This window comes from Nocardioides sp., from assembly GCF_036405735.1.
GTDB lineage: Bacteria > Actinomycetota > Actinomycetes > Propionibacteriales > Nocardioidaceae > Nocardioides.
Genome location: NZ_DASWXC010000078.1, coordinates 1 through 52056 on the forward strand (window position 1 = coordinate 1; position 52056 = coordinate 52056).

At 72.3% G+C, this 52056-nt stretch carries 53 protein-coding genes and 3 tRNA genes; 35 read left to right on the plus strand and 21 right to left on the minus strand.

Annotated elements, in window-relative coordinates; all coding sequences use genetic code 11:
* Both rfaE2 and VGE38_RS12535 read left to right on the plus strand, forming a co-directional pair.
* On the plus strand, nucleotides 1-1253 hold a 1253-nt coding region (gene rfaE2 / locus VGE38_RS12530), incomplete at its 5' end, for a D-glycero-beta-D-manno-heptose 1-phosphate adenylyltransferase (RefSeq protein ID WP_331142881.1).
* Nucleotides 1250-2197, plus strand: coding sequence for a glycosyltransferase family 9 protein (locus VGE38_RS12535; protein WP_331142882.1), 948 nt, complete (start codon nucleotides 1250-1252; stop codon nucleotides 2195-2197). The genes rfaE2 and VGE38_RS12535, both read left to right, overlap by 4 nt.
* A gap of 87 nt (nucleotides 2198-2284) precedes the next feature.
* On the opposite strand, the gene VGE38_RS12540 is transcribed toward VGE38_RS12535, so the two are convergent.
* Nucleotides 2285-3241, minus strand: coding sequence for a UDP-glucuronic acid decarboxylase family protein (locus VGE38_RS12540; RefSeq protein ID WP_331142883.1), 957 nt, complete (start codon nucleotides 3239-3241; stop codon nucleotides 2285-2287).
* A gap of 47 nt (nucleotides 3242-3288) precedes the next feature.
* Here VGE38_RS12540 and VGE38_RS12545 point away from each other — a divergent pair, with 47 nt between their 5' ends.
* Nucleotides 3289-4269 (plus strand): aldose epimerase family protein, encoded by a 981-nt coding sequence (locus VGE38_RS12545; protein ID WP_331142884.1) that lies wholly within the window; start codon nucleotides 3289-3291, stop codon nucleotides 4267-4269.
* Between the two features lie 11 nt (nucleotides 4270-4280).
* A tRNA-Glu gene (locus VGE38_RS12550) sits at nucleotides 4281-4356 on the plus strand.
* Between the two features lie 72 nt (nucleotides 4357-4428).
* On the opposite strand, the gene VGE38_RS12555 is transcribed toward VGE38_RS12550, so the two are convergent.
* Genes VGE38_RS12555 through VGE38_RS12565 form a run of 3 tightly spaced genes read right to left on the minus strand, consistent with a single transcriptional unit; the run spans nucleotide 4429 to nucleotide 6158 of the window.
* Entirely contained in the window at nucleotides 4429-5160 is a 732-nt protein-coding gene (locus VGE38_RS12555; protein ID WP_331142885.1) for a GntR family transcriptional regulator, read from the minus strand.
* A gap of 26 nt (nucleotides 5161-5186) precedes the next feature.
* Nucleotides 5187-5687, minus strand: a complete 501-nt coding sequence (locus VGE38_RS12560) for a flavin reductase family protein (protein ID WP_331142886.1) — start codon at nucleotides 5685-5687, stop codon at nucleotides 5187-5189.
* Nucleotides 5688-5711: 24 nt separating this feature from the next.
* Nucleotides 5712-6158 carry an ester cyclase gene (locus tag VGE38_RS12565; RefSeq protein WP_331142887.1) on the minus strand — a complete coding sequence of 149 codons (447 nt, stop codon included), beginning with the start codon at nucleotides 6156-6158 and terminating at the stop codon, nucleotides 5712-5714.
* 141 nt (nucleotides 6159-6299) lie between these two features.
* Here VGE38_RS12565 and VGE38_RS12570 point away from each other — a divergent pair, with 141 nt between their 5' ends.
* The 8 genes from VGE38_RS12570 (at nucleotide 6300) to VGE38_RS12605 (ending at nucleotide 13216) form a co-directional block, all read left to right on the plus strand.
* Nucleotides 6300-6929, plus strand: a complete 630-nt coding sequence (locus tag VGE38_RS12570; protein ID WP_331142888.1) for an amino acid synthesis family protein — start codon at nucleotides 6300-6302, stop codon at nucleotides 6927-6929.
* Nucleotides 6926-7477, plus strand: a complete 552-nt coding sequence (locus VGE38_RS12575; protein ID WP_331142889.1) for an amino acid synthesis family protein — start codon at nucleotides 6926-6928, stop codon at nucleotides 7475-7477. The genes VGE38_RS12570 and VGE38_RS12575 overlap by 4 nt, the downstream gene beginning before the upstream one ends.
* A gap of 13 nt (nucleotides 7478-7490) precedes the next feature.
* Nucleotides 7491-8222 carry an alpha/beta fold hydrolase gene (locus VGE38_RS12580; RefSeq protein ID WP_331142890.1) on the plus strand — a complete coding sequence of 244 codons (732 nt, stop codon included), beginning with the start codon at nucleotides 7491-7493 and terminating at the stop codon, nucleotides 8220-8222.
* Nucleotides 8215-9717 (plus strand): aldehyde dehydrogenase, encoded by a 1503-nt coding sequence (locus tag VGE38_RS12585; protein WP_331142891.1) that lies wholly within the window; start codon nucleotides 8215-8217, stop codon nucleotides 9715-9717. Before VGE38_RS12580 ends, VGE38_RS12585 begins: the two co-directional genes overlap by 8 nt.
* A 1-nt stretch (nucleotide 9718) precedes the next feature.
* A complete protein-coding gene (locus VGE38_RS12590) occupies nucleotides 9719-9928 on the plus strand; it encodes a tautomerase family protein (protein ID WP_331142892.1) in 210 nt (69 codons plus the stop codon).
* Complete coding sequence (locus tag VGE38_RS12595; protein WP_331142893.1) at nucleotides 9925-10971, plus strand: LLM class flavin-dependent oxidoreductase; 1047 nt, start codon at nucleotides 9925-9927, stop codon at nucleotides 10969-10971. Before VGE38_RS12590 ends, VGE38_RS12595 begins: the two co-directional genes overlap by 4 nt.
* 29 nt (nucleotides 10972-11000) lie before the next feature.
* Nucleotides 11001-11573: a cysteine hydrolase family protein gene (locus VGE38_RS12600; protein WP_331142894.1), complete on the plus strand. Its 573-nt coding sequence runs from the start codon at nucleotides 11001-11003 to the stop codon at nucleotides 11571-11573.
* Nucleotides 11574-11800: 227 nt separating this feature from the next.
* Nucleotides 11801-13216, plus strand: coding sequence for a purine-cytosine permease family protein (locus VGE38_RS12605; protein ID WP_331142895.1), 1416 nt, complete (start codon nucleotides 11801-11803; stop codon nucleotides 13214-13216).
* Between the two features lie 19 nt (nucleotides 13217-13235).
* Here VGE38_RS12605 and VGE38_RS12610 read toward each other — a convergent pair whose 3' ends face one another.
* Both VGE38_RS12610 and VGE38_RS12615 read right to left on the minus strand, forming a co-directional pair.
* The gene (locus VGE38_RS12610; RefSeq protein WP_331142896.1) at nucleotides 13236-14549 is read right to left on the minus strand and encodes an ankyrin repeat domain-containing protein; all 1314 of its coding nucleotides are present in this window, start codon (nucleotides 14547-14549) and stop codon (nucleotides 13236-13238) included.
* Nucleotides 14546-15514: an SMP-30/gluconolactonase/LRE family protein gene (locus tag VGE38_RS12615; RefSeq protein WP_331142897.1), complete on the minus strand. Its 969-nt coding sequence runs from the start codon at nucleotides 15512-15514 to the stop codon at nucleotides 14546-14548. Before VGE38_RS12615 ends, VGE38_RS12610 begins: the two co-directional genes overlap by 4 nt.
* 140 nt (nucleotides 15515-15654) lie before the next feature.
* On the opposite strand from VGE38_RS12615, the gene VGE38_RS12620 reads away from it, so the two are divergent.
* Both VGE38_RS12620 and VGE38_RS12625 read left to right on the plus strand, forming a co-directional pair.
* Entirely contained in the window at nucleotides 15655-16845 is a 1191-nt protein-coding gene (locus VGE38_RS12620) for a histidine kinase (protein ID WP_331142898.1), read from the plus strand.
* Complete coding sequence (locus tag VGE38_RS12625; RefSeq protein ID WP_331142899.1) at nucleotides 16842-17468, plus strand: response regulator; 627 nt, start codon at nucleotides 16842-16844, stop codon at nucleotides 17466-17468. Before VGE38_RS12620 ends, VGE38_RS12625 begins: the two co-directional genes overlap by 4 nt.
* 1 nt (nucleotide 17469) lies before the next feature.
* Here the strand turns inward: VGE38_RS12625 and VGE38_RS12630 are convergent, their stop codons facing one another.
* Complete coding sequence (locus VGE38_RS12630) at nucleotides 17470-18396, minus strand: LysR family transcriptional regulator (protein ID WP_331142900.1); 927 nt, start codon at nucleotides 18394-18396, stop codon at nucleotides 17470-17472.
* 64 nt (nucleotides 18397-18460) lie between these two features.
* On the opposite strand from VGE38_RS12630, the gene gabT reads away from it, so the two are divergent.
* Genes gabT through VGE38_RS12645 form a run of 3 tightly spaced genes read left to right on the plus strand, consistent with a single transcriptional unit; the run spans nucleotide 18461 to nucleotide 22529 of the window.
* The gene (gene gabT / locus VGE38_RS12635; RefSeq protein ID WP_331142901.1) at nucleotides 18461-19792 is read left to right on the plus strand and encodes a 4-aminobutyrate--2-oxoglutarate transaminase; all 1332 of its coding nucleotides are present in this window, start codon (nucleotides 18461-18463) and stop codon (nucleotides 19790-19792) included.
* The gene (locus tag VGE38_RS12640; protein ID WP_331142902.1) at nucleotides 19789-21060 is read left to right on the plus strand and encodes a Glu/Leu/Phe/Val family dehydrogenase; all 1272 of its coding nucleotides are present in this window, start codon (nucleotides 19789-19791) and stop codon (nucleotides 21058-21060) included. Before gabT ends, VGE38_RS12640 begins: the two co-directional genes overlap by 4 nt.
* Before the next feature lie 5 nt (nucleotides 21061-21065).
* Nucleotides 21066-22529 carry an NAD-dependent succinate-semialdehyde dehydrogenase gene (locus VGE38_RS12645; protein ID WP_414690949.1) on the plus strand — a complete coding sequence of 488 codons (1464 nt, stop codon included), beginning with the start codon at nucleotides 21066-21068 and terminating at the stop codon, nucleotides 22527-22529.
* A 64-nt stretch (nucleotides 22530-22593) separates the two neighbouring features.
* On the opposite strand, the gene VGE38_RS12650 is transcribed toward VGE38_RS12645, so the two are convergent.
* Entirely contained in the window at nucleotides 22594-23175 is a 582-nt protein-coding gene (locus tag VGE38_RS12650) for a TetR/AcrR family transcriptional regulator (RefSeq protein WP_331142903.1), read from the minus strand.
* A gap of 128 nt (nucleotides 23176-23303) precedes the next feature.
* Between VGE38_RS12650 and VGE38_RS12655 the strand changes: the two genes are divergently transcribed.
* The 3 genes from VGE38_RS12655 (at nucleotide 23304) to VGE38_RS12665 (ending at nucleotide 27584) form a co-directional block, all read left to right on the plus strand.
* Entirely contained in the window at nucleotides 23304-24704 is a 1401-nt protein-coding gene (locus tag VGE38_RS12655) for an APC family permease (RefSeq protein WP_331142904.1), read from the plus strand.
* A 70-nt stretch (nucleotides 24705-24774) separates the two neighbouring features.
* Nucleotides 24775-26148 (plus strand): flavin monoamine oxidase family protein, encoded by a 1374-nt coding sequence (locus VGE38_RS12660; RefSeq protein WP_331142905.1) that lies wholly within the window; start codon nucleotides 24775-24777, stop codon nucleotides 26146-26148.
* Nucleotides 26148-27584, plus strand: coding sequence for a gamma-aminobutyraldehyde dehydrogenase (locus VGE38_RS12665; RefSeq protein WP_331142906.1), 1437 nt, complete (start codon nucleotides 26148-26150; stop codon nucleotides 27582-27584). Before VGE38_RS12660 ends, VGE38_RS12665 begins: the two co-directional genes overlap by 1 nt.
* A 14-nt stretch (nucleotides 27585-27598) precedes the next feature.
* Here the strand turns inward: VGE38_RS12665 and VGE38_RS12670 are convergent, their stop codons facing one another.
* Nucleotides 27599-28222 (minus strand): TetR/AcrR family transcriptional regulator, encoded by a 624-nt coding sequence (locus tag VGE38_RS12670; protein WP_331142907.1) that lies wholly within the window; start codon nucleotides 28220-28222, stop codon nucleotides 27599-27601.
* 143 nt (nucleotides 28223-28365) lie between these two features.
* Here VGE38_RS12670 and VGE38_RS12675 point away from each other — a divergent pair, with 143 nt between their 5' ends.
* From VGE38_RS12675 to VGE38_RS12690, 4 genes are all read left to right on the plus strand, one after another.
* Nucleotides 28366-29289 carry a nitrilase-related carbon-nitrogen hydrolase gene (locus VGE38_RS12675; RefSeq protein ID WP_331142908.1) on the plus strand — a complete coding sequence of 308 codons (924 nt, stop codon included), beginning with the start codon at nucleotides 28366-28368 and terminating at the stop codon, nucleotides 29287-29289.
* Nucleotides 29289-30305, plus strand: a complete 1017-nt coding sequence (locus VGE38_RS12680) for an agmatine deiminase family protein (RefSeq protein ID WP_331142909.1) — start codon at nucleotides 29289-29291, stop codon at nucleotides 30303-30305. Before VGE38_RS12675 ends, VGE38_RS12680 begins: the two co-directional genes overlap by 1 nt.
* A 71-nt stretch (nucleotides 30306-30376) precedes the next feature.
* Entirely contained in the window at nucleotides 30377-30937 is a 561-nt protein-coding gene (locus VGE38_RS12685) for a TetR/AcrR family transcriptional regulator (RefSeq protein WP_331142910.1), read from the plus strand.
* Nucleotides 30934-32409 carry an MFS transporter gene (locus VGE38_RS12690; protein ID WP_331142911.1) on the plus strand — a complete coding sequence of 492 codons (1476 nt, stop codon included), beginning with the start codon at nucleotides 30934-30936 and terminating at the stop codon, nucleotides 32407-32409. The genes VGE38_RS12685 and VGE38_RS12690 overlap by 4 nt, the downstream gene beginning before the upstream one ends.
* A 68-nt stretch (nucleotides 32410-32477) precedes the next feature.
* On the opposite strand, the gene VGE38_RS12695 is transcribed toward VGE38_RS12690, so the two are convergent.
* The 6 genes from VGE38_RS12695 to VGE38_RS12720 all read right to left on the minus strand — a co-directional run bounded on the left by VGE38_RS12695 (nucleotide 32478) and on the right by VGE38_RS12720 (nucleotide 38707).
* Entirely contained in the window at nucleotides 32478-34133 is a 1656-nt protein-coding gene (locus VGE38_RS12695; RefSeq protein ID WP_331142912.1) for an ABC transporter substrate-binding protein, read from the minus strand.
* Nucleotides 34134-34186: 53 nt separating this feature from the next.
* Nucleotides 34187-34993 (minus strand): ABC transporter ATP-binding protein, encoded by an 807-nt coding sequence (locus tag VGE38_RS12700; RefSeq protein ID WP_331142913.1) that lies wholly within the window; start codon nucleotides 34991-34993, stop codon nucleotides 34187-34189.
* Complete coding sequence (locus VGE38_RS12705) at nucleotides 34993-36027, minus strand: ABC transporter ATP-binding protein (protein ID WP_331142914.1); 1035 nt, start codon at nucleotides 36025-36027, stop codon at nucleotides 34993-34995. The genes VGE38_RS12700 and VGE38_RS12705 overlap by 1 nt, the downstream gene beginning before the upstream one ends.
* A complete protein-coding gene (locus VGE38_RS12710; protein ID WP_331142915.1) occupies nucleotides 36024-36890 on the minus strand; it encodes an ABC transporter permease in 867 nt (288 codons plus the stop codon). Before VGE38_RS12710 ends, VGE38_RS12705 begins: the two co-directional genes overlap by 4 nt.
* Nucleotides 36890-37900 (minus strand): ABC transporter permease, encoded by a 1011-nt coding sequence (locus VGE38_RS12715; RefSeq protein ID WP_331142916.1) that lies wholly within the window; start codon nucleotides 37898-37900, stop codon nucleotides 36890-36892. The genes VGE38_RS12710 and VGE38_RS12715 overlap by 1 nt, the downstream gene beginning before the upstream one ends.
* A 138-nt stretch (nucleotides 37901-38038) precedes the next feature.
* Nucleotides 38039-38707, minus strand: a complete 669-nt coding sequence (locus VGE38_RS12720) for a TetR/AcrR family transcriptional regulator (RefSeq protein ID WP_331142917.1) — start codon at nucleotides 38705-38707, stop codon at nucleotides 38039-38041.
* A gap of 135 nt (nucleotides 38708-38842) precedes the next feature.
* On the opposite strand from VGE38_RS12720, the gene VGE38_RS12725 reads away from it, so the two are divergent.
* From VGE38_RS12725 to VGE38_RS12760, 8 genes are all read left to right on the plus strand, one after another.
* Nucleotides 38843-40492, plus strand: a complete 1650-nt coding sequence (locus tag VGE38_RS12725; RefSeq protein WP_331142918.1) for an amidohydrolase — start codon at nucleotides 38843-38845, stop codon at nucleotides 40490-40492.
* The gene (locus VGE38_RS12730) at nucleotides 40489-41550 is read left to right on the plus strand and encodes a C45 family autoproteolytic acyltransferase/hydrolase (protein WP_331142919.1); all 1062 of its coding nucleotides are present in this window, start codon (nucleotides 40489-40491) and stop codon (nucleotides 41548-41550) included. Before VGE38_RS12725 ends, VGE38_RS12730 begins: the two co-directional genes overlap by 4 nt.
* 106 nt (nucleotides 41551-41656) lie before the next feature.
* Nucleotides 41657-42142 carry a peptidase inhibitor family I36 protein gene (locus tag VGE38_RS12735; RefSeq protein ID WP_331142920.1) on the plus strand — a complete coding sequence of 162 codons (486 nt, stop codon included), beginning with the start codon at nucleotides 41657-41659 and terminating at the stop codon, nucleotides 42140-42142.
* 157 nt (nucleotides 42143-42299) lie between these two features.
* Nucleotides 42300-42827 (plus strand): RNA polymerase sigma factor, encoded by a 528-nt coding sequence (locus VGE38_RS12740; RefSeq protein WP_331142921.1) that lies wholly within the window; start codon nucleotides 42300-42302, stop codon nucleotides 42825-42827.
* A complete protein-coding gene (locus VGE38_RS12745; RefSeq protein ID WP_331142922.1) occupies nucleotides 42802-43902 on the plus strand; it encodes a CU044_5270 family protein in 1101 nt (366 codons plus the stop codon). The genes VGE38_RS12740 and VGE38_RS12745 overlap by 26 nt, the downstream gene beginning before the upstream one ends.
* A 97-nt stretch (nucleotides 43903-43999) precedes the next feature.
* The gene (locus VGE38_RS12750; RefSeq protein WP_331142923.1) at nucleotides 44000-44905 is read left to right on the plus strand and encodes a hypothetical protein; all 906 of its coding nucleotides are present in this window, start codon (nucleotides 44000-44002) and stop codon (nucleotides 44903-44905) included.
* Nucleotides 44906-44943: 38 nt separating this feature from the next.
* Nucleotides 44944-45017, plus strand: a tRNA-Asp gene (locus tag VGE38_RS12755).
* 118 nt (nucleotides 45018-45135) lie between these two features.
* Nucleotides 45136-45492 (plus strand): metallopeptidase family protein, encoded by a 357-nt coding sequence (locus VGE38_RS12760; RefSeq protein ID WP_331142924.1) that lies wholly within the window; start codon nucleotides 45136-45138, stop codon nucleotides 45490-45492.
* A 69-nt stretch (nucleotides 45493-45561) separates the two neighbouring features.
* On the opposite strand, the gene crcB (VGE38_RS12765) is transcribed toward VGE38_RS12760, so the two are convergent.
* Genes crcB (VGE38_RS12765) through VGE38_RS12775 form a run of 3 tightly spaced genes read right to left on the minus strand, consistent with a single transcriptional unit; the run spans nucleotide 45562 to nucleotide 47248 of the window.
* On the minus strand, nucleotides 45562-45921 hold the full coding sequence (crcB, locus tag VGE38_RS12765; RefSeq protein WP_331142925.1) for a fluoride efflux transporter CrcB: 360 nt from the start codon (nucleotides 45919-45921) through the stop codon (nucleotides 45562-45564).
* Nucleotides 45918-46343 carry a fluoride efflux transporter CrcB gene (gene crcB / locus VGE38_RS12770; RefSeq protein ID WP_331142926.1) on the minus strand — a complete coding sequence of 142 codons (426 nt, stop codon included), beginning with the start codon at nucleotides 46341-46343 and terminating at the stop codon, nucleotides 45918-45920. The genes crcB (VGE38_RS12765) and crcB (VGE38_RS12770) overlap by 4 nt, the downstream gene beginning before the upstream one ends.
* 11 nt (nucleotides 46344-46354) lie before the next feature.
* Nucleotides 46355-47248, minus strand: a complete 894-nt coding sequence (locus VGE38_RS12775; protein WP_331142927.1) for an ATP-binding protein — start codon at nucleotides 47246-47248, stop codon at nucleotides 46355-46357.
* A 298-nt stretch (nucleotides 47249-47546) separates the two neighbouring features.
* On the opposite strand from VGE38_RS12775, the gene VGE38_RS12780 reads away from it, so the two are divergent.
* The gene (locus tag VGE38_RS12780) at nucleotides 47547-49016 is read left to right on the plus strand and encodes an NAD(P)/FAD-dependent oxidoreductase (protein WP_331142928.1); all 1470 of its coding nucleotides are present in this window, start codon (nucleotides 47547-47549) and stop codon (nucleotides 49014-49016) included.
* A 6-nt stretch (nucleotides 49017-49022) separates the two neighbouring features.
* Here VGE38_RS12780 and VGE38_RS12785 read toward each other — a convergent pair whose 3' ends face one another.
* The 3 genes from VGE38_RS12785 to VGE38_RS12795 form a co-directional block, all read right to left on the minus strand.
* Entirely contained in the window at nucleotides 49023-49520 is a 498-nt protein-coding gene (locus VGE38_RS12785) for a hypothetical protein (protein ID WP_331142929.1), read from the minus strand.
* A 76-nt stretch (nucleotides 49521-49596) separates the two neighbouring features.
* A complete protein-coding gene (locus VGE38_RS12790) occupies nucleotides 49597-50418 on the minus strand; it encodes a hypothetical protein (protein WP_331142930.1) in 822 nt (273 codons plus the stop codon).
* A 52-nt stretch (nucleotides 50419-50470) separates the two neighbouring features.
* Nucleotides 50471-50543 (minus strand) — tRNA-Lys (locus VGE38_RS12795).
* 102 nt (nucleotides 50544-50645) lie between these two features.
* Between VGE38_RS12795 and VGE38_RS12800 the strand changes: the two genes are divergently transcribed.
* The gene (locus VGE38_RS12800) at nucleotides 50646-51740 is read left to right on the plus strand and encodes a tyrosine-type recombinase/integrase (protein ID WP_331142931.1); all 1095 of its coding nucleotides are present in this window, start codon (nucleotides 50646-50648) and stop codon (nucleotides 51738-51740) included.
* Nucleotides 51741-51770: 30 nt separating this feature from the next.
* The gene (locus VGE38_RS12805; protein ID WP_331142932.1) at nucleotides 51771-51923 is read left to right on the plus strand and encodes a DUF3263 domain-containing protein; all 153 of its coding nucleotides are present in this window, start codon (nucleotides 51771-51773) and stop codon (nucleotides 51921-51923) included.
* Nucleotides 51924-52056 lie beyond the last annotated feature (133 nt).

Below are 52056 nucleotides of genomic sequence, written 5' to 3' on the forward strand. Positions count from 1 at the left end.
ACGAGCTCGTCGAGCAGCCCCGGCCGGGCGGGGCCGCGCTCGCGGCGGCGCTCGCGGCCTCCGACGGGGTCGAGGTCGTGCTGGTGACCGGTGTCTGCGACGACGAGGAGGCGGCGGTGGTCGCCGACCTGGTCGCGCGAGCGGGCGTGCGGCTCGTCGGCGTGCCCCGGGAGGGCCGCACCGAGGTCAAGCAGCGGGTCCGCTCCGCCGGTCAGTCGCTGCTGCGACTCGACCGGGGCGGGCCGGGTCCCTTCGGCGAGGTGCCGGAGGCCGCACTGGAGGCGATCGCCGGCGCGGCCGGCGTCCTGGTGTCCGACTACGGCCGCGGGGCGGCCGCCGTACCCGTGATCCGCTCGGCCCTCGAGCAGCTCCCCGCGAAGGTGCCGGTCGTGTGGGACCCGCACCCGCGCGGGCCCGAACCGGTTCGGTCGGCGCGCCTGGTGACGCCCAACGAGGCCGAGGCCCTCGGGACCGCCGGCCACGGCCTGGCCGCCGTCGCCGAGCGCGCCGCGGCCCTCGTGGGCCGGTGGGACGCCCATGCCGTGTGCGTGACGCTGGGCGCGCGGGGGGCGGTGCTGTCCCGGGGCGAGAGCTCGCCGTCGCTGGTGCCGGCGCCGCGGGTCAGCGCCACCGACGTGTGCGGCGCCGGGGACCGGTTCGCCTCGGCCGCGGCGACGGCGCTGTTGCGGGGTGCGGTCACGCTGGAGGCGGTGCAGCACGCGGTCGAGGAGGCGGCGCGGTTCGTCGCGGCGGGTGGCGCGGCGGCGTACGACGCCCGGGCCGACGCTCCCTTCGCGGCCGGTGAGACGGCGGAGCAGCTGGTCGACCGGGTCCGCCGCGCCGGTGGCACCGTCGTGGCGACCGGCGGTTGCTTCGACCTGCTGCACGCCGGTCACGTGGCGACGCTGACCGCGGCCCGCGAGCTGGGCGACTGCCTGGTGGTGTGCCTGAACTCCGACGCCTCCGTGCGGCGGCTCAAGGGGCCCGAGCGGCCGCTGCAGCCCGAGGCCGACCGGGTGCGCGTGCTCGAGGCGCTCGCGCCGGTCGACGCGGTGCTGGTCTTCGAGGAGGACACACCGGAGCTGGCGCTGCAGCGGCTGCGCCCCGACGTGTGGGTCAAGGGCGGCGACTACGCCGGCGCCGAGCTGCCGGAGGCCGCGCTGCTGCAGGAGTGGGGCGGCGTCTCCGTGGTCGTGCCGTACCTGCCGGGTCGCTCCACCACGCGGCTGGTCGAGAACGCGAAGGCGCGATGAGAACCCGGACCCGCGTGCTCGTGCTCCGGGCGATCGGCCTGGGGGACCTGCTGACCGGCGTACCCGCCCTGCGGGCGCTGCGTCGTGCGCGCCCCGACGCCGAGCTGGTGCTGGCGGCGCCGGCGTGGCAGCGGCCGCTGGTGGAGCTCAGCGGCGCCGTCGACCGGCTGCTGCCCACCGAGGAGCTGGCGCCCGTGGCTTGGGACGGCCCCGCACCGGATCTCGCGATCGACCTGCACGGCAACGGCGAGCCGAGCCGGGCGATCCTGCGGGCGGTGTCGCCGGGGCGGCTGGTGGCGTTCGAGTCGTCCGACGGCCCCCGTTGGGAGGCCGAGGAGCAGGAGCGGGCGCGCTGGTGCCGGCTCGTGGCCTGGGCCTGTCCTGGGGTCGCGACCGACCCGGACGACGTGCTGCTCGCGCGGCCGGCCGCGCCGCCGGTCGTGGCCGGTGCCGCCATCGTCCACTGCGGTGCGGCATCCGCGAGCCGACGCTGGCCGGCGGAGCGGTTCGCTGCGGTCGCGGAGCTGCTGACCCGGCGTGGCCTGCCGGTCGTGCTGACCGGCTCGGCGGCCGAGGCGCCCCTGGCCGAGGAGGTACGCCGGCTGGCGGAGCTTCCCCCGGAGGCGGTGCTGGCCGGCCGGACCGACGTCGCCGAGCTGGCCGCACTCGTCGCCTCGGCCCGGCTGCTGGTCAGCGGTGACACCGGCATCGCCCACCTGGCCTCGGCGTACCGGACGCCGTCGGTGCTGCTCTTCGGGCCGACCCCGCCGGACCGCTGGGGCCCTCCGCCGGGGCCTCACACCGTGCTGTGGCACGGCACCCGCGTCGGCGACCCCCACGCCTCGCGCCCCGACCCCGCCCTGCTGGCGATCACCGTCCCGGAGGTGCTGGCCGCCGTCGAGCAGCGGCTGCGTCTCCCGGTGCCCGCAGCCGCGGGCACCTGACCTGGCCAACGGCGACACGCCGGTCGATGGTTGGGAATGTCAGGTGCCTGCAGCCGGCCGGTGACTCCGCAGCCGGGCAGGCGAGGGTCACGCCGCTCGGCGCAGCTCGTCCATCCACTCGATGGTCCGCTGGAGTCCGTCGGCCGCCGAGGTGGTGGGCGACCAGCCCAGCACCTCCCGGGCGCGGGTGAGGTCGGGGCGGCGGATCCTCGGGTCGTCCTCGGGCAGCTCGATGTGGTCGATCTCGGAGCGGGAGTCGGCCAGGCCGATGATGGTCCGGGCCAAGTCCAGCACGGTCGTCTCCTCGTCGTTGCCGAGGTTGATGGGGCCGGGATGATCCGACAGCGCCAGCCGGACCAGGCCGTCGACGGTGTCCTCCACCCAGCACAGCGAGCGGGTCTGCGAGCCGTCGCCCGCCACCGTCAGCGGGAGGTCGTGCAGGGCCTGGTGCACGAACGTCGGGACCACCCGGCCGTCCTCGAAGGCCATCCGGGGGCCGTAGGTGTTGAAGATGCGGGCGATCGTCGTGTCGACGCCGCGGGCGCGGCGGTAGGCCATCGTGAGCGACTCGGCGAACCGCTTGCCCTCGTCGTAGACGCTGCGCGGGCCGATCGGGTTGACGTTGCCCCAGTAGTCCTCGCGCTGGGGGTGGACCAGCGGGTCGCCGTACACCTCGGAGGTGGAGGACAGCAGGAAGCGCGCGCCGTGCCGCTCGGCGAGGTCGAGCGCGTGGCGGGTGCCGTTGCTGGCGACGTCGAGGGTCTGCAGCGGCATCCGCAGGTAGGCCACCGGTGAGGCGGGGCAGGCCAGGTGCAGCACGAGGTCGAGATCGCCGGGATCGGGGATCCCCTGCGACACGTCGGCCTCGGTCAGCGTGAAGGACTGGTGGTCGAGCACGTGGGCGACGTTGCGCCGCGTCCCGGTCACCAGCGAGTCGACGGCCCACACGGCGGCTCCCTCCGCGAGGAGACGCTCGCACAGCCACGATCCGACGAAGCCGGCGCCGCCGGTCACGACCACCCGAGCGCCCGAGAGAGAGTCCATGCGGGCGTGGTACCCGAGCGGGGCGTCCGGCACTACCGTGGCTGGCCGTGAGCACCTACACGATCGGCCGCGCGCCCGGACTCGTCGTCGAGATCGCCGACCGGGGCGCCGCGGTGCGCCGCGTCGAGGTGACCGACCCGGCCGGGCGGCGGCGCAATGCCGTGCTGTCGTGGCCCGATCCCGACGCGACCGGCGCCGGCTACCTGGGCGCGATCGTGGGGCGCTACGCCAACCGGATCGCCGCCGGCCGCTTCATCCTGGACGGCACGACCTACGAGCTGGCGACCAACGACCGTGGCCAGACCCTGCACGGCGGCCCGCAGGGCTTCGACACGCGGGTCTGGCAGGTCGTCGAGACCTGGGCCGACAGCGTCGAGCTCGGGCTGACCAGCCCGGACGGCGACCAGGGCTTCCCGGGCGAGCTCACCGCCCGGGTGCGGTACTCGGTCGCGGGAGACACGCTGACCACGGTGCTGACGGCGGTGACCGACGCGCCGACGGTCGTCAACCTGACCACCCACTGCTACTGGAACCTCGCCGGCACCGCTCCGGTCGCCGAACCGGTGCTCGACCACCTGCTGTGGGTGCCGGCCGACCGGTTCCTCCCCATCGACGACGTCGGCATCCCGCTCGGCGAGCCCGCGCCTGTCGACGGGCTCCCGTTCGACCTGCGGTCCGGCCGGCGGATCGCGGACGTGGTGCACGCCGAGCACCCCCAGGTCGCCGTCGTCTCCGGGCTCGACCACGACCTCCTCGTGCCGGGGGAGGGGCTGCGCGAGGTCGCGCGGCTGGAGGGCGGCGGCCTGGCGCTGACGATGGAGTCCGACCAGCCCGGCGTGCAGGTCTTCACCGGCCAGGGGCTGCCGCAGCCCTTCCCGGCGTACGCCGGCGTCGCGCTGGAGCCGCAGCGCCACCCCGACTCCCCGAACCGCCCGGAGTGGCCGAGCCCGGTGCTGCGGCCCGGAGAGCTCTACCGGTCCACCACCCGGGTGACGATTGGAGCGCCTGACGGGGTGTCCCTAGACTGACCGGGCTTGAGGCCCCCTTCGTCTAGCGGCCCAGGACCCCGCCCTTTCACGGCGGTAGCGCCGGTTCGAATCCGGTAGGGGGTGCCAGCGCGAGAGAGGCCCCGACCGGCGGTGATGTCGGTCGGGGCCTCTCGCACGTCGTGCTCCGGCTCGGGACGGTCAGCCGGCGGCGCGTGGCTTCCCGCTCCGTGAGGTCGGACGACCTCCTCCGTCGTTCGAGGGTTCGCTGTGAAGCGCCCCGAGCGGAAGCTCTTCTAGCAACGCCCGTCGGCTGGCCCGGACGTGCTCGCGCATCAGGCGCTCGGCGCTGTCGCCGTCCTTCTGCAGGATGAGGTCGAGCACCATGTGGTGCTCCCGGTCCGACTCGAGCGGTCGGCCGGGGCGGGCCAGGGAGGTCTGGACGAGCCGGGCGTAGGCGAGCTGGTTCATCAGGGTGCGGTAGTGAGCCTCGAGCTTGCTGTTGTCGGCGCCCTGGATGAGGAGGTCGTGGAAGTCGTGCACGAGCTCCGCGTAGCGAAGACGGTCGTCGCGCTTGACCGCACGGTCGGCCTGCTCGAGGTTGTCGCGGAGCGCGTCGATCTCCGGGACGTGGCCGCGCTGGGCGAGCAGCCGGGCGGCGGCGCCCTCGAGCAGCTCCTTGATCTCGAACAGCTCGGTGATCTCCCGGCGCGACGGCGCGGTCACGAACGTCCCGACCCGCGGTCGGATCTCGACGAGCCCCTCGGTCTGGAGCTGCTTCAGCGCCTCGCGCACCGGCGTCCGGCTGACGCCGAACTCGTCCGCGAGCGCGAGCTCGGACAGTGCGGCACCGGCCTCGACCTCGCCGTTGATGATCCGCGTGCGCATGGCGGCGATCACCCGGCCCTGGATGCTGGTCGCTTCCTGAGTCACTCAACTCCCCCTCGTGGTCGCGCCGATCATCCCAGAGGGCGCAGGTGGTTGCTGTCGAAGAACTCGCCGGCGCTGTAGATCATCGGGGCGGTGTCGGTCACGTCCGCGTGGAGCACCCGGCAGATGAAGACGCTGTGCGTGCTCGCGCGCAGACGCTCGCGGATCTCCACCTCCATCTGGGCGCTCGACCCAGGCAGCAGCGGGGCACCGCCGTGCGGGCCGGGCGTCCAGTCGAGGGCAGCGAACTTGTCGCTCGACTTCGACGCGAACCTCGCCACGACGTCGAGCTGCTCGACCGACAGGATGTTGATCGCGAGGTGGCTGGCGCGGAAGAGCGCGTCATGGGTGGAGGAGGTGTGCTGGACGCACACCATCACGGTCGGCGGCTCCAGCGAGATGCTCGAGAACGCGTTGACGGCGAGGCCCCTCGGCACGTCGCCGTCCATCGTCGTCACGACGGTCACGCCGGTGATGAACTGCCGGTTGACCTGCTTCATCGTGTCGACGTCCGGCATGGGTCGGGTCATGGTCGCTGTTCCTGTCATGGCGGTTCAGTCCTGTCCAACGCTGATGACGCCGAGAGCGGTGAGCAGGGCGCGCGGGTCCCAGGTCACATGCTCCTCGACGATCCGGTCGTCCTCGAAGTGGGCGAACGTCGCGCCACTGACCTCGACGCGCCGCCGCGTGGCGGGTACGCCGAGCAGCGTGCCCTCGTGCGTGCCGGCGCTGTGCCAGCGGATGGCGGCGCTGTCGCCGGCGAGCACGATCTCGTCGATGGTGGTGACGAGGTCGGGGAAGGCCGATCGCGTGGCGGTGACCGAGGCCTTGAGGCCGGCCAGGTCCTGCGCCGGTCCGGCGCTGCCGTGGCGTTGGTAGCTCTCCGCCATCAGCTCGTCCAGGGCGGCGACGTCGCCGCGGTCCCATGCTGCGGCCCACGCGCGCTCGATGCGCTCCCGACGGGCACCGCCCACCGTTGTCACTTCACTCTCGTCTGGCATGCAACAGAACGTTAGGCATGTCAGGTGCGAAGGTCAAGAGCACTCCACTCATCCGGAATCCCCCGCGTATTCGGGCCACTTCTGGCGGCAGCAAGGGAAGAGAGTTGCCACATGCCACTCGCCCTACTACTGTCCTGTGGCATGCAAGAACCCATCGCAGCCTCGATCGCGGCGGACATCGGGCTCCGCAAGCTGGTGCTCTACCGCGAGGCCGTCGTCTCCGAGGGCGGCAGCCGGCCGCCGGTGCCCGCTCGCCAGGCGAGCGTGGCCGTCGTCATCCGCAATCCGTGGTTCGGCACCGCACCGAGCACAGACCTCGCCGCGGAGAGCCGGCGTGTCGCCCCGGTGCTCGCCCGGCTGATGACCGACCGGCTCCAGGACGCCCTCGGCGGCGTCGACGCCATCGAGGCGTTCGGGAAGGGCGCGATCGTCGGCACCGGCGGTGAGATCGAGCACGGTGGCGCCCTCATCCACACGCCGTACTTCGGCAACCTGGTGCGCGAGTTCCTCGACGGCGAGTCGATCATCTGCTTCGCCGACGCGCGGGCCGTGGCCGGGGAGCCGCTCGTGGTCCCGCTGTGGCACAAGACCGCTGCGGCCACTCGCAGCCACTACCAGACGGTGAGCGCCCGGGTCCCCGACGGCCCGCGGCCCGACGAGATCGTCGTCGTCGCCGCCGCCTCGACCGGCCCGCGTCCGCACCCGCGGATCGGCGACCGTCTCACCGACCCCATCGTCACCAGCAGCAACGTGGAGGTAGTCCTGTCATGAACGTCCGCAAGATCGTCACCGTCGTCGAGGAGATCCTCGAGGAGGGCGGCCGCCCCGTCAGCCCGTCGGCCCGCGTGGCCGTGGTCGCCGCCGTGATCGACAACCCGTGGGTCGGCCAGGGCTTCGTCGAGGACCTGGCCCCCGGCATCGAGGCGCATGCCTCCGACATCGGCGCCCTGCTGGCACCGGCCGTCGTCGACGCGCTGGGCGACAAGGTCGAGGCGTACGGCAAGGCCGCCATCGTCGGCCTGGACGGCGAGATCGAGCACGGCTCGGCGCTCATCCACACGCTGAAGTTCGGCGATCACTTCCGCAACGCCGCCCACGCGACGACGCTGCTGCCCGCCGTCGAGAAGCGAGGGCCGGCTGGTGTCACCTTCGATATCCCGCTCAAGCACATCACCGACGCGACGATCCGCTCCCACCACCAGACCGTCGAGGTCCGCGTGGCCGACGCGCCGCATCCCGGCGAGATCGTGATCGCTCTCGCGGCCGCGGCCCAGGGCCGCCCGCAGCAGCGCCTCGCCTCCCTCTCCACCGAGCAGTGACCGAGGTCGGGCGATGAGCAAGCCGCCGCTGGTCCTCCTGCACGGCGTGGGACTCGACCACACCGTGTGGGAGCCGCTCGAGGCGATCCTGGCGGACCGCTTCGAGGTGCTCGCCCCGGACCTGCCGGGCCACGGCGCCGCGCCGGGGGTGGCCGAGGGCGTGACGCTCGCCGATCTGGCCCGCGAGGTGGCCGCCGTGGTCCCCAACCGGGCGCACCTGATCGGCTTCTCGCTCGGCGCGCTCGTCGCCCAGCACCTTGCCATCCACCGTCCGGAGCTGGTGGCCACGCTCACGTCGGTGAGCTCGGTGTGCCGGCGTACGGACGTCGAACGTGCAGCCGTCCTGGACCGGCTCGCCGTCGCCGAGCGCGACCTGGGCGCCAGCACGAGCGCCTCGATCGACCGGTGGTTCGCCGGCACCGACGTCGCTCCGGAGTGGGTCGAGCGCACCCGCGCCACGCTGGCCGCCAACGACCAGGACTCCTTCCTCCGCTGCTACCGCGTGTTCGCCACCGGCGACGCGGAGGTCGGCCCGGACCTCGGCCGGATCAGCGTGCCGTCCCTGGCGATCACCGGCCAGGAGGACCCGGGCTCGACCCCGGAGATGACGCACCGACTCGCCGCAGCCATCCCCGGCTGCCGGGCCGAGGTCGTCCCCCACACCCGTCACATGCTGCCGCTGGAGCGCCCCGGCGCCCTCGCCGCGGCGATCACCGCACTGATCGGAGATCAGATCCATGCCTGACCAGAGCTCGGCGGCGCTGCCGCGTCACGACCACTACATCGGCGGCGAGCGCGTCGCACCGTCCTCCGGCGACTACTTCGTGAGCGTCAACCCGGCGACGGCCCTGCCGCTCTACACGGCGGCCCGCGGCAACGCCGACGACGTACGCCGCGCCGTCGCCGACGCCCGCACCACCTTCGAGGACCCTCGCTGGCGCGACCTCAGTCAGACCAAGCGCGGGCACCTGCTGCGCCGCCTGGGCGACCTGATCGCCGAGAACGCCGAGGAGCTCGCCCGCATGGAGAGCACCGACAACGGCAAGCTGCTGCGCGAGATGCGCGGCCAGCTCGCCACGCTGCCGGAGTACTACCGCTACTACGCGGGGCTCGCCGACAAGATCGAGGGCGCGGTCATCCCGACCTCGGATCGCCGCGTCCTCAACTACACGATGCGTGAGCCGCTCGGTGTCGTCGGCGCGATCACTCCCTGGAACTCACCGCTGACCCTGACGACGAGCAAGGTCGCCCCGGCCCTCTGCGTCGGCAACACGGTCGTCATCAAGCCGTCGGAGTACACCTCGGCCGCGATCCTCCGGCTCGCCGAGCTCGTGGTCGAGGCGGGCTTCCCGCCGGGCGCGGTCAACGTCGTGACCGGGTACGGCGCCGAGGCCGGCCAGGCCCTGGTGGACCACCCGGACCTCGCGAAGATCTCCTTCACGGGCAGCACGGCGACCGGCTCCCGGATCGCGGCGGCGACCGCGAGCCGGTTCGTCGGCTCGACCCTCGAGCTCGGCGGCAAGTCGCCGAACATCGTCTTCGAGGACGCCAACGTCGCCAACGCGGCCATGGGCGTGGTCGCCGGCATCTTCGCCGCAGCCGGACAGACCTGCATCGCGGGCAGCCGTGTCTTCGCGCACCGCTCGGTCTACGACGAGCTGCTCGAGCGGGTCGCCGCACGCGCGCAGAGCATCAGGATCGGCGACCCGCTCCACGACGAGACCGAGCTCGGCCCGCTGGCCTTCGAGACGCAGCGCGACAAGGTCGCCCAGTACGTCGACCTCGGTCGTGAGGAGGGAGCGCGCGTGCTCACGGGCGGTCGCGCCACCGACGGCGGCCTCGGCGGCTACTTCTACGAGCCGACCATCCTGGTGGACGTCGACAACGACATGCGCGTCGTACGCGAGGAGATCTTCGGCCCCGTCCTCGCGATCATGCCGTTCGACTCCGAGGAGGAGGTCCTCCGGCTCGCCAACGACACCGAGTACGGCCTGGCGGCCGGTGTGTGGACCACGAACCTGGCGCGGGCGCACCGCATGGCCGCGCGTCTGGAGGCCGGCACCGTGTGGGTGAACACGTACCGCGCGATGTCGCCGATGTCGCCGCGCCAGGGGTTCAAGGCCAGCGGTGTCGGCATCGAGCACGGCACCGAGACGATCAAGGAGTACACCCGTCTCAAGAGCGTCTGGGTGAACACCAGCGAGGACGCCGTGGCCGACCCGTTCGTCATGCGGAGCTGACATGCCCCATGTCGAGATCACCATCGGCGCCGGCCGCAGCGAGCAGCAGCTGCGCTCGATGATCCATCGCGTCCACACGGCGCTGGTGGAGACCGTCGGAGCCCGCCCCGACCACGTGCGCATCGTGGTCACCGAGGTCGCGCGGACCCGTTGGGCGACGGGCGACGTCACGTTGCACGAGATGGACCACCAGGAAGAGGAGCAGTCGTGAGATTTTCATTGTTCGTCCACATGGAGCGCTGGGACGACAGCGTCGACCACCGTCAGCTGTGGGAGAACCTCGTCGAGCTGACGCAGCTGGCCGAGCGGGGTGGGTTCGGAACCGTCTGGATCGGCGAGCACCACTCGATGGAGTACACCATCTCCCCGAGTCCGATGCCGCAGCTCGCCTACCTGGCGGCCCGGACCTCCACGATCCGCCTCGGCGCCGGCACCATCATCGCGCCGTTCTGGAACCCGATCCGGGTAGCGGGGGAGGCGGCGCTCCTCGACGTGATCAGCGACGGTCGCGCCGAGGTCGGCCTGGCCCGCGGGGCGTACCAGTTCGAGTTCGACCGCCTGCTCGGCGGCATGCCGGCCACCGACGGGGGCAAGCACCTGCGCGAGCTGGTGCCCGCCGTCCGTGCGCTGTGGCAGGGCGACTACGCCCACGACGGCGAGATCTGGCAGTTCCCGACCTCGACGAGCGTCCCCAAGCCGGTCCAGCAGCCGACGCCACCCATGTGGATCGCCGCCCGCGACCCGGCCTCGCACGACTTCGCTGTGGCGGAGGGCTGCAACGTGATGGTGACGCCGCTCATGAAGGGCGACGAGGAGGTCGTGGACCTCATGAAGAAGTTCGAGACCGCGATCGCCAACCATCCCGAGGTCACCCGTCGTCCCGAGATCATGGTGCTGCGCCACACGCACGTGCACGCCGAAGACGACCTCGACGGCTGGCGGCCAGCCGCCGAGGCGATCGGCAGGTTCTACCGCACGTTCGACGCCTGGTTCGGCAACAGGACCACGCCCACGGACGGCTTCCTCGACCCGAGCCCGGAGTCGAAGTTCGCCGAGCGACCGGAGTTCGAACCGGAGTCGCTGCACCGGACGGCGATGATCGGCACGCCGGCCGAGGTCATCGAGCGGCTCCGGAGCTACGAGGAGCTCGGCGTCGACGAGTACAGCTTCTGGATCGACAACAGCATGTGCCACGAGGACAAGCGCCGCTCTCTCGAGCTCTTCATCAACGACGTGATGCCGGCATTCCGGTGAGGCCGTCGGAGATCGAGGAGACGACGCAGATGTCGTCGGCCAGCGACGTGACTGAGCGGCCCGAGCCGTGGCTCGTGGTGATCGATGTTCAACACGCGTTCACCGACCCGGCCAGCGGTTGGTACGCCGAAGGCTCCGACGCGGCGATCGCCGTGATCGGCCAGCTCGTCGAGCAGTTCCGTGGCCGGACGGCGTTCACCCGGTTCGTGCGCGACGCGGACGAGGCCGGCTCATGGCGCGACTACTACGACCGGTGGACCGAGTTCCGCATCGCGCCGGATGACCCCGGATGGGGCATCTCGATGACCGTCCCAGCCGCGGCGCCCGTCATCGACGAGCCGACCTTCTCCAAGTGGACCCAGCGGCTCCGTGACGTGATCGGCAGTGCCGACATCGTCGTGTGCGGGGTGGCCACCGAGTGTTGCGTGCTGTCGACCGCCTTCGCAGCGGCCGACGCCGGCCGTTCCGTGACCGTCGTTTCCGACGCCTGTGCGGGGGCGTCCGTCGATGCGCACGAGGCGGCCCTTCGGCTCCTGCACGCGAACGCACCCCTCATCGCCGTCACCACGGCCGCCGAACTCATCGACTCCTCAACACGGTGATCATTGGCATGCAAGATCTATGATGCATGCAAGCCATACGATGGCGATCGCACGGATGGGAGCCATGATCTGCCCGTCTAGACGCCCTTGACAGGCATTGCAGGCACTCATTAGCGTGACACTGGCATACAAGAGGCGAGCATGTTCCTGCGCGATGGCTCCGCCCGCTGGCATCACATCGAGAAGCCCTTCTGGGGCCGTTCAGCCGTATGAAAGAGGAAGCGACCATGTCAGATATCGATGCGACGACAACCGCCTCGGGCCCCACCTATGGGAGCAGCCTCAGCCGAGCGGAACCTTTCGGCACCGAGGAGATCCCGGACAGCGAGCGGCACGGGCATCCGTCTCAGCAGTTCACCTTGTGGTTCGCGGCCAACATGGTGCTCGCTGTCCTGGTCTCCGGCTTCTTCTCGGCCTCGTTCGGGCTCTCGGTGTTCCAGGGCCTCACGGCGGTCGCGGTCGGCACGTTGACCGCTGCCCTGGTCATGGGCCTGCTGGCGGGGATCGGCACCAAGCTCGGCGTACCGCAGCAGGTGCAGGGCCGTGGGCCCATGGGCTACTTCGCCAACTACGTACCCATCCTGCTGTTGACCGTCGTCTCGGCGGTCGGCTGGACGGCTGTGAACAGCGTCTTCGCCGTGATCGCGCTCCAGATGCTGATCGACATCCCGTTCTGGCTCGGCGCTGTCGCCATCTTCGCGGTGCAGGCCCTGCTGGCGATCTGGGGTCACAACCTGATCCACCTGATCAACAAGGTCGCCAGCGTGGTTCTCGCGCTCCTGTTCGCGGTAGTGACCGTCCTCTCCCTTCGTGAGGCCGACCTCAGCACGGCGGTGAACCCTGAGGCGCCGTTCTACATGGGCGAGCTCGCCGGCTGGGTGACCTTCGCCGGGTTCTTCTTCGCCTACGTCATGACGTGGACCCCGTTCGCCTCGGACTTCTCGCGGTACCTGCCGCGGACCACGTCCCACCTCAAGGTCATGGGCTTCACCGCGGGCGGAACGTTCGTCGCCATGATGTGGCTGGGCGGTATCGGCGTTCTTGTCTCGAGCTTCGCCGGTGACCTCGGCGCGATCGAGGCGGTAGCGGAGCTGACCGGGTCGTGGGAGCCGATCGCCATGGCCACCGTGGTGCTCTCATCGCTGCCGGTCAGCGCGATGAACCTCTACGGCGGCTCCCTGTCCCTGCTGACGATCAGGGTCCCCGTGCGGCGGACGACCGGCGTGGTCGTCATCGCCGTGGCCAGCCTCGTCGTGACGCTGTGGATGCAGACCGACCCCTACGGCAGCTTCTACGACTTCCTGCTGCTGCTGGCCTACCTAGTCGTCCCCTTCAGCGTCGTCCTGCTGTTGGACTACTACCTCCGGATGAGGACCGCGGGGCGGGAAGCGGCCACCGAGCTGTTCGACCAGGGTCGAGTGGTGGAGTGGGGCTTCGTGGCCTGGCTCGCCGGGTGCCTGGTCTCGTCGCTGTTCTGGAACACCTCCCTCTGGACGGGGCCGTTGGCTACCGACGCCGCACGTTGGGGGGACATCGCGTACTACGTCGGCGCTGGGGCGGCGGCGGTGGCGTACCTGCTGCTTCGTCAGGCACCCCCGCTTCCGCGTCGGCGCTCCACTCGCACGGCGTTCATCGGCGAGTGAGCCTCTTGCGTCGGCGGACTCAGCGGCGCAGGATGCGGACGATCGCACGGTGCCCGCGCCGCTCGGCGTGCTGCAGCGCGGTGACGCCGTCCGCGTCCGGGACGGCCGGGTCGGCACCGGCGTCGAGGAGGATGCGGACGATCTCCTGGTGCGCCGGGCCGCCGTCGCCGAGGATCACCGCCTCGAGCAGGGCGGTCCAGCCGAGGTCGTTGACGTGGTCGACGTCGATGCCGGTACGGACCACCCGGCGGACGTAGTCGACGTGGCCGCGCTCGCTCGCCGGGATGACGGACACCCCGCCGAAGCGGTTGACGATGGTCAGGTCCGGCCGGGCGGGCAGCAGCACCTCCAGCATCGCGACGCTGCCGGTCACGCCGGTGACCAGCCAGGGCGTGTCGTGACGGTCGTCGAGGGCGTCCGGGTCGGCGCCCATCGCCACCAGCACCCGGGCCGCCTCGACGTGGTCGCCCGTCACCGCCAGCAGCAGCGCCGTGCGGCGGCGGGCGTCGCGGGCCTCGATGTCGGCGCCGGCGCGCAGGGCGACGGCCACGGCGTCCGCGTCGCCCTCCCGGGCCGCCCGCAGCAGCGCCCGGTCGGCGTCTGCCGGCTGCTGGGCGGTGGTCACGGTCCTCAGTGTCCTCTCCAGTCGGTCGAACCCGCGGCGCCCGGCCATCTCCAGCGGCGTGAGCCCCTCGCGCCTGGACCGGTCCGTGAGCCGGGCGCCGCCGGCGGCGAGCACCCGCACGGTCGTCGCGTAGGCCGACGTGTCGCGTCCCAGCCACACCGCCTCGTGGACCGCCTGGTAGCCGATCCGGTTCACGTGGTCGCGATCGATCCCGGCCCGCAGCAGCTCGCCGACGACCAGGGCATGGCCCCGCTCGGCCGCGCGTATGAGTGCCGTTCCGTTCCAGCTGTCCTTGTCGTCGATCGACGCGCCATGGCGCAGCGCGAGCCGCAGGAGGTCGAGGTGGCCCTCGCTCGCGGCGACGAGGTACGCCGACTGCCGGGTCTCGTCCTTGGCGTCGACGTTCGCCCCGCGCCGTACGAGCCGTGCGAACGCGGCCCGGTCGTCGTCCCAGGCCGCCCGCCGCAGCCGCTCGTCGAGCTCGGCCTGGGTCGGCGTCGCGCCGGCCGCGGAGGGCGACCCCGGCGCGGCGGGCCCCCGCGTCCCTGCGGACGACGGGGCTGGCGTCACGCCGGAGGCCGGCTCGCTGGTCGGAGGGGCGGGGACGTCCTGGCTCGTGGGGCCGGTCTGGCAGGCACCCGCCAGACCGGCCACCAGGGCCACCACGGTGAGCGTGGCCGGGAAGCGCGCCGTGCGGTGGCGCCTCATCGCGCGACGGGGTCGGTGACGATCTCGTACGGAGCCGAGGCGACCGTCTCGTCGAACTTGCTGTCGACGTAGAGGAACTGGCCGCGCAACACCTTCACCGTCGTGAGCACGCGCGTGGGGTCGCTGGCCACCTGGCGCAGCTCCCGAGCGACGCGGCCGTCGGCGGTCAGGCGCAGCGTGGCCACCTTGCGCGAGAAGTTGCGCACGACGGTCAGCTCGCTGCCGCGGCGCACCAGGCCGTCCGCGTTCACCAGGTCGGCGTCACCGGTGGTCACCTCGGTCACGGCACCGCCGTCCGTCGGGAAGCGCCACAGCCGACCGGCGTTGCCCTGGGCCACGACGAACGCGCTGTGATCGGCGGTCAGCACGATGCCGCCGAGGTTGAAGCCGGCACCCCGCTCGATCGTTCCCGAGGCGTCGCTCCACAGCCCCGCCTGCCACCCGGCGGAGCCCGCGGCGACCCGGAAGACCTGCGGATCGTTGGAGTTGGTGAAGTAGGCCGCTCCGTCGGGCCCGATCGCCACGTCGTTGAGGAAGACGTCGGATCCCGGGACGCGCAGCGCGGCGAGCAGCGTGCCGTCGGGCGAGTAGACCCACAGGTCGGGCCGACCGGTGCCGAGGCCGTTGGGCCCGCCCGCGACATAGACCCGTCCCAGCTTGTCGACGGTGATCCCGCGAGCGGTGAAGCGGCCGTCCTCGCCGTCGCCGGCCAGCCACTCCTCGGTCTGGGCCGTGCCCGAGACGCCGCGGTGGATCTCCCCGCCGGTCACCTCGCTGACGTAGAAGACGCCGCGCCGCTGGTCGGCGCCGATGCCCTCGAACTTGGAGCCGCCGGCGTCCCCGGTGAGCAGGTACGTCGCCGGCCGCGCGTCGCGGTGGCTCGCCGTAGCGGGTGCGACCGTGACGGTCGCCATGGCAGCGGCGGCGATGGCGGTGGCGTGGGTCAGGAAGGCGGCGGGCTTCATGTCGGGTCTCCTCGGTCGGACGGATGCTGTCCTCTCGAATCTGCCCGCTGGACCGCGCCTGGACGACGGGCATCCGGCTACCACCTGATAGCCAAAGGGTTGATGCCGACGCCCGCGCGAGTTCGTACGCTGGCCGCGAGATGAGCGAACACCACCCCGCGGCCCACGGGATCCTGGCGCCCGTCGGCCGGCTCGACACCTGGCTGCGGGTCATCCTGACGGTCCTGCTCGCGACCTGCGCCGCCCGGTACGTCGACCGGCACGGGCTCGGTCGGCCCGGCGCGGCGGTGCTCCTCGGGGCGCTGCTCGTCGCGGTGGGCTACGCCAGCCGCAACCTGTTCGCGACCCGGTCGTGGTGGCCGGTGGCCTGGGTGTCCGGCCTGGTCCTGCTCTGGGGTGCGCTCACCGCCGTCGCGCCCTCGTTCGCGTGGTGCGCCGTGCCGGTGGCGTTCGCGGTGCTCCAGGTCCTGCCGTTCCGCTGGGCCGTCGCGGTGGTGGTCGCCATGACGCTCCTCGTCGCGGGGTCATGGCTGAGGATCGCCGAGACCGTCGACCCGACCGTCGTCGCCGGTCCGGTCGGGATCGCCCTGGTGACCGTGATCGCCTACCGCGCGCTCGAGCAGGAGTCGCGCGCTCGCAAGGCGGTGCTCGACGACCTGACCGAGGCCCAGGCGGACCTCGCCGAGGAGCAGCACCGCACCGGCGTCCTGGCCGAGCGCACCCGGCTCTCCCGCGAGATCCACGACTCCGTCGGCCAGGGCCTGTCGAGCATCAACCTCCTGCTGCAGGCCGCGGAGCAGGCCTGGACCGGCGATCCGGGGGCCGCTCGGGAGCACGTGCGGACGGCCGCGGCCACCGCGCGCGAGAGCCTGGACGACGTACGCCGGGTGGTGCGCGACCTGGCTCCTGCGGAGCTGAGCGACGCCTCCGGAGCGGGGCTGCCCGGGGCCGTGCGCCGCGCGGCCGCGCAGGTCGCTCCCGGCCTGCTCGTGGACGTCCGCGTCCACGGTGAGCCACGTCCGCTGCCCGACCAGGTGGCTGCGGCGCTCGTGCGCACCGTCCGCGGGGCGCTGGCCAACGTGCGCGAGCACGCCGACGCCGCGCGCGTGGTCGTCACCCTCACCTACCAGCTGGACGAGGTGCTGCTCGACGTCCGCGACGACGGCCGCGGGTTCCAGCCGGCCGACGTACGGCCCCAGGGCCTGCGCGGACGCGGGCTGCGCGGCATCCGGGAGCGCGCGACGGCGCTCGGCGGGACCGCCGGCGTCGAGAGCGCGCCAGGGGAGGGCACCACCGTCTCCGTCCGCTTCCCCCTTCAGGAGCTGCCGTGATCCGCATCGTGCTCGTCGACGACCATCCCGTCGTGAGGTTCGGCCTCCGGTCGCTCATCGACGGGCAGGAGGACCTCTCGGTCGTCGGGGAGGCCGACGGCCTCGAGTCCGCGCTGGCGGTGGTCCGGTCCGAGCAGCCGGACGTGGTGCTGATGGACCTCAGCCTCGGCGAGGGATCGGTCGGTGGTGCCGAGGTGACGGCCCGGCTGCGCCAGCTCCCCCGGCCGCCGGAGGTGCTGGTGCTGACCACCTACGACACCGAGTCCGACATCATGCGCGCGCTCGAGGCCGGCGCCCGGGGCTATCTCCTCAAGGACGCCCCGCCCAGCGAGCTGTTCACCGGCATCCGTGCGACCTCCCGCGGCGAGACGGTGCTGGCGCTCTCCGTGGCGGCGACCCTCGTGCGGCGCTCCGCGCAACCCGGTCCGATCCTGACCGACCGCGAGGTCGAGATCGTCGAACTCCTCTCACGGGGGTTGAGCAACAAGGACCTGGCCCGGGAGCTCTTCGTGTCGCAGGCGACGGTGAAGTCCCACCTCTCGCACATCTACGCCAAGCTCGGGGTCGACAGCCGGGCGGCGGCCGTCGCGACCGCGATCGAGCGGCGCATCATCCGGACCTGACTCACCAGCCCGACCGGGCTCCGGCTCGCCGAGGGGCGGGCGCGACGTCGGGCCCGTAGCGGTCGACGCAGAACGCGGCGAGGCGGTCGGCCAGCTCGGCGAGCGTGGCCGCGGCGTGATGCCGCGCGTCCCAGGCGGCGTAGAGGTTGATCCGCACGACGCCGTCCGGACCCTCGATGCGCAGGGGGACCAGGCCGAAGCGGGGGTCGTCGGAGACGACGGCGACGCCGCGGCCCGCGGCCGCGATCGCCTGGGCGACCTGGGCGTTGGTGACCGCGACGTGGTCGCTGTAGCTCAGCTCGGCGGTGTCCATGGCGGCGTCGAGCAGGGCGCGTGGGCGGAAGTCGGGGGTGAGGAGCACGAGCCGGCGGCGGGCCAGGTCGGCGAGCGGGACCGCGCTGCGGCCCGCCCAGGGGTCGTCGGCGCGCACGTAGGCCCAGACCGGCAGGCTGGCCAGCGGTCGGGCCGCCAGCGGGCGCGTCGGGGGCCGGGTCACGACGGCCAGGTCGGCACCGGCGCGGATCGCGGCCAGCGAGCCGCCCGGGTCGAGCCCACGCACCATCGGCATCGGGTCGTCGTCGTCCAGGGTCGCCAGGAACGGCGCCACCACGTCGGTGAGCGTCGTCGTCGGCGCGGCGAGGTGGAGTGTGGTGAGCCGGCCCGACGCGAGCGACTCCGCTGCCCGCGCGGCCTGCTCGGCCTGGTCCAGGAGCGCGCGGGCCTCGACGAGGAACTCCTCGCCGGCAGAGGTGAGCCGGAGCCGTCGGCCCTCGCGCTCGAAGAGCCGCAGGCCGAGCTGCTGCTCGAGCTGGCGCAACTGACGCGAGAGCACCGGCTGGGTCACGTGCAGCTGCGCGGCGGCGCGGGTCGCGGAGCCCGCGTCGGCGGTCGCGACGAGATAGCGCAGGAGTCGAAGATCCATGCTCATGAGACATGACACTAGTGCCGAACAAGTCTTGGACAACAAGTGTCGACGGGCGCACGCTGGTCGCATGAGCAGCAACGTCCCCCAGTCACGCCATCTCGCCACCCCCCTCCCCGGTCCCGCGTCCGTCGAGCTGATGAAGCGCAAGCACAGCGCCGTGAGTGCCGGCGTCGCGACGACCATGCCGGTCTTCGCCGCCCGCGCCGCCGGGGGGATCGTCGAGGACGTCGACGGCAACCGGCTCATCGACCTCGGCTCGGGCATCGCCGTGACCACGGTCGGCAACAGCGCCCCGCGCGTCGTCGAGGCGGTCCGGGAGCAGGTCGAGGCCTTCACGCACACCTGCTTCATGGTCACGCCGTACGAGGGCTACGTCGCGGTCGCCGAGAAGCTCGCCGAGCTGTCCCCGGGTGACCACGAGAAGCGCACCGCGCTGTTCAACTCCGGCTCCGAGGCGGTGGAGAACGCCGTCAAGATCGCCCGCGTCCACACCGGTCGTGACGCTGTCGTCGTGTTCGACCACGCCTACCACGGTCGCACCAACCTGACGATGGCGATGACGGCGAAGAACATGCCGTACAAGAAGGGCTTCGGACCGTTCGCCGGCGAGGTCTACCGCGCGCCGATGTCCTACCCCTTCCGTGACGCGGAGGGGATCGACGGCAAGCTCGCCGCCGAGCGGGCGATCGACCTGATCCAGGCGCAGGTGGGTGCCGACCAGGTCGCCGCCGTCGTCATCGAGCCGGTCCAGGGTGAGGGTGGCTTCATCGTGCCGGCGCCCGGGTTCCTGGCCGCGCTCGCCGAGTGGTGCCGCGCCAACGGTGCCCTCTTCGTGGCCGACGAGGTCCAGTCCGGCTTCGGCCGCACCGGGACCTGGTTCGCCGTCGAGCACGAGGGCGTGGTCCCCGACCTGCTGGTCAGCGCCAAGGGCATCGCCGGCGGTCTTCCGCTCTCCGCGGTCACCGGCCGCGCGGAGATCATGGACAGCGTCCACGGCGGCGGGCTCGGCGGCACGTACGGCGGCAACCCGCTCGCCTGCGCCGCGGCCCTCGCGGTGATCGAGACGATCGAGGCCGACGGGCTGCTCGAGCGGGCCCGCCAGATCGAGGAGCTCGTCGTCGGCACGCTGCGCAGCCTCCAGCAGCGCGACCCCCGCATCGGGGACGTCCGTGGCCGGGGCGCGATGATCGCCGCCGAGTTCGTCGACCCGGCCACGGGCCGGCCGGACGGCGCGCTGGCCAAGGCCGTCGCCGCCCACGCGCACGCCCAGGGCGTCATCGCGCTCACCTGCGGGACCTGGGGCAACGTGATCCGCTTCCTGCCGCCGCTGAGCATCTCCGACGAGCTGCTCATCGAGGGCCTCGCGATCGTCGCCGACGGACTGGCGGCCAGCCGATGACCGCGACCGTCACCCCTGCCACCGCCGAGCAGAGCGTCCTCGACGACGCCCGCGAGCAGCTGGCCCAGGCCGTCGAGGTCCTCGGGCTCGGCGCCGAGGTCCACGCGATGCTCGTCGAGCCCCGCCGGGAGGTCAGCGTCAGCATCCCGCTGCGTCGCGACGACGGCTCGGTGGAGGTGCTGCGCGGCTACCGCGTCCAGCACAACTACTCCCGTGGCCCCGGCAAGGGCGGTGTCCGCTTCGACGCCCGGGTCGACCTCGACGAGGTCCGCGCGCTGGCGATGTGGATGACCTGGAAGTGCGCGCTGCTCGATGTGCCCTACGGCGGCGCCAAGGGCGGCGTCCGGGTCGACCCGCGCAACTACAGCAAGGGCGAGCTGGAGCGGATCACCCGCCGCTACACCTCCGAGATCGCTCCGCTGATCGGTCCCGAGCACGACATCCCGGCGCCCGACGTGGGCACCGACGAGCAGACCATGGCCTGGATGATGGACACCTACTCGGTGGGCCGTGGCCACACCGTGCTCGGCGTCGTCACCGGCAAGCCGATCGCGGTCGGCGGGTCGCTGGGGCGTGCCGCCTCGACGTCGCGCGGCGTCGTGGCCATCGCGCTCGAGGCGCTGCGCCATCTCGAGATCCCCGTCGTCGGCGCCCGCGCCGCCGTGCAGGGCTTCGGCAAGGTCGGCCGCGGCGCGGCCCGCTTCCTCGCCGACGCCGGCGTCCGCGTGGTGGCCGTCAGCGACGTGTACGGCGGCCTGTACGACGCTGCCGGCCTCGACATCGCGGCCCTCGAGGAGCACGTCGACGCCACCGGCAGCATCGTCGGCTTCCCGGGCGCCGAGGCGATCGAGGGCGAGCAGGTGCTGACCGCCGAGGTCGACCTGCTCGTGCCGGCCGCGGTCGAGGGCGTCATCCACGCCGGCAACGCCGAGGACGTCCGGGCGACCGTGATCGTCGAGGGCGCCAACGGACCGGTGACCGCCGAGGCGGACCGGCTGCTGGCCGCCCGAGACGTCCTCGTCGTGCCCGACATCCTCGCCAACGCCGGCGGCGTGGTCGTGTCCTACTTCGAGTGGGTGCAGGCCAACCAGGCGTACTGGTGGAGCGAGGACGAGGTCAACGAGCGCCTCGTCGAGCGGATGACCCGGGCCTGGCGCGACGTCCTGCACTACGCCGCCGAACGGCGGCTCTCCCTGCGCCTGGCGGCGACCTGCATGGCCGTCGAGCGCGTCTACCGAGCCCACGAAGTGAGAGGCCTCTACCCGTGACCGACCTGAGCACCCGTCCCGAGCTCGACCTGATCGAGCGTCTCGCCCCGTCCGCCGGCGTACTGGTCGGCGGCCTGTGGCGACCCGGCTCCGGCGGCGTCTTCGTCGTCGAGGACCCCGCCACCGGCGAGTCGATCGCCCAGGTGTCCGACGGCACCGCCGCCGACGCGACCGCCGCGGTCGACGCGGCCGCCGAGCGCCTCCCGGCGTGGTCGGCCGTGCCGCCGCGCACCCGCAGCGACCTGCTGGCCAAGGTGCGCGAGCTGATGTTGCGCGACGCCGACGAGCTGGCGGCCCTGATCGCCCGTGAGAACGGCAAGTCGCTCACCGACGCGCGTGGTGAGGTGACCTACGCCGCGGAGTTCTTCCGCTGGTACGCCGAGGAGGCGGTGCGGCCCCACGGCGACTTCGGCTCCTCGCCGGCCGGCGGGACCCGCACCGTCGTCACGCACCGGCCGGTCGGTGTAGCGGCGCTCGTCACGCCGTGGAACTTCCCCGCGGCGATGGCGACGCGCAAGATCGCCCCGGCTCTGGCGGCCGGGTGCACCGTGGTCCTCAAGCCGGCCGCCGAGACCCCGCTGACCGCGCTCGCGATCGCCCGGCTGATCGCCGAGGCGGGCATCCCGGACGGCGTCGTCAACGTGGTGCCCACCGTCGACGCCGCCGGCGTGGTGACCGCGTGGCTGGAGGACCCGCGGGTCCGCAAGATCTCCTTCACCGGCTCCACCGGCGTCGGCCGGGTGCTGCTGCGGCAGGCGGCCGACCGGGTCGTCAACGCCTCGATGGAGCTGGGCGGCAACGCGCCGTTCGTCGTGACCGCCTCCGCCGACGTCGCGGCCGCGGTCGAGGGCGCGATGATCGCGAAGTTCCGCAACGGCGGGCAGGCCTGCACGGCGGCCAACCGGTTCTACGTGCACGCCGACGTCGCCGCGGAGTTCACGGCCCGCCTCGGCGCCCGGGTCGAGGCGCTCCGGGTCGGTCCGGCCGACGCCGGGGGCGAGATCGGTCCGCTCATCTCGGCCAAGGCGCTGGCCGGGGTCACCCGGCTGGTGGACGAGGCCGTGCAGCGCGGCGCGGTGGTGGCCCACCAGGCCAAGGTGACGACCACCGGCGGGCACTTCTATCCGCCGACCGTGCTCACCGGCGTGGCGGCCGACGACCCGCTCGTCGCCGAGGAGATCTTCGGTCCCGTGGCGCCGGTCGTGGTGTTCAACGACCTCGACGAGCTCTTCGCCACCGTCAACCTCAGCGAGTACGGCCTGGCGGCCTACGTCTACGCCGAGCTGGCCGAGGCGCTGCGCGTCGCGGAGCGGCTGGAGGCCGGCATGGTCGGCGTCAACCGCGGCCTGGTCTCGGACCCGTCCGCGCCGTTCGGCGGCGTGAAGCAGAGCGGCCTGGGCCGGGAGGGCGCCCGTGCCGGGCTCGAGGAGTACCTGGAGCCCCAGTACTTCAGCGTCGACTGGTCCTGACCCGTCCGGTGACCGTCTGGTGACCGTCTGGTGACGGCAGCTGCTCGGCGGCGCGTGGCCTCGGCTACGCGCCGCCGAGCAGCGCCCGCGTGTGCTCGAGGGCGCCGGCGCGCAGGGCTGTGCCGCCGCCGGTGACGATCCCGACGCTGAACCCGTCCCACATCGCCCGCAACCGCTCGGAGACGAGCTCGCCGTCGCGCACGCTCGGCTCGACCGCCGCGAGTACGGCGACCAGGTCGGCGTGCCAGGCGGCGTCGAGGCCACGCTGCGCCTCCGCCAGCTCCGGATGGTAGGGAGCGCGCGCCCACAGCTCCAGCCACAGCTGCCAGCGCGGATCGCGCTCGTCGTGCGCGAGGTAGATCTCCGCGAAGGTCACGACCGCCTCCCGGTCGACCGGCCCGGCGGCCGCCTTCTCGAGGATCGGCGCCCGGTCGACGGCGTACTCCGACTCGCTCCACCGCAGCGTCTCCAGCAGCAGGCTGTCGCGGGTCCCGAAGTAGTAGAGCAGGTGCCCCCCGCTGGTGCCGAGTCGCGCGGCCACCGCGGCGATCGTCAGCTTTCCGAGTCCCTCGTCGGCGATCATCTCGAGCGCAGCCGTCAGCACCTGCTCACGGTCCAGGCGCCGGTTGGTTCGTGATCGCGGCATCCGACGGCCTCCTTCGAAAAAATCTGGCGGAATGACTTGACTCTAGCGGTGACGTCAGTCACTTTGAATGCTGTTCAATTGTTTGTACGGCGTTCAAAGAGGCGTCGCCATCCGAAAGTGAGTCCCGTATGACGGAGTCGTTGACGCTCGACAACGCCGAGGAGTCCGAGCCGAAGCGCGCCTCCCTGGCGCGCGTGCTGAGCCCCGCCGGCGGCGTGCTGCTGGTGCTCTCCTGCATCACGCCGGCCTCGAGCCTGTTCATCATCGTCCCCGAGGTGCTCGCCTCGCAGGGCAGCGGCGCCGTGCTGACGATCATCGCCGGCCTCGTGATCTCGGTCGCCGTCGGCGCCTGCTACGCCGAGCTCGGCACGCGCATGGCCAGCTCCGGCGGCGAGTACGCGATGGTGACCCACACCATCGGCAAGGCCGCGGGCTGGGTCACCTTCTCCCTCTCCGCCGTCCTGCTGTGGATCATCCCGCCGGTGATCGCGCTGGGCACGGCCGACTACCTCGCCGACCTGTTCACGGTCGACCGTGGCGTGGCCGCGGCGGTCGTCATGCTGCTGGCCACCGGTGTCGCACTGCTCGACATCCGGGCCAACGCCCTGGTCACCGGCCTGTTCCTGGGCCTGGAGATCCTCGCGGCCGTCCTCGTCGCCGCCCTCGGCCTGGTCAACATCGAGCGTGGCCCCGGCGAGCTGGTCTCCTCGCACATCATCGGCAGCAACGGCCTGGAGCCGTTCACGCTCGCGATCCTGGTCTCCGGGCTGGCGGTCGGCATCTTCGTCGTGAGCGGCTTCAGCACCGCGGCGTACCTCGCCGAGGAGCTGGTCGAGCCGCGCCGCAACGTCCCGCGCGTCGTGTTCTGGTCGCTCGGCCTGGGCGGCATGGTCATCCTGATCCCGACCATCACCACCGTGCTCGCCGTCGACGACCTCGGCGAGCTCGCCACCGGCGACTTCTCCGGCTGGGTCCGCGCCTGGGGCGGCGACAACGTCGCCGTGGCCGTCAACCTCGGGATCGCCATCGCCATCCTCAACGCGGTCATCGTGATGGTGCTGCAGAACGCCCGTGTCCTGTACTCCTCGGGTCGTGACCGCTCCTGGCCCGTCCCGGTCAACCGCGCCCTGACGAAGCTCAACGAGGGCTACAACGCTCCCTGGCTGGCGACCCTGGCGATCGGCGTGCCCGGTGCGGTGTTCGCCTACGCCATCGACATCGAGGCGCTGCTCGGCATCACCTCGGTCATCCTCGCGAGCCTCTACGTCCTGATCGCGTTCGCCGCGCTGTGGGTCCGCCGTCAGGCGACCACGGCCGAGGAGGGCTCGATCTGGAAGATGCCGCTGTGGCCCGTGCCGCCGCTGCTCGTGATCTTCGCGGTCGGCTACGCCCTCACCGGCTCGGCCCGCACCGACGTGCTCGTCACCGCGAGCATCGTGGCGGTCGCTCTCCTCTACTACGTCGGCTACCTCGCCCGGCGCCCACAGGAGCGCTTCGTCGTCGTCAATCCCTCCGACGACGCCGCCTGACCCCCCTCAGGAGCGGGCGCAGGCACCCCTGCGCCCGCTCCGCCCCCAGAATGTGATCGGAGAACTTCCCTTGAACACCCATGACGTGATCGTGATCGGCGCCGGCGTCACCGGCCTGACGGCCGCCTGGAGGCTGACCCAGGCCGGCCAGGACGTGGTCGTGCTGGAGGCACGCGAGCGCGTCGGCGGCCGCCTGCTGACGGAGTGCCACGCCTACCAGGACGGCACCGACGGCGCCGCCGACTTCGAGGTCGGCGGCCAGTGGGTCTCGCCGGACCAGGAGGCGCTGCTCGCGATGATCGACGAGCTCGGGCTGGAGACCTTCCCGCGCTACCGCGCCGGCGACTCCCTCTATGTCGACCGCGCCGGCGAGGCGCGCCGCTTCGAGGTCGACCTCCCGGTCGCGGAGAGCACGGCAGCCGCGATCGACCAGCTGACCAAGACCCTCGACGGCCTGGCCGCCGAGATGGACCCGGACCGGCCGTGGGAGCACCCCGACGCCGTCCACCTCGACAGCGTGTCCTTCCGTGCCTGGCTCGAGCAGCAGTGCGACGACGTGGAGGCCTGCGACAACATCGCGCTCTACGTCGGCCCGGCGATGCTGACCAAGCCGGCGCACTCCTTCTCGGCGCTGCAGGCGCTGCTGATGGCGGCCAGCGCCGGCTCCTTCAGCAACCTCGTCGACGCCGACTTCATCCTCGACCGGCGGGTGGCCGGCGGACTGCAGTCGGTGCCGCTCGCCCTGGCGGACCGCCTGGGCGACCGCATCCGGACCGGTCAGGACGTCACGAGCGTCGAGTGGGACGAGGAGGGCGCCGTGGTCCGCGTCGGCGGCGAGTCCTACCGCGGCCGTCGCGTGATCGTGGCGGTCCCGCCGACCGTCGTACGGCGGATCCGGTTCTCCCCGGAGCTGCCGGCCGAGCACCGCATGGCGCGCGAGCACCAGTCCTTCGGCCTCGTGATCAAGGTGCAGGCGCAGTACGACCGGCCGTTCTGGCGCGAGGCGGGTCTCAGCGGCACCGGCTTCGGCCCGTACCAGCTCGTCCACGAGGTCTACGACAACACCCCCGCCGACGACCCGCGCGGGTTCCTGGTCGGCTTCGTCTCCGACGTCCTGGCCGACGAGGTCGGGCGGCTCTCGGCGACCGAGCGCAGGGAGCGGGTCCTGGCGTCGCTGGCGGCCTACTTCGGCGAGGCGGCCCTCACGCCGGCGACCTACGTCGAGAGCGACTGGCAGCACCAGGAGCTCACCGGCGGCGCCTACGGCACCAGCTTCGACCTCGGCGGCCTGACCCGCTACGGCGCGGCGCTCCACGAGCCGCTCGGCCCGATCGAGTTCGGCAGCAGCGACATCGCCGGCCACGGCTTCCAGCACGTCGACGGAGCGATCCGCATCGGTGCCCGGATCGCCGGCCGGATCCTCGACACCACGAAGGAGAACTGATGAACCTCCCCGCGAACGTCATCGGCAACGTCATCGACGGCCGGCTCGTGCCGGCCGCCGACGGCGCCACCACCGAGCTGGTCGACCCGGCGACCGGCAAGGTCTTCGCCACCGCGGCGCTCTCCCGCGAGGCCGACGTGGACGCGGCGTACGACGCCGCCACCCGGGCCTTCCCGCAGTGGCGCCGGCTCACCCCGGCCGCCCGGCAGCACCACCTGCTGGCGCTCGTCGACGCGCTCAGCGCCCGGGTGGACGACCTGGTCGAGGCCGAGGTCGCCAACACCGGGAAGCCGGTCGAGCTCACCCGGACCGAGGAGATCCTCACCGGCATCGACCACCTGCGGTTCTTCGCCGGGCTGGCCCGGTCGCTCGAGGGCACCTCGGCGGGGGAGTACCTCGAGGGCCACACCTCCTACGTCCGCCGCGAGCCGGTGGGTGTCGTGGGCCAGGTGGCGCCGTGGAACTACCCCTTCATGATGACGATCTGGAAGATCGCCCCTGCCCTCGCCGCCGGCAACACCGTCGTGCTCAAGCCCTCCGACACGACTCCGGCCACGGCCGCGCTGGTCGGCGAGATCGCCGCCTCAGTGCTGCCGGCGGGCGTGCTCAACGTCGTGTGCGGCGACCGCGACACCGGCCGGCTCGTCGTCGGCCACCCGGCGGCGGCGATGGTGTCCATCACCGGCTCCACCGGCGCGGGCCGCCAGGTGGCGGCCAGCGCCGCCGAGGGCCTCAAGCGGGCCCACCTCGAGCTGGGCGGGAAGGCGCCGGCGATCGTGTTCCCCGACGCCGACCTGGACGCCGCCGTCGACGGCATCGTCACGGGGGCGTTCTTCAACGCCGGCCAGGACTGCACCGCCGTGACGCGGATCCTGGTGGCCGAGGAGGTCGCCGACAGCTTCACCGAGCGGTTCGTCGCCGCGGTCAAGGAGATCCACACCGGCCCGCCGGCCGACGAGACCGCGTTCTACGGCCCCCTCAACAACGCCGACCAGTTCGCCCGCGTCAGCGGTGTCGTCGCCGGTCTGCCCGACCATGCCGAGGTGCTGGTGGGCGGTCACCGGGTCGGGGAGGACGGCTTCTTCTACGCGCCGACCGTCGTGGCCGGCGTACGCCAGGACGACCCGGTCGTGCAGGAGGAGACCTTCGGCCCCGTCGTCACGATCCAGCGCTTCCGCGACGAGGAGGAGGCCCTGGAGCTGGCCAACGGCGTCCCGTTCGGCCTCGCCTCGAGCGTCTGGACCCGTGACCACGCCACGGCGCACCGGTGCTCGGTCGAGCTCGACTTCGGGTGCGTGTGGGTCAACACCCACATTCCGCTCGTCGCCGAGATGCCCCACGGCGGGTTCAAGCAGAGCGGCTACGGCAAGGACCTCTCCCACTACGGGCTCGAGGACTACACGCGCGTGAAGCACGTGATGCACGCGTTCGGCTGAGGAGCCGGCCGCGGCTACCTCGCCGCGGCGCCCGGCCCGAGCCCGCCCAGGCCCCCCAGCAGGAGGTCGATACCGAGCTCGAAGGCCCGGTCCGCGCGATCCCGTCCCGAGGCTGCGGAACGGATCGCGCGGACCAGCTCCGGCGCCTCGGCCTGGTCGGCGTCCCACACTGCGTCGGGCGCCACCAGGTCGAGGGCCGAGCCGATCACGAAGCTGTCCAGGACCGTGATGACGTCGAGCAGGCGCCCCTCCTCGAGACCCGCCGCGGACAGCACGCGCGCGAGGTCGTCGTAGATCCGCATGACGTCGCGAGCCGACACGGTCTGCGCGGTGAGCATCGGGATCAGGCGGGGATGGCGCGCGAACGCGTCGCGATAGGCGCGCAGCGCCCGGCGGATGCTCGTCTCCCAGTCGGCCCCCGGTGACGACGCGATGGTCGGCACCTCCCGGAACACCGCCGACCGCATCGCCTCGACGATCTGCGCCTTGCCCGCGAGGTGGTTGTAGAGCGAGGAGGGTCGTACGCCGAGCGAGGCCGCGACGCCGGCGACGGTGAACTCGCCCGCGCTGTCGACCAGCGCCAGGGCCGCCTCGGCGATCCGTTCGACCGAGAGCAGCGGCGTGGACGGCCGTCCCATCGCCACCTCCGCATGCCGGTCGGGGCGCTCCGCGCGCCCGTCCCGGTCATGCTACTAGAAAACGAACGACATTCGGTTTACGGTGGGGTGCCGGCTCTGGTGGCCGGTCCCGACTGCCCCTGACACACCCGAAGGAAAGACCCGTGCGCATCATCACCGCCGACGCCCTGCCCTCTCCGGCGCGCGTCGAAGGCCCCCAACGGGGCTCGCTCCGCGTGGCCCTCGTCCAGCACTCCTGGCGCGCGGACGCCGACGAGCTCCGCACCGTCCTCGACAACGCGATCGGCGCGGCGGCGAGCGCGGGGGCGAAGGTCGTCTTCCTCCCCGAGCTGACCCTGTCGAAGTACCCGGCGTTCGAGGAGCCGACGGGCACGCCCTCGGACACGGCGGAGGACCTGGTGTCGGGCCCCACCGCTCGCTTCGCGGCCGAGGCGGCTCGTCGGCATGGCGTCTTCGTGCACGCCTCGCTGTACGAGAAGGAGGACCCGGCCGGCGACGGCCTCGGCTTCAACACCGCGATCCTCGTCGACCCGGCCGGGCAGCTCGTGGCCCGCACCCGCAAGACGCACATCCCGGTCACCGAGGGCTATGTGGAGGACAAGTACTTCCGCCCGGGCCCGGCTTCCGACGCCTACCCGGCCCACGAGGTCGACGCGCTCGGACTGACCCTGGGCATGCCGACCTGCTGGGACGAGTGGTTCCCCGAGGTCGCCCGGCTCTACGCCCTCGGCGGCGCCGACGTGCTGGCCTACCCGACGGCGATCGGCTCAGAGCCGGACCACCCGGAGTTCGACACCCGGCCGCTGTGGCAGCAGGTGATCATCGGGCACGCGATCGCCAACGGCCTCTTCGTCGTGGTCCCGAACCGCACCGGCGACGAGGGCCGGATCGCCTTCTACGGCTCCTCCTTCATCGCCGACCCCTACGGCCGCGTGCTGGCGCAGGCGCCGCGGGACGAGGAGGCCGTGCTCGTCGCCGACCTGGACCTGGACCAGCGACGGGACTGGCTGTCCCTCTTCCCGTTCCTGCGCACCCGCCGTCCGGACACCTACGCGGGGCTGGCGTGATGACGGCGAGCGCGGCCGGCTCGTGGCGCATGCCGGCGGAGACCGCCGAGCACGACGGCACCTGGATGGCCTGGCCGTCCTCCGGCTACACGCTGGGCGACACGACGGCCGAGGCGGACGAGGCGCGGGCGACCTGGGCGGCGGTCGCTCACGCGGTGCTGCAGTTCGAGCCGGTCCGCATGGTCGTCGACCCCTCGGCGGTGGCGACGGCACGGCAGTGGCTGAGCCGCGACGTCGAGATCTTCGAGGCGCCGCTGGACGACGCCTGGATGCGCGACATCGGGCCGACCTTCGTCGTCGGCGAGCAGGGCCTCGGTGCCGTCGACTGGGTGTTCAACGGCTGGGGCGCCCAGGAGTGGGCGTCCTGGGAGAACGACGCGCGGGTCGGACGTCTCGTCGCGGAATGGGCAGGAGCGACGCTGGTCGACTCCGGGCTGGTGAACGAGGGCGGCGGCATCCATGTCGACGGCGCGGGAACCGTGGTCGTCACGCGCACCGTGCAGCTCGACCCCGGCCGCAACCCGGCGTGGAGCGCCGCGCAGGTGGAGGCGGAGCTGCGCCGCACCCTCGGCGTACGGGACGTGGTGTGGCTCGAGCGCGGGCTCGCCCGCGACTACGAGGAGTTCGGGACCCGCGGCCATGTCGACATGCTGGCCGTCCTGCCGGAGCCGGGCACCGTCCTCGTGCATGCCCAGCAGGACGAGCAGCACCCCGACCACGTGGTGAGCGCCGAGCTGCGTCGCGCCTTCGGCGACGGCTGGCGCATCGTGGACCTGCCGGCGCCCCAGCGCCTCCAGGACGATGAGGGCTGGGTCGACCACAACTACGTCAACCACTACGTCTGCAACGGGGCCGTCGTGGCCTGCGCCTTCGACGACCCGCACGACGCGGTCGCCCGCGCCCTGCTCGCCGAGGCCTACCCCGGCCGTGAGGTGGTCGCGGTGGACGCGCGTCCGCTGTTCGAGCGCGGTGGCGGCATCCACTGCATCACCCAGCAGCAGCCGCGGGTGCGGTAGGCCGGCCGACGACGTGCGCCATCGGTGTTCCATGTGAGACAGTGATGTCTCATATTGAGGGGGGAACACCGATGGCCAGTCGCGACAGCATCCTGTCGGCCGCGCAGCGGCAGCTGAACCAGGACCCCACCGCGTCGATGGCGGTGGTGGCCGAGGCGGCCGGCGTCGGCCGCGCCACGTTGCATCGCCACTTCGCCACCCGGGAGGCCCTGCTGACCGAGATCGGCACGCGCTCGCTCGACCGTTGGCAGTCACACCTGGACGAGCGTGACGTGGCCGCCGTGGCCGCCTCGGCGGATCCCGGGCGGATCGCCGAGTGTCTCGCCGCCCTGATCCGCGACTTCGTGGCGGACGCGGACGACTTCGGCTTCGCCCTGACCGACACCTACATGTGCGCCGAACCGGCCCTGACGGCGCGGGCCGAGGCCCTGTTCGCCCGTGAGGTCGAGCTGTACGCCGCCGCCCAGGCCGCCGGCGTGCTGCGCGGTGACGTGTCGGCGCGCTGGATCGGCCACGCGATCTACGGCCTGCTCGTGGCCGCCCGCGACGCCATCCGCGCGGGAGACGTCGCGCGGCGGGATCTCGATGGCGTCGTGCTCTCGACCTTCCTGACGGGAGGCGCGGCGCGATGACCACGCTCGCCCACCCGCCGGTCACCGGGACGCGGCGCTGGGCCGGCCTGGCGGTCCTCGCCGCCAGCCTGCTCGTCGTCGTGGTGGACATGACGGTGCTCAACGTCGCCCTGCCCGAGATCACCCTCGCGGTCGACGCGGGGCCCGTCGCCCAGCTGTGGATCGTCGACGCGTACTCGCTGGTCCTCGCCGGGCTGCTCGTCCCCGTCGCCGCCATCGCCGACAGGTGGGGGCGGCGCCGTACCCTGCTGTGCGGCTTCACGCTCTTCGGTGCCGCCTCGGCCGCCGTCGTCCTCGCCGAGACGCCCGGCGCGGTGATCGCCATCCGCCTGGCGCTCGGCGTCGGCGGCGCCATGATCATGCCGGCGACGCTGTCGCTCCTGCGCGCGCTGTTCCCCGACCCCACCGAACGTGCCTTCGCGCTGGGGATCTGGAGTGCCACCGCCGCGGCCGGCGCCGCGCTGGGCCCCCTGGTCGGCGGGCTGCTGCTGGAGGTCTTCGGCTGGCACGCGGCGTTCCTGGTCAACGTCCCGATCATGGCGGTGGCCGTCGTCGCCGGGTGGTGCCTGCTGCCGGAGAGCCGTTCGGAGCGCCCCGGCCGCGTCGACGCGACCGGCGTGCTGCTCTCTCTCACCACGATGTCGGCGCTCGTCTTCGCGGCCAAGCACGTCGGTGAGGCAGGCGTGGACCTGGTGGCCGCCGGACTGGTCGCGCTGGGCACCGGTGCGGGTGTCGCCTTCGTGCGGCGGTGCCTGCGCCAGCCCGACCCGATGCTCGCCGTCCGTCTGTTCGGCGACCGCGTCTTCCGGGCCGGCGTGATCACCGCACTGGTGAGCAGTGTGGCCCTGACCGCCCTGCTGCTCGTCGGCGCCCAGTGGTTGCAGCTGGTGCGCGGCTTCTCGCCACTGACGGCAGGAGTGGCGCTGCTGCCGCTGGCGCTCGGCGGCCTGGTCGGACCGCCGCTGGCGCCGGCGCTGGCCCGCCGGGTCGGCGTACGTCCGGTGCTCGTCGGCGGGCTGCTCGCCCTCGCGCTCGGCATGCTGATCCTCGTCGCGCTCCCGCGACCCATGTCGTACGCCGGCGTCGGGGTCGCCCTGCTCGTGGTCGGCGTCGGCACCGCGGCCCTCGGCCTCGCCTCCGCGCTCATCATGGGCGCGGCTCCCGAGCACGAGGCCGGATCGGCGGCCGCCGTGGAGGAGATGTCGTACGAGATCGGGGCGGTGCTGGGCGTGAGTGTGCTCGGCAGCGCGGCGGGCGCGGTCTACCGCGCCGGCCTGCCGGCGGACGCGCCCGCGATCGTCGGCGACTCGGTCGGCCACGCCCTCGGCACGTCGTTCGCCGCGGCGGCGTCCGAGGCCTTCACCGTCGGCTTCGCGGCCGTCGGACTGCTCGGGGGACTCGCCGCGCTGGCTGCGGCCGTCGTCGTGCATCGGCAGCTGCCTGCCGACCTCGACCTGTCGCTCGAGCACTGACGCGGGACTGATCGAGGAACGCCAAGGGGCGTGCCCGGTGTCGGACACGCCCCTTGTCGGAGGTGGTACTACTGGCCGGTCCCACCGATGTGGGCCGCCCACGGGTAGAAGGTGTAGTTGAACGCGGCCGGTGCGCCGGTGATCCGGTTGTTCTGCCACACGGCGTTGTCCTGGTACATGCCGGGGGTCATCGGCAGCAGGTCCTCGCGCAGCTTCCGCTCCATGTCGGCGGCGAGCTTGGCGCGCTCACCCTCGTCCTCGGTGGCGACGGCCTGGGCGAACAGGTCGTCGACGCCGTCGTAGCCGTACGGGTTGAACGAGCCGCCGGTCACCGCGGTGATCTGCATCCAGTCCAGCGGGTTCGGGATGTTGGGCCAGAACGTCGTGTAGAGGATGTCGGTGGTGCCCCGCGTCTTCGGGTCGTAGAGGTAGTTCGTGTACTGGTTGGCCGGAACCACCTTGAGCTCGAACTTCAGCCCCAGCTCGTCGGCGGCCGCCTTGACCGCGACGCCGAGCTGCTGGGTCTCGTTCTGCTCGGGCACCACCATCGTGATCTGCTGGCCGAGCGCCGCCGGCGTGGCGTCCTCGAGCGCCTTCTTGGCGGCCGCGAGGTCGGGCTCGCCGGTCGTCTCGAACTCCTCGGCCAGCGCGGACAGCTCCTCGGCGGCGAAGCCGTAGGACGCCTCGGCCGTCTGCAGCGGCGCCGGGCCGCCGACACCGCCGAAGGCCTGCTCGGCGATGCCGCGCCAGTCGGTGGCGGCGTGCAGTGCCTTGCGGATCGCCGGGTCGCTCATCGCGCCCTTCGGGTTGGGGTAGAACAGCGAGACCACGAGCGGGGCCGGACCGAACGTCAGCTCGCCCGCGTCGCTGTTCATCAGCTGACCGGTCGCAGCGGCCGGAGGCGCGTAGGTGCCGTCGATCTCGCCCGAGAGCAGGGCGGAGGTGATCGCGGTGTCGTCGGTGAGGAACGTGAACTTCAGCTGCTTGGTCTTCGGCATCCGCTCGGCGTCCCAGTAGCCGTCGTACCGGGTCAGCGTGATGGCGTCACCCTGCTTCCAGGACTCGAACTGGAAGGGGCCGGTGCACATCAGGCCGCCCTTGGGGGTGCCGATGTCCTCGGCGTGCGCGTCGAGGAACTTCTTCTGCACGACGACGCCGGCGTAGCTGGCCAGCTGGTCGTTGAAGAGGTAGTTCGGGGTCTTCAGCTTGACCGTCACCTGGTGGGTGCCCGTCGCGGTCACCGACTTCACCGGGGTGTAGAGGTAGTGCTGGAAGGAGGTCGGGTCCTTCAGGCTGTGGTTCATCGACGCGGCGACGTCCTCGGCCGTCATCGGCGAGCCGTCCCAGAAGGTCACGTCGTCGCGCAGGTCGTAGACCCAGGTGAGCGGGTCGGGGTTCTCGAAGGACTTCGCCAGGTTCGGCTCGATCTCGAACTCCGGGGTCTGCTTGAGCAGCGTCTCGCACATGTTCGAGTTGATCATGTTGGGCGCGTAGTCGGCCGAGTTGAACGGGTTGAGCGTCCAGGGCTCACCCTGGAACACGTTCCAGCTGACCGAGTCGACCTCGGTGGTGGGCTCGGGGGTCGTCGTCGTGAGCTCGTAGGAGAGCCGGCGGTCCGAGGGCTCGCGCTCCGGCGGGCCACCGCCGCAGGCGGCGAGCAGGCCGCCGGCGAGGATCGCCGCCCCGGTGACGGCCCCGAGCCGACGAGGAAGAGTGAGGTTCATCGATTTCTCCATGGGGTTGGTGGCTCCGGTGGGAGCCCGGGTGGACGGCTCGCTCAGCTCCGCGGTCCGGACGTGGACATCGGGTCCCAGCCCGGTGTCGGGACGCTGTCGCGAAGGAGCCGGGTGTAGGGATGAACCGGCTGGTCGAGCACCTGGGCGGTGGGCCCCTGCTCGACGACGGTGCCGTGACGCATGACGATCGTGTCGTCGGTGATCTGCCGGACGACCGCGAGGTCGTGGCTGATGAACAGATAGCTGATCCCGCGTTGTGCGCGGATGTCAGCCAGCAGGTTGAGGATCTGGGCCTGGATGGAGACGTCGAGTGCGGAGACCGCCTCGTCCAGGATCAGGACCTCCGGCTCAGCGGCCAGCGCGCGTGCGATCGCGACGCGCTGCCGCTGTCCGCCCGAGAGGCGTGAGGGCAGCGCACCGAGCTGCCGGTCGTCGAGCCCGACCAGCGCGGCCAGCTCGTCGACGCGCCGACGGACCTCGCGGGTGTCGGACCCGGCGTGGATCCGCACGACCTCGGCGAGGCAGTCGACGATCCGCTGGCGCCGGTCCAGCGAGGTGTAGGGGTCTTGGAAGACGATCTGGATCTCGCGTCCACGGCGCCGCAGGTCCTTGGTGCGCCGCGCCGGAGCCGTGCGGTCCTCGCCCCGGAACCGGATGGTGCCGGAGGTCGGGCGCTCCAGGCCGATGATCATGCGGGCGGTGGTCGACTTGCCCGAGCCCGACTCGCCGACGATCCCCAGCGAGCCGCCCGCGGGGAGGTCGAAGGACACCTCCGAGACGGCGAGCGCCTGCTGCTTGCCCGAGCCGAACCGCTTCGACAGCTCGTGGACCGAGAGCACGGGTGTCATCACTCCACCTCCGCAGTGGCAGGGAGCAGGTGCTCCGGGGCGTCGGGCGCAAGGGGGTCCAGGAGGGTGCCGCGCAGCTCCTCGGCGAAGAGGCAGCGGCTGGCGCCGGCCCCGACCGGAACGATCGGCGGGGTCTCGGTGCGACAGACGTCCTGCGCGAAGCGGCACCGTGGCGCGAAGCTGCAGCCCGGCGGCGCCTCGTACGCCGTGGTCGGGCTGCCCGGGATCGCCAGCAGTCGCTCGGCGCGCTGGTGGATCTCGGGCCGCGCCTGCATCAGCGCCGCGGTGTAGGGGTGCAGCGGGTCGTCGTGCAGCGACCGGGTCGGCTGTGTCTCGACGACCTCGCCGGCATACAGCACGATCGTCTCGTCGCAGACCGATGCGGCCAGGTCGAGGTCGTGGGTGATGAGCATCATCGCCATGCCGTACTCGCGCTGCATCCGGATCAGGATCCGCATCACCTCCGCCTGGGTGGTGACGTCGAGCGCAGTGGTCGGCTCGTCGGCGAGCACCAGGCGCGGGCGCGCCGCCACGGCGGCCGCGATCATCACCCGCTGCAGCAGCCCGCCCGACAGCTCGTGCGGGTACTGCCGCATCCGCCGCTCCGGGTCGGGGATCCCGACCTCCTCCAGCAGGCCGGCGGCCGTGCGCTCCGCTCGGCGCCGCGGGACGCGGTCGTTGATGACCATCGACTCGGTGAGGAAGTCGCCGATGCGGCGCAGCGGGTTCGTGTAGGCACGTGGGTCCTGGAAGATCATCGCCACGTCGGAGGCGCGGTAGCGGCGCAGCGCGCTGCCCCGCAGGTCGAGCACCTCCTGGTCGGCGAAGCGGATCCGGCCGGAGACGCGGGCTCCGTCGGGGAGCAGCCGGGACACGGCGCGGACCGTCATCGACTTGCCCGAGCCGGACTCGCCGACCAGACCGACGGTCTGGCCCTCCTGGACGCTGAAGGACACGTCCCGCAGAACGGTGCGCGGCGTCCCCGAGACCTGGAGGTCCACGGTGAGGTTCTCCACGGACAGCAGCGGGCTCATCGGGTGGCCTCCGATCGGGTCAGCAGACGGTCGCCGAGCGTGTTGACGGCGGCCACCGTCGCGACGATCAGGGCGCTCGCGAACAGCGCCTCGTTGGGGGCGCCCTGGAGGACGCCGGACAGGCCGCCTCCGACGATGGCGCCCCAGTCGGCCGTGGGCGGCTGGACGCCGAAGCCGATGAAGGAGAGGGCGGCGAGGTCGATCAGCGCCCAGCCGAAGCACAGCGTCGCGTTGGCGACGACGAGACCGGCGACGTTGGGCAGGATGTGGCGCGCCGAGATCGCGAAGCCGGGCAGCCCCTGCACCCGCAGCGCGGCGACGTAGGGCAGGTTGCGCTCCTGCAGGGCGGCACTGCGGACGACACGGGCGACGTAGGGCAGGTAGGCGACCGACAGCGCCAGCACCGCCGCGGTGAGGCCGGCACCGAAGAGCGCGGCGGCCAGGATCGCGAGCAGGATGCCGGGGAACGCGAACACCGCGTCGATGAAGCGGACCGCGAGCGAGTCGACCCAGCCGCCGAACCACACGGCGGTCAGGCCCAGCACGGTCCCCAGCAGGGTGGCGATGAGCACGACGAAGAGCGGGCCGAGGAGCGCGGTGCGCGATCCGTACACGAGACGAGCGAGCAGGTCGCGGCCCGAGGCGTCGGTGCCGAGCGGGAACCAGCGGCCCGGCGGCTCGTAGGCGTAGCTGAGGTCGACCGCGTTGGGATCGGCGGCGACGAGGAACGGGCCGACGGTCGCCATCAGGGCGACGAGGACGAGCACACCGAGCGAGACCTGTCCGCCGGCGCCGAGCCCGGTGGGCCAGATCCGCAGCGGCCGGCGCCGGGTGGCGCGGCTGGTGGTGGCGATGGCGGACATCAGCCCTTCTTTCCGAGCGAGATGCGGGGATCGAGCAGCGTGTAGGCCAGGTCGATCACGGTGTTGAGGAGGATGAACGCGCCGACGTAGATCAGGCAGATCGCCTGGACCACGGGGAAGTCCTTCTTCTGCACGGAGTCGACGAGGAACTGGCCCAGCCCGCCGAGCTGGAAGATCTGCTCGATCACGACGCTCCCGGCGATGAGGCCGGCGACCGTCAGGCCGGCGACCGTCAGCACCGGTACGGCGGCGTTGCGGATGACGTGCCGGCGGATCACGAACCGGTAGGGCAGCCCCCGCGAGATCGCCGTCTGCACGTGCTCGGACCGCAGTTCGGCGCGGATGGCCGACTGGGTGAGCCGCGCGACGTACGCGATCGAGGCCAGCGCCAACGCGACGGCCGGCAGCAGGAAGTGGTGCAGCCGGTCCCAGCCGCCGTCCCCGGTCCCGTAGCTGGGGAACCAGCCGAGGCGCACCACGAAGATCAGCATCAGTACGACGGAAGCCACGAAGCCCGGCACGGCCATCAGTCCGGTGGCGCCGGCGAGGAGGGTGCGCGCGAGCCGACCGGGTCGCAGGCCGGCCAGGAGGCCGACCGCGAGGCCGAGGGTCAGGACGAGGACGGCGGTGACGCCGAGCAGTGTCACGGTGTTGACGACGCGCTGGCCGAGCAGTGCGGCCACCGAGTCGTTGAAGATGATCGAGGTGCCGAAGTCTCCGGTCAGCACCCCGCCCAACCAGCCGAAGTACTGCACCAGGAACGGCTCGTCGAGGTGGTACTGGCTCTCGAGCTGGGCGATCGCCTCCGGGGTGACCGAGCGGCCCTGCGTGAGGAAGGAGATCGGCGAGCCGGGTGCGAGGTGGAGCCCCCCGAACACGACGAAGCTCGCCAGCAGCATCGTGCCGGCCATGCCGAGCAGGCGCCTGACCACGATCGACAGGGCCGGCCCCCAGGATCGTTTCGACGGCGGGGCGCCGACAGCGGGAACCGCCGACGAGACGTGGGTCATGACAACTCCGATCGGTGCAGCACGGTGTGGCTGGCTGGCTGGCTGGCTGGCTGGCTGGCTGGCTGGCTGGCTGGGGTGTGGGTGTGGGGGTGGAGAGCGGCGCCGGCCGCGTGAGGAAAGCGGGGTCAGGAAACGGGGTTACGAAGCGGGGTCGGGAGCCGCGGCGGGAGGCAGGTGGGCCGAGCGCGCGCTGAGCGCACCCGGCGCCAGACCGAGCTCGCGCTCCGCCGTCTCGAACAGCAGCGCTCCGACGAGCGCGGTCACCTCGGTGACGTCCTCGTTGGCGTAGGTCGACGCCGCGTCGAGGAGCACCAGGATGAGGAGGGCGGATCGTTCGGGCGAGGCGCAGACGAAGTCACCGGTCTCCACGCCCGTGCGGATCAGCGCCGTGAGGAGCTCGCGGTTGAGCGTCTCCTGCTCGGCCAGCGACTGGCGCAGCAGGGCGTTGTAGCGACTGACGATGCGCGCGTTCAACCACAGCCGGCTGAAGTCGGCGCTGGCCGGGGACAGCACCTCGTCGAGCAGGGCGATGACCCGCTCGTCCGGGGGGCGGGTCGTGTCCGGCGCCAGCATGTCGGCCCGCTCGGTCTCCGCCGCATGCGCGAACGCCGTGGCGACGAGACCGTCGACCTCGGGGAAGTAGTGGCTGATCAGCCCCGGGCGCACACCGACGTCCTCGGCGACGCGGCGCAGGGTGATCCGCTCCAGCCCTTCCGCCAAGCCGATGCGGGCGGCGGCGGAGGCGATCTCCAGGCGCCGCTCCTCGGGCGAGCGACGCTTCCTCGGGGTTGCTTCCGGTGCGGTCATGGTGATGAAGGTAACGGATATTGGTCCTATGGCCAATAGTCTTGTTGGGCATTTGCTCAATATGTGATGATCAGGCAGACCGAGCCGCCGACACGCGGCGCTCGCACTGATCGGCGGAAAGCTGAGGGTGGCGCCATGACCTACGCAGACGTGATCGTCCGGGCGGGCCACGTGGTGGACGTGGACCGCGACGATCACTGGGACGGGGACGTCACTGCGTGCGTCGCCGTCGTCGGCGACCGCATCGTCGACGTCGGCGGTGAGGAGGTGCTGCGCTCGTGGTGCGGCCCGGCGACCGTCGTCCACGACTTCCCCGGCGCGGCGGTCCTGCCTGGGCTGGTCGACGCCCATGCCCATCCCGTCTGGGGATCGCTGAGTCGCGGCGCCAGCGTCGCCCTGACGCAGGCCGCGAGCCTCTCGGCGGTGCGGGAGCTGCTGGCGCCGGCGGTGGCGGCCCGACCCGCCGACGGCTGGGTCACCGGCTACGACCTCGACGTGAACGTCTACGACGGAGCGCCCGATGGCCGCGTTCTCGACGCCTGGTTCCCGGGAGTGCCGATCTCGCTCATGACCAGGGACGCTCACGCGCTCGTGGTCAGCCCCGCGGTGATCGCCGCGGTCGGCCTGACGGGGGAGGAGACGTTCGCCGACTCCTCCGTCGTCGTCACCGACGCTCACGGCCCCACTGGTTGGCTGGTCGAGCTGCAGGCGATGGACCTGGTGCTGGAGGCCAGTCCCGCGCCGCCGCTCGACGTCCAGGCACGCCACCTGCGCGAGGGGCTCGAGCTCCTGGCCTCGGGAGGACTCACGGGGCTGCATGCCCTGGACTTCCACGAGCCGTCGGAGCAGCTGTTGCGGCTGCTCGAGGCGGACGGCGACCTTCCCCTGCGGGTCCGGGCGTCGCCGCTCGTGCCCGCTGACTCTCCGCGGGAGGTGTGGGCCGAGATCGCCGAGCTGCACGGCCGGCGCGGCCGTCGCTGGGAGGTCGCCGGAGTGAAGCTCATGCTCGACGGCACCGCCGACAACGGCACCGCCTGGTTCGAGGAGCCCGACTCGATGGGCGAGAACCGGGCGGCGCTATGGCGCGACACCGCTGCCTATCGGGAGGCGGTCACCTTCTTCACCCGGCGGGGCATCCCGACGACCACCCACGCCATCGGGGACCGCGCGGTGCGCTTCGTGCTCGACGTCGTGGCCGAGGTCGGACATCCCGCGGCCGCCCCGCACCGCATCGAGCACATCGAGTCCATCCCCGATGACCTGCTGCCCCGGTTCGCGCAGACCGGAACCGTCGCGGGCCTCCAGCCCACCCACGGGACCCGCCTGACGCGGCCCGACCAGAGCGACCTCTGGTCCGTGCGCCTGGGCCCGCACCGGGTCGCTCGGGGGTGGCGGATCCGCGACCTGCTCGACCATGGCGCCGTCGTCGCCCTGAGCTCGGACTGGCCCATCGGTGTCGCCGACCCGCGCGTGGCGCTCGCCGACGCGCAGCTGCGGCGGCCCGTGGACGCGCCCGGGCGCGCCCGGACCCAGCCGGACCAGGCGATCAGCGCCGCCGAGGCATACCGGGCCATGACGCAGGCCCCGGCGGTCGCGTCCGGAACGACCCACACCCACGGCCGGGTCGCCACCGGCTACGCCGCTGACCTCACGGTGCTCGCGCAGGATCCGCTGCGGCTGCCGCCCGAGGCCCAGGCCGTCAACCCCGTCCTCGCCACCTTCGTCGGCGGGGAGCGCATCGAGCTCGCCACCACCCGTCACGACCCGATCAGGAGCCACCCATGACCCACGCATCCGGCCGCCTCCACCTCACCGTCACCGGTACGACCCGGGGCGACCTCGGGCGCAGTCGGGGTGAGCAGCTGGGGGAGGGGCTGGCCGCGGCGTACGACGCCTATGCCCAGCTGTTCCGGGTCGCGGGCGCCTCGCCGGACCGGGAGCGCGCCGGCGCCGAGCAGACCCTCGAGGTGCTCGGCGGTTGGCGCCCCGAGCTCGTGGACGAGCTGGAGGGCATCGCCGCAGCGACCGGTCTGGCCACCTGGCAGGTGGCGGCGCTCAACGCCCGCACCGAGATCCTGGCGGTCGGTGGCGTGGTCGCCCGCGAGTGCTCCACGATCGCCACCCGGGTCGCGGGCCGGCGGCTCGGCGTCCAGACCTGGGACTGGCACATCGAGCTCGACCCCTTCTGGCACACGCAGGAGGTCGACGGCCCCGGCCACCGGTACGCCGGGCTGACCGAGCAGGGCATCCTGGGCAAGATCGGCGTCAACGAGGCGGGCCTGGCCCTGCACTTCAACATTCTCGGCCACCACAGCGACGGCGTCGGAGGCGTCCCGATGCATGTGCTGTCGAGCGTGGTGCTGGCCGAGTGCGCGACGATCGACGAGGCGGTCCGGCTCGTCCGGGCGGCGCCGATCTCGTCCTCGTCGGCCTTCACGATGACCGACGCGACGCGGTCGGTGTCGCTGGAGATGAGCCCTGCGGGCGTCTACGAGATCACCGAGCAGGACGGTGCGGTCGTCCGCACGAACCACTTCCAGCACCCGACCCCGCTGGCCGGCCAGAAGGAGCTGTACGAGCCGGACTCCTCGGAGCGCCTGGCGTTGGTGCGCCAGCGGCTCTCGGCCGGGCTTCCCGCCGATGCCGACGAGCTGGTCGCGATGCTGGTGAGTGGCGAGGGCGAGCCGCCGCTGTGCTGCCGGGTCGACGACACCCTGCCGCTCGGACAGCGCTGGGCGACGCTCGCCACCACCGTCACCGACCCGGCCGCGCGCACGATCCGCGTGCTGGACGGCATGCCCACCGACGCCGCGCGAGGTCCGTGGCGGACCCTCTCGCTGTGAGTCCGCCGCTGTGCCCGACGACCCGTCTCCCGGAGAATTCTCCCGAAGGCGTTAGATCCGGAGCCGCCGCGCACAGTGGGTAGATGTGACTCTCCGCAGCCTTCCCATGACCGCGCTCTTCACCGCCCTGCTGGCCATCGTGCTCGCCCTCACCGTCGTGCCCGCTGCCTCGGCGGCGACCGACGCCGACACGGGTCTGAGCGAGGAGGCCGCCGGCGCGCTGGCCGCCCAGGCGGCCGAGATGCCCGGAGGCATCGTCGAGGGCAACACGATCGTCTACCCCGACGGCTCCTACTTCGTGGCGCTCGATGCCGAGACCTTCTCGCTCAGCGAGTGCAGCAGCGGCTACTTCTGCGGGTGGGCCCAGTCGAACTTCAGCGGGAGCTTCTTCGCCGTGTCCGGGTCGGGCGTGACCAAGAGCCTGAGCTGGTCGACGCGCTCGTACTGGAACCGTCGCTCCGCGATCGCGCGGCTCTACAACAACACCGCCACGGCCTCGACCTGCTTCGCGGTCAACGAGAGTCGCGCGACGATCGACTCCTCCTACTACACCCCCGACAAGGTGACGCTCTCGACGAGCACCAGCTGCTGAGGCGCCGTCCTGTCGGGCTGCCTGCCGGGCTGCCTGCCCGAACTGCCTCCCGGAGCCGACGTTTCTGGCCCGATCTGCCTGGATCTGCCTGCGACGTGTCGAATCAGGCCCTAGCCTGTGGCCGGGCACAGCGGGAGGACCAGCGGAAGGACCGGGTGTGGGGCCGTCGGACTTCGAGGAGTTCTTCCGTGCCGCCTACCCGCAGCTGGTCAGGTACGCGCAGCGCCGCTTCCCGCCCGAGCTGGCCGAGGAGCTGGCGTCGACCACGCTGCTGACGATCTGGACCAAGAACGTCGCTGCGCCCAGGGACGACGTCGAGTGGCGCACGCTGCACGCCTTCGCCTTCCGCATCCTCGACGGGCACATGAGGAACGCCGCGCGCGCCGAGTCGGCCCGGAGCGAGGCCGTCACGCGCGCCCAGGTGCAGAGCCCGGGGACTCCGGCGGGTGCTGACCCTGCCGAGGAGGTGGTGTCGGCGCAGTGGCCCGACTGGGCGAAGCCGCTGTCGCTGACCGATGCCGACGTTCTCGGCCTGGTCGTCGACGGCTACAAGGTCTCCGAGATCGCCCTCATCCTCGGCTGTGCGCCTGCGGCGGTGAGCATGCGGCTGCGGCGGGCCAGGAAGAAGGCGCTGCTGCTGTGGAGGAGGGAGGTCGATCGTGGACGGCGACAAGGAACTCGCTGAGCTGCGCGAGCTGCTGCTCCGCTCAGGCGCCGAGCCGCGTGACCTGACCCCGCTGCCCGGGCAGCAGGAGCGGATGGAGCGCTCGCTCGCGGCCATCGTCGCCACGCCGCGCGACGAGCGGTCGGCGCCGAGGCCGCTGCGGTCGAGGAGTCCGCGGCGGCGGCGTACGGCGCTCACGACCGCTGCCGTGGTCGCGACCGCGGCCGCGATCTCGGTGGTGCTGGTGCTGCGACCGGGTGACCCGACCGCGCCGGCCGCCCAGGCGGGGACTCCTCCGCTGCTGTCCTTCGAGCTCGCGCCGGACGGCCGGCTGCCCGCCTCCGGGCGGCCGGCGGCGGCCGAGCTCGAGCGACTCGCCTCGCTGCGGGCCGGACAGCCGACCGCGGGGTCCGGTGCGGTGCAGCACGTGTCCGTCGACGCGTGGTGGGCGGCGACGGTCGACTCCGGCGGACCCGCGCGACCCGCGACGACGGTGACGCCGGTGCACACCGACTCCTACTTCTTCCCCGACGCCACGCTGCGCGTCGTCGAGCGCCGGGGCGTGCCGCTGACCACCGCCGGCCGGATCGACGAGCCGGTCGACCTCAGCCGCGGCGCGGTCACCAGCGACGAGTCGTTCCCGAGCCCCGACCCGGGTCCACGCCACGCCGCCGGACTCCCGACGACCGCCGCCGGGGTCCGCGCCCGGCTCGCCCGCGACGACGACCCGGCCCTCTGCGATGACCAGCCGGCGGCCTGCCTGGTCAACGACATGATCGACCTGCACCGCTCCTACGTGGTGCCACCCGACGTCGACGCCGCGCTGTGGGGTGCCCTGGCCCGGGAGCCCGGCGTCCGCTATCTCGGCCGCACCACCGACCGGGTCGGCCGCGCGGCGGTCGCCTTCACGACGCCGTCCTACGACGGCGTCAGCCAGATCGTGGTCTTCGCCGATCCCACCACGGGTGCCTTCCTGGGCGACGAGCTGGTGCTGGTCGCGCCCTCGCCGTCGTATGCGCTGCGTCCGCCGGCGGTGACCTCGTTCTCCGCGGTGGTCGAGGCCCGCTGGATGCACGCGGCCGATGTCCCCCGCTGACGGCGCGCGTGCGTCCGGCTGCGTTAGATCTGGCCATGGCTCGCACATCTAACAGGTGAGACCCGCACCGGCATCGCCTCGGAGAACGACGATCCGCATGACTGACCTGCGTCGCCGCGTCGTCGGTCTCGGGCTCGTGCTGCTGACGGCCGCGTGCGGCGGGCAGTCGGAGGCCAGCCCGGACGAGCCGCGTCCGAGGGTCGCCACGTCCGTGCCGACGATCGCGTCGCTGCCCCGGGCGGTGCTTCCCTTCCACGCCGTCGTTCCCTCGCAGCAGCAGATCAACGACCGGGAGACCGCGACCGAGCTGCTCGTCGCGAGGTGCGTACGTCGACTCGGCCACGCCTACCGTGACGACGAGGCGCTGATCGGCGAGCCCTCGCTCCACGACAACCTGCCCTGGGGCGCTGCCGACCTCGCCACGGCCGCGCGGCACGGGTATCGCGATCCCCTCGCGACGCCGCGGCGTGTCCGCCCCGATCCCGACCCGGCGGTGCCGCCGACGCCGCGGGAGATCCTCGACCGCCCCGGCGGCGGCTGCCGGGGTGAGGCGGCGCGGATCCTGCGCGCCGACGTCGAGATCCCGATCCAGCGTGTCCTCGACAGCTACCAGCCGGACCGTGACCCCCTCATGGTCGCGGCCACTGCGGCGTGGGCTGCCTGCATGGAGGGGCGCGGCTACTCCTACACCGACCCCGTCGCCGCGTCGGCCGCCTTCGTCACCGGTGACCCCGACGTGCTCGAGGGCGTCACAGACGAGGAGCGGGCCACGGCGGTCCAGGACGTGCGCTGCAAGCAGGAGACCAACTATCTCGGCACGGCGCTCGCGGTCCACACCGCCTACCAGGAGCACGCTCTGGCCCGGTTCGCGAGTGTGGTGGCCGACCGGCAACAGTGGCTGGAGGAGCAGGCCGCTGCCGTCGCGCGCGTTCTCGCGGAGCACCGGCGGCGAGGGGCGCCGCTGGTGCGCGATCGGCCGTCGATTGGGAACGACGTCCGGTGATGGGTTAGAGTTCCACCGCTCCCGCAAGGGAGGCGAATGGCCCCGTAGCGCAGTTGGTTAGCGCGCCGCCCTGTCACGGCGGAGGCCGCGGGTTCGAGTCCCGTCGGGGTCGCACAGCGACGAGCGGTCCAGGCAGCAGCCTGGGCCGCTCGCTGCATTTCCGCTGCATCTCGGGGCACGCCCGGCTGTCGGGCCCTGGGGTCGCCCCAGCGTCGCCCTAGGGTTGCCCTGTGCCGATCGACGTGACTCCCGAGCGCTTTGACCAACTCGTCGACGACGCCATCGACACGATCCCCGAGGAGCTGGCGCGGCTGGTCACGAACGTCGTGGTGCTGGTCGAGGAGGAGCCGCCGGAGGGCGAGCCCGACGACCTGCTCGGCCTCTACGACGGCATCGCTCTCACGCACCGCGACACGCAGTACGGCGGCGCGCTGCCCGACCGGATCTTCCTCTTCCGGGGCCCGTTGCTCGATCTGTGCGACACCGAGGAGCAGCTGGTCGAGGAGGTCCGCATCACCGTGGTCCACGAGGTCGCCCACCACTTCGGCATCTCCGACGCGCGGCTGCACGAGCTCGGCTGGGCCTGATCCGGCGCCCGGGCTGACGCGGGCACCTGACCTGGCTCACGCCGACACGCCGGGAATCGGTTGCGGATGTCAGGTGCCCGGAGCGAGCCACCAGCCCAGCGACACGGCGGCGAGACCGACGGCGAGCGATCCGGCGACGTTCCCGACGACGGCGAGCCGGCGCCCGGAGGTCATCAGCACGTAGGTCTCCAGCGAGAAGGTCGAGAACGTCGTGAGGGCGCCGCAGAACCCGGTGCCGACCAGGGTCAGCGCCCAGGGCGGCAGTGCGGCCGAGCCGGCGACCAGGCCCAGCAGCAGCGACCCGGCGGCGTTCACGGTGAACGTGCCCCACGGGAAGCCGCTGCGGTGGTGGCCCTGCACCCACAGGTCGGTCAGGTAGCGCGCGGAGGCCCCGACGGCGCCCCCGAGCATCACCAGCAGCGCGGTCACGAGTCCGCCTCCGGCGTACCGACGACGCGCAACGTCAGCGACAGGCCTACCGCGACGGCGACCAGGCCGGCGACGACGCTCCCGGCGAGATAGGCCAGCGCGGCCGCCGGGCGGCCGGCGGCGAGCAGGTCGTGCCCGTCGAGGGCGTACGTCGAGAAGGTGGTGTAGCCGCCCAGCACCCCGACCCCGAGGAACGGCCGGACGTAGCGCACGTCGCGCCACACCGTGAGCATGAGCGCCGCCAGCACGCCGAGCAGCAACGACCCGGTGACGTTGACGAGCAGGACCGACCAGGGCAGCTCCGCGGCCCGGTCGGGGAGCAGCTCCGCCACGCCCCAGCGCCCGAGGCTGCCCAGCGCGCCGCCGACCGCGATGACCGCCGACAGGTCCGCCCGGGGACGGAAGGGGTCGGTCGGCGTCACGAGTCGCCAGGCTACTGCGCGAGTGCCTCCTGGTCGGGCTGAGCCGGCCACGGGCTGGCGGGCAGCCCGCGGGCCTGACGGATGTACTCCCCGAGGAACCACTGCTGGAAGGCGCGCTGCTCCGGACCGCGGGCCAGCGAGAGCAGCCGCTGGTCGCGGCAGAACGCGTCGGCGAGGTCGAGCAGGTCGAGCAGCTGCTGCAGCGTGGGACCGGCGGAGCGACGCATCCGCACCGTCATGTCCGAGCTCAGCGCCCCGGCCGCCAGCGCACCCTGGAACTGGCTGAGGCCGAGGCCGTCGTCGAGCTCCAGCTCCAGCGCGGCGAACAGGTCGGAGAGCCGGGTCGCGATGGGATAGGCCTCGCCGTGGGCGAGCGAGAGCAGCCGCACCTCGCGGCGCAGCTCGCGGAAGTGGTGTTGGAAGCCGACGTAGAGCGCCAGCGGCACGTCGGGGACGGTGACGTCGACGTACGCCGCGCCCTCCGGCGGCGGCGCGGGCAGCATCGCCTCGGGCGTGGTGACGCTGATGATGCCCTCGACGCCCTCGTCCTCGGCGAACTCCCGCGCGGGGGCGAACCAGACGACCTTGCCGTCCGCCTCGATCTCGGCGCCCCACGCGTCGGCGCTGCGGGCGACGATCGAGAGCCCGCGCCCGAAGGTCAGCAGCAGGCTGTCGTCGGGCTCGATCGCGAGCGGCCCCGGCAGCACCGGCCGCTCGCAGGAGGCGTCGCGGACCTCGACGCGCGGGTGCTCGCGGGTGCCGCGGACGCGCACCTGGATCGGGTCGGCGCCGTGCAGGATCGCGTTGGTGACCAGCTCGGAGACGCCGAGCTCGGCGCAGTCGACCAGGTCCTCACGATCGATGTCACGACAGGTCGCCACGACCCAGTGGCGTGCGTCTTGCACGCCACGTGGTCCTGGTCCCAGCGTGATGGCCGGTCGATTCAGCGGCAACGGGTCTCTCCAGCAGGTGGTGCAGGTTGGGCAGGCACGGTCCCGAGCACGTGTCTACGACCTCTCGGCAGCGGTATACCCCCGGTCGGTCCCTGTAAACCAGGGGACACGCGGATTTGCCGGTCTCCATGGGGCGCCACCGTGGGCGCCGGGGTGTGAGGCCGCCGTGGGGGGTACCGCTGTCTCGGGCCCCGCGGGGGCGCGGGAGAATGGCCATTGAACGTTCAAAGGCACCACGGAAGGTGTGGGGATGACAGCGAGTGGGTCGGCACGGCATCGGGTCGTCGTGATCGGTTCGGGCTTCGGAGGGCTCTTCGGCGCCAAGGCGCTCAAGGGCGCCGACGTCGAGGTCACGATGGTCGCCAAGACCACTCATCACCTCTTCCAGCCGCTGCTCTACCAGGTCGCCACCGGCATCCTGTCCCAGGGCGAGATCGCGCCGCCGGCCCGGGAGATCCTGCACAAGCAGAAGAACGCCACCGTGCTGCTGGGCGAGGTCACCGACATCGACCTCGAGGCCCGCACCGTCACCTCGCAGGTCCTCAACCGGACCACGACGCTGAGCTACGACTCCCTCATCGTCGCGGCCGGTGCCGGCCAGTCGTACTTCGGCAACGACCACTTCGCCGAGTTCGCGCCCGGCATGAAGAGCATCGACGACGCCCTGGAGCTGCGCGGCCGGATCTTCGGCTCCTTCGAGCTGGCCGAGCTGGCCGCCGAGCGCGGCGAGCCGTTCGACCACCTGCTCACGTTCGTGGTGGTCGGCGCCGGTCCGACAGGCGTCGAGCTCGCCGGGCAGATCGCCGAGCTGGCCCGCCGTACGCTCAAGCGCGACTTCACCAACATCAGCACCCAGCAGGCACGCGTGATCCTGGTCGACGCGGCGCCGCAGGTGCTGCCGCCGTTCGGCGCGAAGCTGGGCGAGAAGTCGCAGCGCGCGCTGGAGAAGATGGGCGTCGAGGTCGTCCTCGGTGCCATGGTGACCAACGTCGACGAGCGCGGCCTGGAGTGGAAGTTCAAGGACGGCCGCGCGGAGCGCATCGAGACGGTCACCAAGATCTGGGCGGCCGGCGTCCAGGCCTCGCCGCTCGGCAAGCTGCTCGCCGAGCAGACCGGTGCCCCGCTCGACCGCGCCGGCCGGATCGGCGTCAATCCCGACCTCACCCTGCCGGGGCACCCCGAGGTGTTCGTCGTCGGCGACATGATCAGCCTCGACAACCTCCCCGGCGTCGCACAGGTGGCGATCCAGGGCGCGAAGTACGCCGCCAAGGAGATCGACCGCCGCCAGAAGGGCAAGCCGTCGCAGGGGCCGTTCAAGTACTTCGACAAGGGCTCGATGGCCACCATCAGCCGCTTCAACGCCGTCGCGAGCGTCGGCAAGCTGAAGCTGTCGGGCTTCGTCGCCTGGCTGATGTGGCTGGCGGTCCACCTCTTCTACATCACCGGCTTCAAGAACCGGCTCACCGCGGTGCTGCACTGGTTCATCTCGTTCCTCGGCCGGGGCCGGCAGGAGCGCACCACCACGATCCAGCAGATCTTCGCCCGCTCCGCGCTGGAGCGGCTGGAGGGCGGCGCGTCGGCGCTGGTCTCGCCGCCGGGGGAGTACGACGCGGCGCGGGCGGCCGCGGAGGAGGAGCGTCGCCGGGAGCTGGAGGAGCGCGCGGCCGAGGAGGCGCGGCTCACCGACGCCGGCGAGCGCGGCGTCCACACGCCGGCGTGAGCTGAGCTACGAGGCGGCTCGGCCGGGCTCGGCCACCGAGGGGCGGTAGTAGCGCAGCACGCGCATGAACTCCGGACCGTCGACCATGGTGTGGTCGATGACGAACGGGCTCATGTCGCCACGGCGGAAGACCACCTTCCAGCTGGCGCGGCCGGGCTTGCCGTGGACCTCGATCGGCGTCAGCGGGCTGGTGAGGTCGAAGGTGAGCCGCGTGCCGCGGTGGAGGACGACGAGATGGCCGCCCCGCACCGACATCCGGGTCACGCTGGTGCCCGAGCGCACCGCCCACACGATCCCGACCAGCACCCACAGCGTCACGGCGATGCCGAGGGTGGTCGAGTCGCGCTCGCGGTAGGCCAGGTGGCTGCCGAGCAGCGCGCCGACGACGCTGATGGCCAGCGCTACGCCGACCATCGCGCGGGCCGTCGTACGCGGTGTGAAGGTGACGCGGAGCGGCGGTGCCTGCTCGCGCGAGAGATCCGAGAAACCCGAGAGGTCGTTCATGGCGGCACGTTACGCAGCGTGGCCGCAGTGGCGGTATCGGCCGTTCGGTGCATCCGGGCCGGGACCTAGGTCCCGATCAGGCGGCCGTCTCGCGGTAGTAGGACACCACGCGGGTGAACGCGTCGGGGTCGACCATCGAGGCGTCGAGGACGTACGGCGCCAGGCTGCGTCGAGGGAAGACGACCCGCCAGCCGCGCTGACCGGGCGTGCCGACCACCTCGACCGGCGTACGCCGGCTGGCGAGGTCGAACACCGTCCGGGTGCCGCCCCGGTAGATCTCCACCCGGCCGTCGGCCACGGTCACGACGGCCGCGGTGCTCCTCGCTCGCGCCACCCACAGTCCCACGGTCAGCAGCGCCAGCCCGGCCGCGACGCCGACCGCGCCGCCGGTGCGGGCCTGGGAGGCGAGCCAGACCGCGCCGCCGGTCGCCACCAGGCTCGCCAGGATCAGCAGCGCCAGCACGCGGCGTCGTACCTGGCCGGCGCGGAACTCCAGCGTCGCCGGTACGCCGGCCGCCGGCCGCGGCTCGGGCTTCGGCTCTCGGTCGGGCTTGGTCTCGGGCTCGCGCCGGTCGTCGGGATGGTCCTCGTGGAAGGCGTCGAGCACGACCGCCGCGGCTGCGACGGCGTCGGGCGCCGGCGGACGCTCGGGCTCGAGCGTGCCGTCGGCGAAGGCCTCGAGGATGGCGCCGGCCCGGGCCATGGTCACCAGCCGCGGGTCGGGAGCGGCGTCGGCGACCAGGCCGTCGGCCAGGTCACGCTCACGCTCGGGGAGCGTGTCGATGGGGGCCGGCGTCTCGACGACCCCGGGGAGCTCGCCACCCGCGTGGTGCGCGAGCCACTGGCCCATCAGGCCCTCGGCCTGGTGGGTCGCCTGCCTGCGATGCGAGCGACTCATGTCGGCTCAACGACGCAGGCCCCGCCGGGTTACCGGCCGGCTGGCTGTTCGGTAGGCCCTGTGGGACTCGAACCCACAACCCGCGGATTAAAAGTCCGATGCTCTGCCAATTGAGCTAAGGGCCCGTACACATGAAACCGCAGGTCAGAAGCGGTTTTCGGTACTATGTCGTATGGCTACATGTCGCCACGTAGGCTGTCATGTTGGCTACAGACAAAGGAGAGTCTATGGGAGAGCGCCGACTGCGCGGCGAGGGGAGCGTCTATCAGCGCGAGTCTGATGGTCGCTGGGTCGGCGTTGTCGATCTCGGATGGGTCGGCGGCAAGCGGGTTCGCAAGACCGTCACCGCGAAGACCCTCAAGGAGCTGCGACCGAAGTTCAACGCACTCAAGAAGCAGATCGACCAGGGCGTCATGGCTGACGACGCCACAGTCGAGACGTGGATGAAGCACTGGATGGCGGAGGTCGCCGGCAAGAAGGTCCGGCCCTCGACGCTCAACACCTATCAGACCTACATCGACAAGTGGATCGTCCCTCATCTCGGAAAGCGCCGGCTCGACAAACTGCGACCTGACCATGTCCGCGCTCTCTACTCCGTCATGGAGGCCGAGGGGAAGTCAGATGCGACGCGTCGGCAGGTGCATGCGATCCTGCGACGAGCCCTGGTGGTGGCCGAGCGTGATGGCCGAATCGCATCCAATCCGGCCGCCAAGGTCGACGCACCCCCGGTCGGCAAGGGCTCGCACGGCAAGTTCACGCTGCCGGAGGCGAAGAAGATCCTCGACGTACTCCGCAAGATGGACGATGAGCCGTTGGGCCGAGCCCGGTGGGCCGTGGCGCTGCTGGCCGGCCTTCGACAAGGCGAAGCGCTTGGGCTGCGTTGGACTGACATCGACTTCACGAACGAGGTCATCCAGGTCCGTCGTGCAGCACAGCGGATCCGCGGCGAGGGCATCCAGCTTGTGCCATTGAAGTCCAAGTCGTCGGAGCGCGACGTTCCGATGGTGGCGCCCGTGCTTGCGGCGCTCCGGGCCGTCACTGAGCGCGAGGGCTTCGTGTTCGGGCCCGACAAGCCGAAGGATCCGCGCCGAGACTGGCACGAGTGGCGGCAACTGCTCGAGCGCGCCGAGGTGCCAATGCTCCCGCTGCACGCGGCTCGGGCGACCACGGCATCGCTGCTGAGCGAGGCCGGCGTGCCCGACAAGACCATCGCCGAGATCCTCGGGCACTCCCAGGTGATCATCACGCAGAAGCACTACATCCACGGGGACCCGGAGATCCACCGTGCGGCGATGGGAAGGATGGGCGAACTTCTCGGCTGACTGTCGGCGGCTCGTCCTAGCCTCACCCCCATGTCCGAGACCGACCGCAACCTCCTCACTCTGGCCGCGACCCCGTACCGCTACGCCGCCTTGCGTGACGAGCGTGCCCTTGCCGAGTTCGGTTTGTCGCCAACCCGGTTCTGGGCGCGGGTCAACATGCTGCTCGACGACCCGACCGCGTAGGCTGCGATGCCGGTGGAGGTGCGGCAGTTGCGGCGGCTGCGGGACGCTCGGCGTGCGGCACGGAGCGCTGCGAGGCTGGGGTGAGTGAGCCGTGGGAGGTCGGTCAGCCGACGACGCCTCATCCGCGGCACGT

Bases quoted from the DNA above. Each gene is read 5' to 3' on its own strand.
- VGE38_RS12620 (WP_331142898.1), top strand. From the start codon at position 15,655: ATGAGCGAACACCACCCCGCGGCCCACGGGATCCTGGCGCCCGTCGGC.
- VGE38_RS12640 (WP_331142902.1), top strand. From the start codon at position 19,789: ATGACCGCGACCGTCACCCCTGCCACCGCCGAGCAGAGCGTCCTCGAC.
- VGE38_RS12600 (WP_331142894.1), top strand. From the start codon at position 11,001: ATGTCGTCGGCCAGCGACGTGACTGAGCGGCCCGAGCCGTGGCTCGTG.
- VGE38_RS12585 (WP_331142891.1), top strand. From the start codon at position 8,215: ATGCCTGACCAGAGCTCGGCGGCGCTGCCGCGTCACGACCACTACATC.
- VGE38_RS12610 (WP_331142896.1), bottom strand. From the start codon at position 14,549: ATGAGGCGCCACCGCACGGCGCGCTTCCCGGCCACGCTCACCGTGGTG.
- VGE38_RS12605 (WP_331142895.1), top strand. From the start codon at position 11,801: ATGTCAGATATCGATGCGACGACAACCGCCTCGGGCCCCACCTATGGG.
- VGE38_RS12655 (WP_331142904.1), top strand. From the start codon at position 23,304: ATGACGGAGTCGTTGACGCTCGACAACGCCGAGGAGTCCGAGCCGAAG.
- VGE38_RS12720 (WP_331142917.1), bottom strand. From the start codon at position 38,707: ATGACCGCACCGGAAGCAACCCCGAGGAAGCGTCGCTCGCCCGAGGAG.
- VGE38_RS12735 (WP_331142920.1), top strand. From the start codon at position 41,657: ATGACCGCGCTCTTCACCGCCCTGCTGGCCATCGTGCTCGCCCTCACC.
- VGE38_RS12715 (WP_331142916.1), bottom strand. From the start codon at position 37,900: ATGACCCACGTCTCGTCGGCGGTTCCCGCTGTCGGCGCCCCGCCGTCG.
- VGE38_RS12590 (WP_331142892.1), top strand. From the start codon at position 9,719: ATGCCCCATGTCGAGATCACCATCGGCGCCGGCCGCAGCGAGCAGCAG.
- VGE38_RS12750 (WP_331142923.1), top strand. From the start codon at position 44,000: ATGACTGACCTGCGTCGCCGCGTCGTCGGTCTCGGGCTCGTGCTGCTG.
- VGE38_RS12705 (WP_331142914.1), bottom strand. From the start codon at position 36,027: ATGAGCCCGCTGCTGTCCGTGGAGAACCTCACCGTGGACCTCCAGGTC.
- VGE38_RS12580 (WP_331142890.1), top strand. From the start codon at position 7,491: ATGAGCAAGCCGCCGCTGGTCCTCCTGCACGGCGTGGGACTCGACCAC.
- VGE38_RS12535 (WP_331142882.1), top strand. From the start codon at position 1,250: ATGAGAACCCGGACCCGCGTGCTCGTGCTCCGGGCGATCGGCCTGGGG.
- VGE38_RS12725 (WP_331142918.1), top strand. From the start codon at position 38,843: ATGACCTACGCAGACGTGATCGTCCGGGCGGGCCACGTGGTGGACGTG.
- VGE38_RS12785 (WP_331142929.1), bottom strand. From the start codon at position 49,520: ATGAACGACCTCTCGGGTTTCTCGGATCTCTCGCGCGAGCAGGCACCG.
- gabT (WP_331142901.1), top strand. From the start codon at position 18,461: ATGAGCAGCAACGTCCCCCAGTCACGCCATCTCGCCACCCCCCTCCCC.
- VGE38_RS12685 (WP_331142910.1), top strand. From the start codon at position 30,377: ATGGCCAGTCGCGACAGCATCCTGTCGGCCGCGCAGCGGCAGCTGAAC.
- VGE38_RS12670 (WP_331142907.1), bottom strand. From the start codon at position 28,222: ATGGGACGGCCGTCCACGCCGCTGCTCTCGGTCGAACGGATCGCCGAG.
- VGE38_RS12730 (WP_331142919.1), top strand. From the start codon at position 40,489: ATGACCCACGCATCCGGCCGCCTCCACCTCACCGTCACCGGTACGACC.
- VGE38_RS12780 (WP_331142928.1), top strand. From the start codon at position 47,547: ATGACAGCGAGTGGGTCGGCACGGCATCGGGTCGTCGTGATCGGTTCG.
- VGE38_RS12650 (WP_331142903.1), bottom strand. From the start codon at position 23,175: ATGCCGCGATCACGAACCAACCGGCGCCTGGACCGTGAGCAGGTGCTG.
- VGE38_RS12790 (WP_331142930.1), bottom strand. From the start codon at position 50,418: ATGAGTCGCTCGCATCGCAGGCAGGCGACCCACCAGGCCGAGGGCCTG.
- VGE38_RS12575 (WP_331142889.1), top strand. From the start codon at position 6,926: ATGAACGTCCGCAAGATCGTCACCGTCGTCGAGGAGATCCTCGAGGAG.
- VGE38_RS12690 (WP_331142911.1), top strand. From the start codon at position 30,934: ATGACCACGCTCGCCCACCCGCCGGTCACCGGGACGCGGCGCTGGGCC.
- VGE38_RS12565 (WP_331142887.1), bottom strand. From the start codon at position 6,158: ATGCCAGACGAGAGTGAAGTGACAACGGTGGGCGGTGCCCGTCGGGAG.
- VGE38_RS12800 (WP_331142931.1), top strand. From the start codon at position 50,646: ATGGGAGAGCGCCGACTGCGCGGCGAGGGGAGCGTCTATCAGCGCGAG.
- VGE38_RS12615 (WP_331142897.1), bottom strand. From the start codon at position 15,514: ATGAAGCCCGCCGCCTTCCTGACCCACGCCACCGCCATCGCCGCCGCT.
- VGE38_RS12680 (WP_331142909.1), top strand. From the start codon at position 29,289: ATGACGGCGAGCGCGGCCGGCTCGTGGCGCATGCCGGCGGAGACCGCC.
- VGE38_RS12570 (WP_331142888.1), top strand. From the start codon at position 6,300: ATGCAAGAACCCATCGCAGCCTCGATCGCGGCGGACATCGGGCTCCGC.
- VGE38_RS12710 (WP_331142915.1), bottom strand. From the start codon at position 36,890: ATGTCCGCCATCGCCACCACCAGCCGCGCCACCCGGCGCCGGCCGCTG.
- VGE38_RS12540 (WP_331142883.1), bottom strand. From the start codon at position 3,241: ATGGACTCTCTCTCGGGCGCTCGGGTGGTCGTGACCGGCGGCGCCGGC.
- VGE38_RS12560 (WP_331142886.1), bottom strand. From the start codon at position 5,687: ATGACCCGACCCATGCCGGACGTCGACACGATGAAGCAGGTCAACCGG.
- VGE38_RS12665 (WP_331142906.1), top strand. From the start codon at position 26,148: ATGAACCTCCCCGCGAACGTCATCGGCAACGTCATCGACGGCCGGCTC.
- VGE38_RS12805 (WP_331142932.1), top strand. From the start codon at position 51,771: ATGTCCGAGACCGACCGCAACCTCCTCACTCTGGCCGCGACCCCGTAC.
- VGE38_RS12630 (WP_331142900.1), bottom strand. From the start codon at position 18,396: ATGAGCATGGATCTTCGACTCCTGCGCTATCTCGTCGCGACCGCCGAC.
- VGE38_RS12695 (WP_331142912.1), bottom strand. From the start codon at position 34,133: ATGAACCTCACTCTTCCTCGTCGGCTCGGGGCCGTCACCGGGGCGGCG.
- VGE38_RS12700 (WP_331142913.1), bottom strand. From the start codon at position 34,993: ATGACACCCGTGCTCTCGGTCCACGAGCTGTCGAAGCGGTTCGGCTCG.